The following is a 44,110-nucleotide window of genomic DNA, read 5'->3' on the forward strand; positions in this document are numbered from 1 at the left end:
CCCTTCAGGGAAGACTCGAAGCGACTCAGGGACATTTGAATACAAGGCCTGCGACCATCAAGGCGCAGGCCTTGCTGTTTGCAGCCTAAAATCGCCCGATCGCGCCGCGCAGTCCACTGCCTGGCGCTATGGAATTGAAAAACTTCGAGAAAGAGCTGTTGTGCAGATTGCATCCTCCATCTTCAAGGCCTATGACATTCGCGGCATCGTGCCGTCGACACTGACTGAAGAAGTCGCCCGTGGCATAGGCCGCGCATTCGGCATGGCAGCGCTGGTCGCCGGCGAAAAAACCGTGGCGGTGGGCCGCGATGGACGTCTGTCGGGTCCCGCGTTGTCGGAAGCATTGATGCATGGCCTGACCGATGTGGGCGTGAATGTGATCGACATCGGCCTGGCCACCACGCCCATGCTGTACTTTGCGGCCGCCACCTTGTGCACCAGCGGCATTCAGGTGACGGGCAGCCACAATCCCAAGGATTACAACGGCTTCAAGATGGTGCTGGCAGGCCGCGCCATTTATGGCGAGGAAATCCAGGCCTTGCGCGTGCGCATGGAAACCGAGGACTGGACGATTACCGGTGCCGGACAGATCAGCCGTGCCGATGTACTGGCCGATTACACCGCCCGCATCGTGGGCGACGTGAAGCTGGCGCGGCCCATGAAGATTGTGGTGGACTGCGGCAACGGCGTGGCCGGTGCGTCGGCGCCCGCCATCTTCCGCCAGCTGGGCTGCGAGGTGATCGAGCTGTTCTCTGAAGTCGACGGCAACTTCCCCAATCATCATCCCGACCCCAGCAAGCCAGAGAACCTGCGCGATGTGATCCATGCCTTGCAGACAAGCGATGCCGAGCTGGGTTTGGCCTTTGACGGTGACGGCGACCGCCTGGGCATTGTGACCAAGGATGGCCAGAACATCTTCCCCGACCGTCAGATGATGCTGTTCGCCAAGGATGTGCTTTCGCGTGTGCCCGGCGGCTCCATCGTGTTCGACGTCAAGTGCACCCAGCGTCTGGCCCCCGAGATCGAGGCTGCAGGCGGCAAGGCCGTGATGTACAAGACCGGCCATTCGCTGGTCAAGGCTCGCATGAAGGAGCTGGGCGCGCCGCTGGGCGGCGAGATGAGCGGCCATATCTTCTTCAAGGAGCGCTGGTACGGCTTTGACGATGGCACCTATGCCGGCTGCCGTCTGCTCGAAATCGTCAGCCGCGAAACCGACCCCAGCGCAGTGCTCAACGCATTGCCCACCAGCTTCTCCACGCCCGAACTCAATGTGGCCTGTGCCGAAGGCGAGCCCCATCGTCTGGCGGCCGAGTTGCAGGCGCTCGCTGCCACGGAGTTTGCCGAACCTGCCCGGGTCAGCACCATTGACGGCCTGCGCGTGGACTGGGCCGATGGCTTCGGCCTGATCCGCGCCAGCAACACCACGCCGGTGCTGGTGCTGCGCTTTGAAGGCCACACACAGCAAGCCTTGCAGCGCATCGAAGCGCAGATGCTGGCTTTGCTCAAACGCGTCAAGCCCGACGCCCAGGTGGGCGCTTCTGCGCACTGATAGCAGCAGCGCTCAAGCATGGCCAGACCGGCTCCCATGAGCTTTGCCCGTGCGCTGTTCAGTGCACTGGCCTGGGCGATGCAGCCTCTGCTGCGGCGCAAGCTGCGACGCAGAGCGCTCGCTGAGCCGGGCTACGGCGTGGCCGTACCGGAGCGCTTTGGCCATTATCAGCCTGCAGATCTGGGGCGCGACGGACGCGGCCGTTGGGTGTGGATTCATTCGGTGTCGCTGGGCGAGACCCGAGCTGCCGCCATTCTGATCAAGGCCTTGCGCGAGCGCATGCCGGCCATGCGTCTGCTGCTGACGCACAGCACAGCGACCGGGCGAGAGGAGGGCGCAAAGCTGTTGCTCCCGGGCGATGTGCAGGTCTGGCTGCCCTGGGACTCCCTGGGCGCCACCAGGCGTTTTGTCGCGCAGTTTCAGCCTGCCGTGGGCGTGCTGATGGAAACCGAGATCTGGCCGAATCTGATTGCGGCTTGTGCCAACACAGGCATTCCTCTGGCCCTGGCCAATGCACGTCTGAACGAGAAATCCGAAGCCGGTGCCTTGAGAGTCAGGCCTCTGTCTCGCCCAGCATACGGCGCACTGGCTGCCGTCTGGGCTCAGACCGAGGCCGATGCCAAGCGTCTGCGCAATGTAGGAGCCAGCGTGGATGCGGTACTGGGCAATCTCAAATTCGATGTGCAGCCCGACGCGCATTTGCTGAGTCTGGCTGCGAGCTGGAAGCAGCGCTTGAGCAAGCCCGTCGTGCTCTTTGCCAGTAGCCGCGAGGGTGAAGAAGCCCGGCTGTTGGAGCAGCTTAAAAGCCAGCCGGAAGCAATGCAGGCTGTGCAATGGCTGATCGTGCCGCGCCATCCGCAGCGCTTTGAGGTAGTGGCGCAGCAGATTGCGGATGCGGGCTTTGCGGTATCAAGGCGCAGCCAGTGGGGAGCGCAGCCCCCTGCGCTGGCCAACGCTATCTGGCTGGGCGATTCCTTGGGCGAGATGCCGCTGTACTACGCCATGTCGCATATAGCGTTGATGGGCGGCAGTTTTGAGCCTCTGGGCGGGCAGAACCTGATTGAGTCGCTGGCCTGTGGCACGCCTGTGATTCTGGGGCCACATACCTTTAATTTCAGCCAGGCGTCTGAGCTGGCCGTGCAGGCCGGTGCAGCCATTCGCAGTGCCGATATGGCCCAGGCCGTGCAGGATGCGCTGGCCTGGGTTCAGAACGGTGCCGATTTGGAAGCCGCCCGAGCCAAAGCACATGACTTCATGGCGCAGCATCGCGGCGCAGCCGGTGCTACGGCGGATGCGATTGTGCGGCTGATGGGCTCCTGAAATAAGAGCTGCTTACGCTTATTTAGTAAGTATTTCAGATAAGAAACAGCAAAATTATGTTTTGTATAAAGCGCTGACAGCTATTGTTTCAGTAGCGATTGATCCACCATTGTTCTAGCTAGCGGTTTCGCTACTTAACGTGCTTTACGCTGGTGCGCTAGAGGTTGGGCAGGTACTGCGGGTGTTTGGGGCGTGGTTTTTTGAACGACCGGCGCTGGCAAAGTCAGGCTGTCAATGCTGCGAAGATCATCATCTGACAGCACGCCCGCAGCCTGCTTGAGCTTGAGCTGACCAAGCAGCATCTGGTAGCGCGCATTGGCCAGATCGCGCTCGGTCTGGTAGACCTGACTCTGGGCATTGAGCACATCGATATTGATGCGCACGCCCACCTCATAACCCATTTTGTTGGCCTCCAGCGCACTCTGGCTGGAGGCGAGGGCCGCTTCCAGCGCCTTGACCTGAGCCTGGCCTGACTGCACGCCGAGGAAGGCAGTGCGTGTAGCCTGCTCCACGTTGCGGCGAGCGTCGTCGAGCTGGGCGCGGGCTTTTTCCTCCAGCGCGACGGTTTCCCGGATGCGGTTCTGCACGGCAAAGCCCGCAAACAGCGGCATGTTCATGACCACGCCGATCTGGGCAGCGTTGGTGCGATAGCTCAGGGGAATGGATGGAGTCATGGAGCCGTTGGGATAACGGTTGACCACATAACCCGCCTGCAGGTCCACGGTAGGCTTGTGGCCGGCTTCGGCCTTCTGCGTGTCGAGCCTGGCGATGTCCAGGGCCAGCTGGGCCTGGCGCAACTGGGGCTGGGCGGCCAAAGCCTTGTCCACCCAGTCTTGCATATTGTCGGGCGTCACCTTGGGCATGGTCAGCGGCGCGGCCAACGGCGTAGGCTGAATGCCGACGCGGCCCACGAGCTGATCCAGGGCTACGCGCTTGACCTGCAGGTCATTTTGCGCAGCGATTTCCTGGGCCGTGACCAGATCGAAGCGTGACTGGGCTTCGCGTGAATCGGTGATGGTGGCTGTGCCAACTTCGAAATTGCGCTTGGCCATCTCGAGCTGGGTGCTGATGGCCTGCTTTTGCGACTGGGCCACCTGCACGCTGTCCTGGGCCGCCAGCACATCGAAATAAGCCTGGGACACACGCACGATCAGGTTCTGTGCAGCCGCATCCAGCTGAGCCTGGGCCACATCCACGCCGCGCTGCCCCTGCTCGTAGGCAATCTTGTTGGCAGGACGGTACAGCGGCTGCTGGGCGCTGAGCTGCACGTTCTGCTGCGTGCTATTGAAGCTGCTGGTCATGCCGGGCACGGGCACCGAGGTGTGAATGTCCACATGGGTGCGGTTGGCACCCGCCGACAGACCCACATTGGGTAGCAGCCCGGACAGGGCCTGATCGGCGCGGCTGGCCGCAGCTCTCGCATCGGCTTGCTGGGCCTGCCATGAAGCGTCATAGCCGCGGGCCTGAGCCACCAGCTCCGACAAGGTCTGGGCCTGTGTCTGAGCGCCGGCCCATGCCAGCAAAACTCCCAAGGAAATGGCACGCAGCGCGTGTGCGGAGGGGGCTTGCAGAGGCCTGGGCAGCTTGGTCATAGATGTCAGGGTTGGGCGGTCTCGATCACAACGGAAAACTCAACAAAGCTCTGGATTGGCCGAGCAATAGGCCCGGCAATCTTTCAATAACGGGGCACGCCCGGATCGGCGCTGAGCGACCAGGCGTCAATGCCGCCGGTGATGTTGCTGACGTCCTCAAAGCCGTTGTTGAGCAGAAACGCAGCCACGCTCATGCTGCGGGCGCCATGGTGGCACAGGCAGGCGACGGGGTGGTCGGGGTCCAGCTCCTGCAGGCGACCGGGAATATCGTGCATGGGAATGCAGCGCAGCTCGAAGCCCTCGCCGGGATGAATGCTGGCCAGGGTGACTTCCCAGGGTTCGCGCACATCCAGTACCACGGGCCTGACGCCATTCGCGGCATGAGAAGCCAGCCATTGCTGGAATTGGGCGGGCAAGACCTGGGTCAACATAAAAACTCCTGGCGGCTGGCCGACGAATCTGCGGGCCAACCCTGACACTGAAAGACAGGCCCTGATCGCTGCACTGCCGAGTCGCAGCGCAGAAAGCAGGGCGAACGCAACAAGCGTTTAGAACGAGAAGCGCGAAGGCTCTTCAAAACCCACAAGGCGGGTGGCAGCAGTATCCCAGGGTTGCTGGACTTCGAAATTGTTGCCGTTCTTGGTCACCAGTGTGAAGCGCATCACGGGCATGTGACCGACGATGGCGGCAATGCGGCCGCCTTCGTTGAGCTGGGCGTAAAGGGCATCGGGAACCTGAGCCACCGAGCCGCTGAGCACGATCACGTCAAACGCGCCCTGAGCCAGGGAAGCGGTGGCACCGTTGGCCAGCTTGACTTCGACATTCTTGACGCCGGCGCTGAGCAGATTCTCACGGGCCATCTCGGCCAGTTCGGGGTCGATCTCCAGTGTCACGACTTCCTTGGCCTGGGCGGCCAGCAGGGCTGCCATATAGCCGGAGCCGGTGCCGATCTCGAGCACGCGGTCGGTGGGCTTGATCTTCACGTCTTGAAGCATGCGCGCTTCGATCTTGGGTGCCAGCATGTGCCAGCCTTTGGCGGCAGCTTCTTCGGCCGTGCCCTTCAGGGGGACTTCAATGTCCATATAGGCCATGTTCGCGTATTCGGGCGACACATAGTCTTCACGGTGGACCTTGCCCATCAGCTCCAGCACGGACTCGTCCAGCACATTCCAGGGACGGATTTGCTGTTCGATCATGTTGAAACGAGCCTGCGCGTGCACATCGCGCGGGTCCACTTGGGCATTCATTGGCAGGGCCATGGTATCTCCGGGGAAAGACTTATCAGGACAAACCATCGATTCTACGAGCCTCGGAGGCTTCGTGCGGCGGCTCATCGCTTTTTGAGGGCACGCCAGACCATTTACGGCGCATCCAGTTGGAAAAATCATCGAGATAGCAGTACACCACGGGCACCACGACCAGGGTCAGCAGCGAGGAAGTGATGACGCCACCGATCACTGCCTGACCCATGGGGGCGCGTTGCTCGGAGCCCTCGGTGACCGCAAAGGCCAGCGGCACCATGCCGAAGATCATGGCCAGCGTGGTCATCAGAATCGGGCGCAGGCGCACCCGGGCCGCCAGCAGCAGCGCTTCGTTGCGCGGCAGGCCCGGCTCGGTCTGGCCGCTGACCTCGTTGGTGCGGCTCTCGCGGGCGCGGATGGCAAAGTCCACCAGAAGAATGGCGTTCTTTGTCACCAGACCCATGAGCATGACCACGCCGATGATGGAAAACATGGACAGGGCCGAGCCGAACATCATCAGGGCCAGCACCACGCCGATCAGCGTCAGGGGCAGCGAGGTCATGAGTGCCAGGGGCTGGAGAAAGCTCTTGAACTGGCTGGCCAGAATCATGTAGATGAAGATGATGGCCAGCATCAACGCGGAAATCGCGTAGCCGAAGGATTCGGCCATGTTCTTGGCCGCGCCGCTGAACTGGTAGCTGTAGCCGGGCGGCATGGGAATGGTGGCCAGCGCCTGCTTGATATCGGCCGTGACCTCGCCCGTGCTGCGCAGATAGACATTGGCGTTGATGGCGACTTCGCGGTTGAGGTTGCGGCGGTTGATCTGGCTGGGGCCGGTGCTGTCCACCACGCTGGCGACCTGGTTGAGGCGCACGATACGCATGCCGCCATCTCCGGTCGCCAGTGCAAACGGCAGGCGCTCCAGGTCCTGGGGCGTGGTGCGGGCCTCGGGCTCGAGCCGCACGTTCACGTCATAGGTCTGGTCGTCGCTGGCCCGCCAGTTGCCCACGGTCTGGCCGGCCACCCAGGTGCGCAGTGCGCCAGCCATATTGCCTATCGACAGGCCCAGATCGGCCGCGGCATCGCGATGGACCTCGATATTGACCATGGGCTTGTTGGGCTTGAGGCTGGAGTCTAGGTCGACCAGACCAGGGATGTCGGCTATGCGCTCCTGCACGATCTGGCTCAGGCGGGCCAGTTCGTCCAGATCCGGGCCCATGAGCGAGAACTCGACCTGCTTTTGCCCGCCCACGGCCTCGCGCAGGCCTACATGGGTGAGCTTGATGCCTGCAACCGCCTGCAGCCTGGGGCGCAGATAGGCCGAAATCTCGTCCACATTGCGGCTGCGCTGGTGGCGGTCAACCAGGCGCACATAGATATTGGCGTAGTTCTTGCCGTTGGCATTGCCGGTGTTGATGGTGGTCAGGGTGTAGCGCACCTCGGGCAAGGCGCGCAATATGTTCGTCACCTGCCTGGCCTTGGCTTCGGTGGCTTCGATCGAGGAGCCTTCGGGGGTGTTGAAGCTGATCGAAGTTTCCGAGAAGTCCGCCTTGGGCACAAATTCGGTGCCAAGCAAGGGTACAAGAGCGATGCTTGCTATGAAAATAATGAATGCCAGCGCTAGGGTGAGCAGCTTGTGAGCCAGCGACCAGCGCAGTATGCCCTGATAGACGTCCGAGAGCCGATCGCTCATGCGCTCCACCCAGGCCGTCACGCGCCCCAGCGTGCGGTCGTACAGGCTTTTGCTGCCATGTTCGCCATGGGCGTGGATTGCCGGGTCATGCCAGACGCTGGAGAGCATGGGGTCCAGCGTGAAGCTGACGAACATGGAGATCAGCACGGCCGCCACGATGGTGATGCCGAACTCATGGAAGAACTTGCCGATGATGCCGCCCATAAAGCCTATGGGCAGAAATACGGCGACGATGGAAAGCGTGGTGGCGAGCACGGCCAGCCCGATCTCCTGCGTGCCTTCCATGGCTGCCTGATAGGCGTTCTTGCCCATCTGCACATGGCGCACGATGTTCTCGCGCACCACGATGGCATCGTCGATCAGCAGACCCACGCACAGCGAGAGCGCCATCAGCGTGACCATATTGATGGAAAAGCCAAACCAGTACATGAAGAGAAAGGTGCCAATCAGTGCGATGGGTAGCGTCAGCCCCGTGATCACCGTGGAGCGCCAGGAATTCAGGAACAGAAACACGATGAGTACCGTGAGCAAGGCTCCCTCGATCAGGGTTTGGCGCACGTTGTCCACGCCCACGCGGATGGCGCGCGAGTTGTCGGCAATCGCCTGCAGGCGCACGCCGGGTGGCAGCTCGGGGGCGATTGCTTTGATCGCCGCGTTCAGGCCGTCGACTACCTCGATGGTGTTCTCGTCCTGGGCCTTTTGCACGGACATCAGCAGAGTGCGGCTGCCGTTGTACAGCGCCAGGGTCTGCAGCTCCTGCGCATCGTCCTGCACGCGGGCCAACTGGCCGACGCGGATTGGGGCGCCGTTGCGGTAGGCCACGATGATGCGGGCAAATTCCTCGGGGCGCTGAATGCGGGCATCGATCTGCACCACGCGTTCCTGGGCCTTGGAGCGGATCGAGCCCACAGGCAGATCCTGGTTCTCGGCACGTACCGCCTGGGCAACCTGCTCGGGAGTGATGGAGTAGGCCTCGAGCGCCTGCGGGTCCAGATAGACATTGATCTCGCGCTTGGTGGCTCCCACCATGTTCACGGCGCCCACGCCGCGCACGTTCTCCAGCCGCTTTTTCAGCACCTGGTCGGCCCAGCTCGTCAGCGCAATCGCGTCGGGCGGCGTCACGCTCTGGCCATTGGCTGCGGTCTCGCCGTGCAGGGCATGGGGGTCTGGCAGCACGGCCAGCGACCAGACAGCCGTGCTGGCCGGGTCGAAGCGGATGACGCGCGGCTCCTTGACCTCGTCACGCAGAGTGGGGCGCACCGAGGCGACCTTCTCGCGTACATCGTCGGCAGCGCGGCGACCGTCTATATGCAGCTGGAACTCGATGATGACGACGCTGGTGCCTTCGTAGCTGCGCGAGGTGAGGGCATTGATGCCGGCGACCGAGTTGACGGCTTCCTCTATCTTCTTGGTGACCTCGCTCTCGACGATCTCGGGCGAGGCGCCCGGATACTCGACCGTGACCACCACCACGGGAAACTCGATGTTCGGGAACTGGTCAACCTTGAGCCGCTGGTAGGAAAAAATGCCCAGCACCACAAAGGCCAGCATGAGCATGGTGGCCAGCACCGGGTTTTTCAGGCTGATGCGCGTGAACCACATTTACCGGCTCCCGCTGCTGCCTGGCTCGGCCGACTCTTCGACCAGCGTGCCTTCGCGCAGACCGCCGGTGCTGCCAGCCAGTATCCGGTCGCCCGCATTCAGGCCCTTGAGGATTTGCACCCAGGTTGCGCCTTCATGGGCGGACTGGCGTCCCAGTTCCACGGTCTTGTGGATCACGCGAAGCTCTGTGCGGCTGGAGATTTCCTGTGCACGCTCCGGTGCGATTGCGGCCACGGTCGGCTTGCCGGCTTGCAGCACTTGCACATAGGGCAGGGGCTTATCGGTGCGCACGGCGGCCAGAGGCACGGCTAGTTGGCTGGCGTTGCCGGTCAGTATGCTTCCCTGCAAGAACAGGCCGGGGCGCAACTGTGGAATGCGTTGACTGCTATTGTTCTTGGCGGCTTCGTCCTTTTGCACTGCCAGATAGGCCGCCACAGTGCGCGAGCCGGTCTGGGCGCTGGGATTGATGCGCACCACCTTGGCGCTGATGGCCGTCATGTCCTGGGGGGCACCGGGCACTTGCAGCTCGGCCATCTGGCCGACCTGAACCTGTACCGAATCTGCGGGAGCGAGCTGGGCCATGATTTCCAACTTGCCTGGATCGACGACTTCGACGATGCGCGCTTCCACACCAACGCGCTCGCCGTTCTGGACAAAGCGCTGGGCGATCTGCCCACTCATGGGGCTGGTGATGACGGCGTCGGTGACGGACTTTCGGGCCGCATCGGCGGCGGCCTGGGCGGCGGCCAGATTGGCGCGGGCCGAATCCAGGTTGGCCTGCGAGGTCAGCAGTGCGGTGGTGGAGATAAAGCCTTTTTGCACCAGGGCCGCATTGTTGTCCTGGTTGCGCTGGGCAATCACCAATTGGGCTCTGGAGGCATCGGCCTGCTGCTTCGCCTGGCGCCAGCGTGCCTCGGCCTCCGTGGCATCAACGCGAGCCAACTGCTGGCCCTTGCTGACGCTATCGCCTTCACGCACCGTCAGGCCGCGCAGTTCGCCCGCGACATAGGCCTTGACCATGGCCGAGTTCACTGCCTGAACCACACCGTTGAGGGGAACGCTCAAAGCAAGCTGAAGGGTCTGAGCCGTCAGAACCTCCTGGGCAGCCAGTTGTATGGGCAGCTCCAGCGGCGCCGAGCCGTTGACGACGGCTTGCTTCTTATGCTGCAGATTGACGACTGCGCGCCAGCCTGTGATGGCCAGCAAGCCGATCAGGGCCAGACTCAAGGCCCAGCGGCCGGAACGCTTCATGGTGTGTATCCCTCTGAGGCAAGTTTCTTCTGTTCTGTGCGTCACATACTAGATTCACTGGACACGGCTTGTATTGCAGAGCAGCAAGCAGTGTAGTGGGCGCCGTGCAGCTTAGCGGCACCGCAATCGCTGTCATTGGTGAAAATGGGTAGTTGATTTGAGCTACGCTTGACGCGTCTGAAACACGCGTCTAAAACACAAGGAGCCCGTAATGGCTGTGGAAACCATTTATCTGGGCGGCGGTTGCTTTTGGTGCACGGAAGCCGTCTTCGACCGCGTGCGCGGCATTGTCGATGTGGAAAGCGGCTATGCCAATGGCCATCTGGACCACCCCAGCTACGACGATATCTGTACCGGCCAGACCGGTCATGCAGAGGTGGTGAAGCTTGACTTCGATCCCGCGGTCATCAGCTTGCGCGATGTGCTGCTGATCTTCTTCGGCACCCATGATCCGACCACACTGAACCGTCAGGGCAATGATGTGGGCACGCAGTACCGCAGTGCAATCTTCACCACTGATGCGCAGCAGGCGACTGTGGCGCGGGCATTGGTCGAGGAAATGCAGAGCGAAAAAGCGTTTGATGCACCCATGGTTACTCAGATCGAGCCCTTGACCAACTACTGGCCCGCCGAAGACTATCACCAGGACTATTTCCTGCAGCACCCGGGCCAGGGCTATTGCGCTTTTGTGGTGGGACCCAAGGTGCAGAAATTCCAGAAAGCGTTCTCGCGCTGGCTCAAGGATTAAGCCCGGCTTGCTGCGCAGGGCCCTTAGTGCAGATACACTTTGCAACCCCCGGCAGCTTTGCTGCAGCCGTGCCGACCGAGACCGCATTTGCCCCTGAACGTGTCACATCATTCCCGCCTGCGCAGAAACAGCCGTCCAGCATCCGCTGGCGGTCGCGCCAGCCTGCGTGAAACCTGGATGATGCGCTGGCTGATGGGCCTGCTGGCCCTGGCCATGGTGATGGGGCCGACTCTGGGCCAGATGCACCGTGCGGTTCACGCGGTCAACACCGACCCGGCCAAGTCCTATTTGGCGCACAGCCATGTGCAGCCAACCTCGTCGGCTGTGGCTGGCGACTGCCAGAGTGACAACAGCGGCTGCGCCCCGGATCAGGGCTGGGTCCATGCGCTGTTTGCGGGTCACGGCCCGGCCGAATGTCAGTTGCTGGATCAGGCCAATCATGGCTATGCCGGGCCTGTGGCCGTGCTCGCTTTCAGTGCGCCGCCACCTGACAGCTTCATCCCTCGGCCTTTTGCTCCCGCACCCAGAGCCGTCTTTATTGCAGCGCCGCTGGCTGCTCGCGCGCCTCCTCTGTCTCTCAGCTCCCTGGTCTAGGCCGGATCCATGCTGCGGCATGCTTTGCCGCCTACACCAGAAACATCAGAATTGATAGCTATAAGCGCTTTATACATAAGCGATTTATGCTGTTTTTATTGAATTTCCGTGCGTACTTTCTTTGATGGTCTGCGTGCGCACGGTTGTTTGTGGAACTGAGATGTCTCAACGTTTTTCGAATTCTTCCGCCCATTCCTTGCGCCGCTCCCCCAAGTCGGCTCTGGCCCGCGCCATCGAGGCGCTGCAACCAGCGGGGCGAGGACTGGCCCTGGGCACAGGCCTGGGCCTGCTGGCCTGCTCACCCCTGGCCTTTGCGCAGTCCGATGCGGCCAAGCAGGAGTCCAGCCTGGCCGAGGTGACGGTGTCGGCGACCGGCATGGCCGCCGGCGATATGGCCACGCCCGTCCAGGTGCTCGGTGAAGAGGAACTGCGCCTGCGTCGTGCCGCGACCCTGGGCGAGACCCTGGCGGCCGAGCCGGGCATCAATGCCAGCCATTTCGGTGCGGGAGCCAGCCGCCCCGTGATTCGAGGCATGGATGGTGCGCGGGTCTCCGTGCTCAGCGATGGCTCGGAGTTGCTCGATGCCTCGACGGTCAGCCCCGACCATGCGGTGACCACTGAGCCGCTGCTGGCCAATCAGATCGAAGTGCTGCGCGGCCCTTCAGCTTTGCTCTACAGCCCCGGCGCCATGGGGGGCGTGGTGAATGTGCTGGACGGCAAGATTCCGACCCGGGTGCCCGAGAGGGGCCTGGAAGGTTCGGCCGAGGTGCAGGCTGGAACGGCGGCAGGCATGTCGGCCGGGGCCTTCTCCCTGACCACGGCCACGCCGCTCAAGAACGATAACGGCCAGCTGGTGCTGCATGCCGAAGGCGTGGCCCGCAACGCGGGAGACTATCGCGTGGGCAGCGGCTGGGGCCAGAGCAAGGTTCCGGGCAGCTTCAGCCGCGGCAACACGGGCAGCGTGGGCCTGTCGTGGGTAGGTAATCAGGGCTATCTGGGTCTGGCCTACACGCGGCAGCAGGCCAAGTACGGCTTGCCAGGCCATCAGCACAGCTTCGAAGGCTGCCACGCACATGGCGATCATCTGCATTGCGGCTCCCATGATGGGCATGACCACGACCATGATCATGAGGAAGGCGGCAGCGTGCCCGTGGTCGATCTGACCAGCGAGCGCTGGGATCTGCGCGGCGAATGGCGCAAGCCCACGGCCGGCATCGCCGCACTGCGTCTGCGCGGCGGCCTGACCAATTACCGCCATGACGAGATCGAGGATGGCAGCGTGGCCACTCAGTTCAGAAACAAGGCCCATGACCTGCGCTTGGAGATGGAGCATGAACCCATCGCCGGCTGGCGTGGCACGCTGGGTCTGCAAACTCTCAAGCGCCGCTTCAGCGCCACGGGCGAAGAGGCCTATGTGCAGCCCACGGATACCCAGCGCCACAGCCTCTATCTGCTGGAGGAATACCGCTGGCAGGATTGGAGCTTTCAGGGAGCCTTGCGCCACGACCGCCAACGCGTGGAGGCCGAGCTGAGCAACGAGCGTCGCAGCCACAGCGCCACTTCGGCGTCGCTGGGCACGGTTTGGAAGTTCCAGCCCGGCTATAGCGCATCGGCCTCGTTCACCAGCGGCAGCCGCATGCCCACGGCCGAAGAGCTGTTTGCCAACGGCCTGCACATGGCCACGGCAACCTACGAGATCGGCAATTCCAATCTGTCGCGCGAGCGCTCGCAGGCGTTGGACCTGGGTCTGGCCAAGACGGCAGGTGATACGACCTGGAAGCTCAATGCCTATCACTACCGCATCAAGGGCTATATCTACGGCGCCACGCTGGATGCCCACGAAGGGCTGCAGCTGCTGCAATACACCCAGGGCAATGCGCGCTTTACGGGCTGGGAGGCTCAGCTGAGCCAGCGCCTGAGTCGTGAGTTGAGCCTGAGTGTGTTTGGCGACGGCGTGCGTGCGCGTCTGGAGGACGGCTCTGCGCTGCCACGCATTCCGGCATTGCGTGCCGGCTTGCGTGTGAACGCGCGTCTGGCCGGCTGGGACACCATGGCCGAATGGACCCAGGTGCTGCGCCAGAACCGCACGGCCCAGTATGAAACCCAGACGCCTGGCTACGGCATGCTGAACCTGGGCGCGAGCTACCTCTGGAAGAGCGGCGGCAACCAGTGGCAGTTCTATGTCAAGGGCCAGAACCTCACCAACCGTCTGGCCTACGCAGCAACCTCGTTCATCAAGAGTGCAGCCCCGTTGACGGGGCGTAATCTGGTGGTCGGTCTGAGAATGGACTTCTGATTCGGCTCAAGCTAAGTTAAGCCGCATCCTGCCCAGGTTTTGGCCTGGGCAGGATGCCATGGCTATAGATAGTGCTGCAGATGGCGCAGGGAACGAGTGCTGTCCACGCCGATCCTGACAATCACTTCCGATTCGGGCACGCCGGCGCGCAGCCATTGCACGATGGCCGTGTTGCGCAAGACCTGCGGCCCCACGCGCTGCAGCGGAAATTTCTGACTGTCCTCGGGCTGGGCCTGATGGGCGCGCTGAATGATCTGCGAGGCCACATGGAACAGCATGCGTACTGACAGTTCGCCGCCACGGCGCGAATAGAAAACGATATGGTTGCCGTCAATCACTGACGGCCCGCGCTGTGCGGCGCTGAATCTTCTCCAGCTTTGCAGGGCCTGGGCCACGGAGTCGGGCAACTCAAGCAGCCGTTGCTGAGCATTTCTACCGCCTTCTATCTGCAGGTAGCGGGGCAGGGGTGACTCTCCGTTCGCAATGCTTTCCGAGCTGCCAATCCAGATCTGACCAGCACTTGAAAGCAGGTTCTTCCATAACAGGCAGCGCACTTCCTCGGGGGCCAGAGCCAGCTCGTAGAGCAGCAACACAATGGCGCGGTCACGTGCGTCCTGATAGCCGTCGGCGCTGGGAAAGTGCCTTGGCAGTGACTGCCAGAGCAGGGGAGGCAGACAATGGCCCTTGCCATCCTCGGAAGGAGGGCGTTCAGCCGGCTCGAGACCGGTTGCTGGGTTGGCGCTGATCCAGCCGTGCTCCATCGCATGATCGTAGATGCGCTCCAGCAGCCGCCAGTAGCGGCGGCGGGTGACCGGACTGATCTTGCGCTCGGGGTGGTGGTGCGCACGTTGGCCATCGCGTATCTGCAAAAAGCTCTGCACATCCAGCTCGGTTGCCTGATGCCAGGGCTTTGAAGAACGTTGCCTACGCGCAGGGCGCTCCTTGCCAGAGATCGGTGCCTGCCCGGACAAATGCATCAACCAGGCCTGCCAGACCTTTTCATAGTTGCCGTCAGGAGAGGTATCCAGCGCATCCCAACTCTTGCTGCCCTCATGCTCGAGCCAGTCGCGAAACAGCTGGCTTCCTGTTGGCAGAGTGGATGGGTCTGGTGACTGCAGATCCGGAATGTCTATATTTTGCATATGATGATATTAATGTAACTTACATGATGTATTTATCACCACCATCATAATTTCATTCACTTAATCACAAGCCAAAGGTCATCAGCGAAGAGGGCGCTTTCTGTCGCTGCGCCCTCCCATTTCAATGAGGGATCCATCAAAACTCAGGGAGCCAGTCGTTCACGAATCCAGTGCTGACCTTCCTGGCGGTAGCTCAGGCGGTCATGCAGCCGGCTCTTGCGTCCTTGCCAGAATTCCCACCGCTCGGGCACCAGACGGAAACCGCCCCAGTGGGGAGGCCGGGGAGGATTGAGCAAAAACTGCGCGCTGTACTTGGCGGCATTGGCCACCAGCACGCCGCGGCCACTGATGACCTGGCTTTGCGGACTAGCCCAGGCCCCAATCTTGGAGTCAAGCGGGCGGCTGGCAAAGTAGGCATCGCTTTCTTCGGCACTGACTTTTTCCACACGGCCTTCGATGCGCACCACGCGCTCCAGCTCTACCCAGTGAAATTGCAGTGCAGCGAATGGATTGCCCGCCAGTTGCTGGCCTTTTCGGCTGTCGTAGTTGGTGTACCAGACAATGCCACGCTCGTCATAACCTTTGATCAGCACGATGCGCGTGCTGGGTCGCAGGTCGCCGCTCACGGTCGCCACAGTCATGGCATTGGGCTCAGGCACTTGGGCTCTCACGGCTTCCTGCAGCCATTGGTCGAACTGCTGCAGGGGATTCTGGTTGGAAGCGGATTCGCTCAGCTCTGCGCGTTCATAGCTTTTGCGCAGATCGGCAATGGATGAAGATAGGCTGCTCATGTCCACATTGTGCCGCGCAGCCAAAGCCGACGTTATGCTCGACAGCAATATGAATCAAGAAGTTTTGTCCGCTCCCGTGATTGATTCGGAGCAGCCTTGTGTGCTGGTTCTCGCTGCGGGCAGGGGAGAGCGTTTTCTCGCATCGGGCGGCTCCAGCCACAAGCTCCAGGCCATGCTGGGCCTGCAAACCGTTCTGCAAACCACGCTGGCTGCAGTGCAGGCCTCGGGCCTTCCCTGGTATCTGGAATACGGGCCGCATCCCGGCATGGGCGACAGCATTGCGGCGGCCGTCAAGGCCACAGCCGGCGCCAATGGCTGGCTGGTCCTGCCTGCAGATTTGCCCTTGATTCAAGCCAGCACGCTGCAACAACTGGCTTTGCAGCTGGCACAGCTGGAGAGTCGCGAGCTGCGTGTGATCCAACCTTTTTATCAGGGCCAGAAGGGCCATCCTGTGGCTTTCAGTCGTGCAGCAGCGCAGGAACTTGCTGAGCTCAGTGGCGATCTGGGCGCAGCCTCCATCGTGCGCAACGCGGCGGAGAATCAGCGTCTGTGGCGCTGGGACTGCGATGACATAGGCTGCGTGCTTGATGTGGACACTGTGCAGGCCTTGGAAGAGGCGCGCAGGATCTGGCAGGCGCGCAATTCTTGATTCTCTAGAAGCCTCTGAGGGAGGGCCTGACGCGGTAGCCTTTGAATTTGCCGAGTTCGTCTATCAGACAAGCCCCGGTTCCGGCTGCCTGGCCTTGTCCTTCAAATGCACGCTCGCTATTCATTTTCCAGGCGATGGCAGGCTTAGGCGCCGCGCTCAATCACGGCACAAGCCAGGCGTGCGCCTGAATTGCCGGTGGGCTGGGTCGTGTAGTCATCCGGATCGTTGTGCACGATCAGCGATCGACCCAGAATGCCGCTGCTGCCTCTGTCCAATTTGAACTCCTTGCTCACAAAATCGATAGTTGCCACGCCCTGGGTGTCGGCGTCAAGGCTGGGCAGGTCACCGATGTGATGGGCCTTGCTGTCGCCGAATTTGCCATGCGCCTGCTGTCCAGGGTTGAAGTGGCCACCGGCGCTCAAGCCGTCGCCGCTGGAGCAGTCACCTTTTTCATGGACATGAAAGCCGTGCTCGCTATTCGGCGCAAGCCCTTCCACACGGCCTTGCACCCGAACGCTGCCGTCGGGCTGCGGAAAGAACTGTACCGTACCCGTTACCTGGCTGCCCTTGGTGGCTTCCAGACGTGCAATCGATTGAACGCCTTTGCTGAGAGTCGCTGCGGGAGTCGTCTCCGAAGAAGAGGGCGCGGCCGTGTTGCTGGTCGTGGAGCAGGCTGTCACGGCCAAGCTTGCTGCAAGCGTCAAACCTGCCCAGGCAGGGCGCGAAAAGAGGGCGGCAACACGGTTGGGGAACATGGCAGTCTTTCCGAAATCAAAAGGCCATTGTGCCCCGGATCGCCAGAATTTCAAGCTTCTTTGCTCTGCAGACCAATACAGTAGAGCGATGTTAGCTACGTTTCAAATAGCAGCAGCAGATGGGCAACTGGCTTGCTGGAAGTCCGCATAGGCCAGCAGGCGCTTGAGCGCCTTGTCGTCGATGCCAAGCCGTTGCAGCTCGTCAAAAGTGGCCTGCGCATAGTCCAGGGTCGTGCCGTATATACCCTGGGCCTGAGAGAAAATGCGCCGGTATTCATCCGGCGCCAGCTCGCCGGTATGGTGCGGGCTTTGGCGTGACAGCGTGAATGCGAGGGCTTTCACGGCTCCATGCGGGGTGCGGCAAGGCAGCCAGCGCGGGTCATAGACGGCATTGGGCATCTCACGCAGCCAAAGCTTGCGCATGACGGTATCGCCTTGGTTGCGCGGAATACGGAAGGCCATGCCCTGGCAACTGCCGCCCGAGAGCATGCCAAACACCAGGCCTGGAACCTGGGGCGTGCCACGGTTGATGGTGCTCCACATTTTGAGGGCACGATGCCAGCCATGTACATGGGCCGAACGGCGTTCGCTGAAGTCGAATTCGGGACGCCAGATCAGGGAACCATAACCAAAGATCCACAAATCCTCGTCACCTCCCCACTGCACCAGAGCCCGCTCCAGCATCTGGTCAGCATCACGCATGGAATGATTCAACAAAGGAAGGGCGGACATGGAAACTCCTCGAACCGGATTCAGAGCTGAATTGACTTTGATATATAACGCGCAGACGCGCCGTCGGTGCACCTGTGCACACACGAAGGCGTAAAAGCAACGCTTTCCCGGTGTGAAACGGCTGAAATTTGAATCTTTTTTGCGATTGCTGTGAGAGCAGCAGTTAGGGCGTTTCACGGCAAACCTCTAGAATGCGTGGTTTTGTCGCTTTGTCAGCCTGAAGCATGTAGCCGGGCTGCAAAGTGTCATGAATACAGGTTTCGTACTTTCATAATCACCCGCAAATACGGAGATTTCATTCATGTCCTTCAACAGCTCTGACGACGATAGCCAACAACGCTTTGCCCTGGGTTTTCTGTTTGCCCTGATCGCTCTGGTTGTCTCCACCGTCGTCGGCACCGTCGTCTACAAGCGCGGCATTTCCCATGCTCCCAAGGCCGAAGCAGCAGTGTCCGCACCCAGCGCGACCAACGTGCCTGTGGTGGTGGTTGAAGAAACTGCCCGCGTGATCGTGGAAAACGGTGTGGTCAAGTTCTACTTTGTCTCGGGCAAGGCGGAAGTGGCCGCTGGCGCCAACGAAGCGCTGAGCGATGTGGTCAAGGGCGTGGCCGAAGGCAAGCGCGCCGTGATCTCCGGTTTCCATGATGCAACCGGCAGTGCTGAAATCAACGCGGAGCTGGCCAAGCAACGTGCGCAAGCCGTCCAGGCCGCCCTGGTGGCACTGGGCGTGGCAGAAGACAAGGTCGAGCTGAAGAAGCCCGAGCAATCTCAGGCCGACGGCTCCAATGCCGAAGCTCGCCGTGTGGAAGTGATTCTGGCCAACTGATAAACCCAGTTCTCTTGCACAAAGCCCGATATGGCATTGGCTGTATCGGGCTTTTTGCTGTTTGCAACAGAGCAAGGATCAGTTGTTTTCAATGAATCCAGCTGCCGGAGGCTTGCCCAGGGCAATGACTCTTTCAATGCCGCCTGCATCGACCTGGCGCATGACAAATGATCCCCGCGCAAAGCGCATGGAACGGATCTGCCAGCACCCGTTGATGCGCTCGTACTCATCACTGTACTGACCTGAGAGATTGACGATGGTGCGTTCCTTGACATTGACCTGGCAGAACTCCAGATCCCACAAGCCTTTTGCACTATCAGCTCCCGTAAAGCTGATCTGAGGGTTGTGGCCGTGGTGCATGTCCTGGATGGACGGGTTGGCAACCGCCAGCCTGGTGAAGGTTTCAACCCATTCTTCGCGATCCGTAAAAGCCGGAAAACCATCGGCCTCGATGACTGCGCCATGCTCCACAAAGCACTCACGCATGGCATTCGGTTGCTTCTGATCGCAGGCTCGCAAGTACCGGGCCTTCAAAGCCTGTATCGCCTGAATATCCTCAAGATGCTGCAAACGCTGCTGAAGTTGCTCCAGAACCGAGTCACTCATTGCCAGTCTCCTGATTGGTGTTGGAGTGCCGAGTCTGGAATGCCAGCCAATGACTGAAAACCCATGTTTGGACGATAGGTAGGCCGTTCAGGCAAAAAAAAGCGGCACCCATGTGCCGCTCGGTCCAGGAATCTGGAGAAAAAGAATCACCGCAGACCGGTGCCGGTGCCCAGATCGTCCTTGCGTTGAATCAATTCGATCTTGTAGCCGTCGGGATCCGTCACAAAAGCAATCACGGTACTGCCGCCTTTGACGGGGCCTGCTTCACGGGTCACATTACCGCCGGCCGCCTTGATCTTCTCGCAGGCTGCATAGGCATCGGGCACACCCAGAGCAATGTGGCCATAAGCTGTGCCCATGTCATAGCTCTCAGTTCCCCAGTTGTAAGTCAGCTCAATTTCCGCTTGACCCGGGTTGCCACCTTCGAAGCCAAGAAACGCCAACGAGTACTTGTACTCGGGGTTCTCAGACGTGCGCAGCAGTTGCATGCCGATGACGTTGGTGTAGAAATCAATAGAGCGCTGGAGATTGCCAACGCGCAGCATCGTGTGGAGGAATCGCATGGTCACCATTTTGCCAGCAGGTTCGGAGCCGCATATGAACAGGCGTTAGTAATACTAATTTTGTTCCTGCTAGACGAAGCGGTTTCATAGGCGTAGGAGTTGTTGCACAAATGCCGTCCTCAGCTAGCGTAGCTGGTGAGACGAGCTGGGGTCGGCGCAAATACCGCACTATGGTTAGTACCAGAGCGTTATGACTTGGCATCCGCCGTGGAAGGCCGGAGACAGGGCCAAACGCGACCGATGCCTTGCTGGTGGCCGGATACCTCCTGTCGCACTCAGGATGGTGTGAATCGAGGTGTGAGGTCGGTCATATGGAACTGACTCTTAACGCTCTATTTGATGTGAATGATTCTCGTTTGATATGTATGATTACGGCAGCAATTCAATCGGTTTCTTGCCATGCCATCCGTCTCCAGCCCTTTGCACGCAGACATAACCGCACTGTATCTAGACCACAACAACTGGCTGCAGAGCTGGCTTCGAAGACGGCTGGGATCCGCAGCAGAGGCTGCTGATCTAGCCCACGCCCCCTCCGTGCGCTTGCTCACAGGCAGAACAGAGCGCTGTTTCACCCATTTCGCCGAGGCCCGCGCCTACCTGAAAACCACTGCGCAAAATCTTTGCATCAATCTGTGGCGCAGGCAGGAGATCGAGCTGGCTTGGCTGGAGATCCTGGCGACGTCTCCTGAAGCCACCTATCCCTCGGCAGAACGCCAGGCGATCGTGCTGCAGGAGCTAGAGGAAATCGGTGCCATGCTCCAGTCCCTGTCACCCAAGGCCGCCAGCGCTTTCACGCTGCCCGTGGTCTGCGACATGACCGATGATGAAGTGGGTGCCGAGTTGGGTGTTTCGGGACGAATGGTCCGCAAATATGTGGCCCAGGCCATGATGGGGCACCTGAGGCTTTCTGCGCGCCAGACGGCACTGGAGCTGAAGCAAGTGTCCATGTCGTGAGTCAAGGGCAACGGTCGATGAATGCAGAGCCTTCTCATTCTGACCTCGATAAGGCTGCAAAGTGGTATGCCTGCCTTCGTGACGGCACGGCCAGCGCCAAAGAGCACGATGCCTGGCAACGTTGGCTCGCGTCCGCAGATTCACACACGGCGGCATAGCAATATGTTGAGGACAACAGCCGCGCTTTTGAGCCGGTCCGGACTTTGCCGAATCCCCGCGTCACAGCTGACCAGCTATCAACAGCGGATCAACGGTTGAGGACACGCAGGCGCATTCTTACCGGCTTGAGCATTCTGAGTAGCGGCGGTGTGGTGGGCGCGCTTAGTTGGCATCAGGCATGGCTGCCACCTCAGATCATGGCTTGGGGGGCTGACCATCGCACAGCAACGGGTCAATTGAGACAACTGACGCTTGCCGATGGGTCACTGTTGTGGCTCAACACTGCAAGCGCAGTAGACATCCGGTCAATGCACAAGAGCGCCGTGTCGTCCTGATAGCGGGTGAAGCGTTTGTCGAGACGGCCAAGGACAGCAGGCCGTTGCTGGTGCAAACTACCCATGGACGGATGCGCGCCTTAGGCACACGCTTTGATGTACTGATGAATGACAGGCAGACGCAGTTGGCGGTCTATCAAGGTGCTGTGGAGGTCAGGACATCCGCCACGGATGCACGCCGCATCGTTCCCACCGGTCAGCAAACCACGTTCGATGCGCATTCCATCGACCCACTCGAGGCCGGTGACACTGCACGAGAGGCCTGGACGCAAGGAGGCTTGGTCGTGGAGAACCTGCCGTTGCGTGAGGTCGTGCAGGAGCTGCGCCGCTATCGCAGGGGGCATCTGGGCGTTGTCGACTCTGTGGCCGATCTTGCCGTTTATGGCAATTTTCCACTTCATGACACAGATCGTGTGTTGCACATGCTGGCTGCCAAGCTGCCCATACGCATCGAACAGCCGTTTGCGTGATGGACCACGATCGATGCACAACGCTGAACTCGTAAAAAATCGCTCGATAGCGCGAAATCCGGTTCCGGGTTTTGTCTTCTCGTTGGTTACTCCTCATAAGAAGACATCTTTCGCCGTTGCGCTGCTACCCAAGGACGATTTGCACGTTGGCACTGTGTGCCTGCCCAGGCAATCAGATGGATGGTGATTTGTGTTCTTCGTGAAGTCGAACATCTCTTTCGGAGCCCTCCATGCCTCTGCGCAAAACCACCCGTACCTCCAGCCAACGTCACCAGAAGTCAGCCCGCCGTCTAGGCATTCCTTTGCTCATTATTGGGGGGCCATCGGCGCAGCCTCTCACTCGCCTTCAGCTCTCGCGCAACAGACAAGCGCCACTCAGGCGATCCGCAGCTACGACATCCCCGCCGGGCCGCTGAGTCAGGCACTCACACGTTATTCGCGCGAAGCGGGTATCTATCTCGCAGGCAACAGCCGCATTGCGCAAGGCAAGCAAAGCCAGGGACTGAAAGGCAGTTACACCGTAGAGGCAGGCTTGGCGGCCTTGCTGGCCAGTAGCGGGCTTGAAGCCTATGTTCAGCCCGATGGCAGCTATGGACTGCGCACCGCAAAAGCTGGCATACAGGAAAGCAAGGACGATCCCGCAACGTTGGCGACTGTGACTGTCACCGAGAATGCGGTGCGCAGTGCAGACACCGAGGGGGCGGGCAGCTATGCGGCAACGGGTCCGCTCACGACTGCCACGCGTTTGCCCATGACGCTGCGCGAAACGCCTCAGACCATCAGCGTGATGACACGCCAGTGCATGGACGACGAGGGAATAGATAGCATCGAAACGGTACTTGATCGCACGCCGGGAATTTCCGTGCAGAACATTGATGCAAGCCGGTTCTCCATTCTTTCGCGCGGCTATGACAATATGACGGCATTGTCACGGCGACCGACATCGTGTCCCAGAACATCCCTCAGTCCCAGGCCGATCTTGCCATTTACGACCGGGTTGAAATGCTGCGTGGTTGAGCCGTCTTTCAGGGGTGAAAGGGCTGGACGGGGCTTGAGCAAGGCCTCGCCTGTGACAGCCCAGGCACCCCGTGGTCAGGGCAGGGCGTGTGCGGCTAGGTGTTCGCGCCCCGCGCGGCCAGCAGGCGTTCGATGCGGTCCAGGCGCTGCTCGACGCTGGAGCTGGGTGCCCCCACCCCATGCAGGTAGGCCGTGGTGTATTCGTCGGCCACACGGTCCACCTCCACCACACGGTCTCCGCTGAGCACCGGCCACATCAGGTGTTCCAGTCCGCCATACAGCATGGCTCTGGCGTGCGGAAAATTGACCGGAGCCTTCAGCTCGCCGTCCATGACGGCCTGTTCCAGTGTCTTGCGCAGGAAGTCGGTGTAGCGCAACTGCAGGTCGTACAGGGCCGATGTCCTGTAGTCGGGCGCGGTCCGGATCTCGTGCAGTACCAGCCGGGCCAGCCCAGGTGTTTCCGTGTAGACGCGGATGTGCCGCCACACGATGAAGCGCACGCGCCCATGCAGGTCGGCGATGCGCGAGAACCCGTGCTCGACGTCGGCAATCAAGGGTTCGTACAGACTTCGCAGCACGCTGTTCAAGAGATCGCGTTTGGTGGGGAAGTAGCGGAACACATTGCCTTCCACGACCCCCACCCGTGCGGCTACTTCGCTGACAGATGCCCGCTCGTAGCCTTTTTCCAGGAACACGGCTTCCGCGGCTGCGACGATCTCCATGGTCCGCAAGGCCCGTTTTTTCTCCCTGGGCGTCAGTTCCGCTTCGGCCTTCATGTTCATACCTTGCCGTTCCCTCATGGCCCTTTGCGGGGCGTTCGCCAGCATGCTTCACAGAAACGCAGCCAATGCGCTCCTGCATGCCAGGCCGGACAGACTACCATGCATTGACTTTGTTTTGGGGTGTTGCGTGGGGCGCTTGGTGCAACGCAGGCCTTTACCGGCCGGTGATGCGGGCCTCGCGCTTTTCCAAAAAGGCCGACATGCTTTCGCGGGCGTCCTCGCTGTCGAACAGCAAGGCAATCGCCGTGGCCTCATGGGCCAGCGCGGTGGGCAGTGGCATTTCAGCGCCCTGGACCACGGTGCGCTTCAATAGCCGCAAGGCGCTGGGAGAGCGGGAGGCGATGCGGGCAGCCAATGCCATGGCCTCGTGCATCAGGTCTTTGCGCGGCACGGCGCGATTGACCAGTCCGATGGACAACGCCTCGTCGGCTGAGACAAAGTCGCCGGTGAACAGCAGCTGTTTGGCGTGGCACATCGGGATCTGCCGGATCAGGCGCTGTGTGCCGCCACCGCCGGGAAAAATGCCCAGCTTGATTTCCGGCAGGCCGATCTGTGCCTCCTCGGCCATCAGGCGCATGTCCAGGGTCAGCATGAACTCGCAGCCACCGCCCAGTGCCCAGCCGTTCACGGCCGCGATCGTGGGTTTGGGGCACTCCTCGAAACGCCGGAACACACGCAGGATGAGGTTGGAGAACGTTTCGTAGTAGTCCAGCACACGCAGCTCCTTCATATAGGCGATGTTGCCGCCGGCCATGAAGGTGCGCTCGTCGGCACCCGTCACCACGATCACGCGCACCTGCGCATCGGACTCCAGCGTCTGCAGGCCTTGCTCCATGGCCAGCAGCATGGGGCCGTCCAGCGTGTTCATGGTGGCAGAGCTGTTGAGTGTCAGCACGCCGACATGTCCTTCCACGCGGGTCAGTACAAGTGGCTGGGTAGGGGCTTGTGCTTGGGGCATTGTGGTGGTTTCCTGAGAAAGCGTGGTGTCCGGGGTATGGGGCGCGATGTTCATGCCTTGCTGCGCTTTTTCTGCACGCGCACGTCGATCATGCCCGGAGTTGTGCGGGGATCTGCACCGGTGGCGAAGATGCGGTGCTTCTGGATCTTTTGCGTGCTGGTGATGGGAATGGCGTCCGGGAACCACAACCAGCCGGGGACCTTGAAGTAGGTCATCTGCTCGTTGCAGTATTCCAGCAGTTCTTGCACCAGGGCATCGTCTGGGCCGAGCGGTTTTGGCCTCTCCCCTTTGAGAACCACGCACGCCAGGACCTCTTCCTCGCGCACTTCGTCGGGCACGGCCAGCACGGCGGCCTGGGCCACGGCGGGGTGGCTTTGCAGCACGGCCTCGACTTCTGCCGCGGCAATGTTCTCACCGGAGCGGCGCACGATGTTCTTGCGCCGCTCCATGAAATAGAACAGCCCGTCGGGGTCACGGACCACCACGTCGCCTGTGCGCAGCCAACCGCCATGCCAGGCCGCCTGCGTGGCATCCGGATCGTTCAGGTAGCCGCTGAAGCAGTCGCGGCGCGGCGTGGCGGCGCTGTGGCGCACTCGCAGCTCACCTGGAACACCATCGGGCACGGGTTGGTCGTTGTCGTCCACGACCTGGATTTCCATGCCGGGTTGCACGCGCCCGAAGGCACGGGTGCCCACCTTGCGCGGTGTGTCGGCATCGATGACCAGGCGCACTGACTCGGTCATGCCCCAGACTTCGATGAGCGGGTAGCCAAAACGGGCTTCGAATTCCGCATGGCGCTGCGGGTCGATGCCCGCACCCAGGCCGAACTTGATCTGGTGTTGCAGTTCCAGCGCATGCGCCGTCTGGTTGAGCAGGATGGGCACCATGACGCCCAGGAAGTGCACCACGGTGGCGCGGCTTTCGCTGACCTCTGTGAACCAGCGCGAGGCCTGGAAGCGGTCGGGCTGGATTTGGCAGTTGCCCTTGAGCATGCAGCAAAACAGCGACAGCACCGAGGCGTTGATGTGGAACAGGGGAAGGGGGTTGTACAGCCGCTCGCAGCCTTCCTCCAAGGCCACCAGGCCCCCCCGTGCCGCGTACCAGGCGCCGGATGCCAGCTCATAGCGGTGCGACAGCATGCAGCCCTTGGGCTTGCCGGTGGTACCCGAGGTGTACAAGATGGAGGCGATGGTGTCGGGTTGCGCACGGAATACCGTGGCGGCCTGTGCGGCGGGAGGAAAGGCCGTGTCAGCATCCTCCAGGCGGAAGACGGCGGGCTGGTGCCGCGTCTCGCCCATGGCCTGTTGCAGCAGCGGGTCCAGCGCATCGAGGACCACCACCAAGTCCATGCGCGTGTGGTCGATGACATACGCCATTTCGCGTGGCCGGTAGTCCGGGTTGATGGGCACGCAGGTGATGCCCAGATGGTTCATGGCCAGCTTGTGCAGAATGTGCTCGGGGCGGTTTTCCAGCAGCAGGCCGATGCGGCGGCCCTGGCCATAACCGGCGGCCTGGTAGCGTGTGGCCAGTTGACGCACCGCAGCCTCTACCTCGCGGTAGGTCCATGCCAGGCCCTGCGGATGGTAGGAACGTGACGGGTTGGCAGGCACGGCTACAAAAGGCTGGTCGGGCCAGGTGCGCGCGGCTTCGAACAGGGCCGTGCCAATGGTCGGAAACGCCTCAATGGAAATCATGTCTTCTCCGTTGCTTCTATTTCCACCCGGGCGGCACGCCATGTGCGCGCCCGGGGCCGGGACGGCTCAGGGCTTGGGTTGGCTTTGTTTGAAGAAAGCACACTTGCTGTCGGCAGGCTTGGTGAAGGCTTCATCGCCGGGGATGGTAGCCACCACCTTGAAGTAGTCCCAGGACTGCTTGGACTCTGCGGGCTTTTTGACCTGGAGCAGGTACATGTCATGGATGCCGCGACCGTCTTCCCGGATGCTGCCCTTGGTGTACATGTCTTCCACCGGCAGTGCCTTCATTTTCTGCATCACCGCGTCGGCGGCATCGCTTTTGGCTGCCGCTACGGCCTTGAGGTAGTGGCTCGCCGCCGAATAGTTGGCGGCCTGCAGGGACGATGGCATGCGTTTGAACTTGCCGTAGAACCGCTTGGACCACTCGCGCGATGCCGGCGTCAGGTCCCAGTACCAGCTGTCCGTGATGTACATGCCCTGGGTGAGGGGCAGGCCCAGGGCGTGGATGTCGTTGATGAACATCAGCATGCCGGCGAGCTTCATGGTCTTGTTGACGCCAAATTCGTTGGCTGACTTGATGGCGTTGACCGTGTCACCCCCGCCATTGGCCAGGCCCAGGATTTGCGCCTTGCTGTTTTGCGCCCGCAGTACGAAGGCACTGAAGTCGCTGGCTCCTTGAGGGTGGCGGGTGCTGCCGACCACAGAGCCACCTGCGGCCTTGACGACTGCGGCCGTGTCCTGTTCCAGCGAGTGGCCAAAGGCGTAGTCGGCGGTCATGAAGAACCAGGACTTGCCACCATCCTTGACGATGGCTGAACCTGTGCCATTGGCCAGCGACACCGTGTCGAAGGCATAGTGCACGGTGTACGGGGAGCAGTCTTCATTGGTCAGTCGCGCCGTGGCTGCACCGATGGAGATGAAGGGCTTCTTCTTTTCCGTGGCCACCTGGGCCATGGCCAGGCTGGCGGCCGAGTTGCTGCCACCGATCAGCAGGTCCAGGCCTTCGGTATCGAACCATGCACGGGCCTTGCTGGCGGCCATGTCGGCCTTGTTCTGGTGGTTGGAGGTCAGCAGCACGACCTTTTTCCCATCGATGGCGCCTCCCATGTCCGCTATGGCCATGTTGATGGCCTCGGCACCCGCCGGGCCGTCCAGGTCGGCATAGGACCCGGACATGTCCGTGATGAACCCGATCTTGATCACGTTGTCGGACATCTGTGCATGCAGGGGGGCCAGCATACCGATGGCGGCGGCCGAAATGGCCATTTTTCTGAAATGTCCTTGGCTCATGCTTGTCTCCTGTCGTTATGTCATTGGCGGGAAATCACATGCGGAACACGCCGTAGCTGGGGTCGGCGATCGGGGCATTCAAAGCTGCAGAAAGGCTCACCCCCAGCGCGTTGCGGGTGTCGATGGGGTCGAGGATGCCGTCGTCCCAGATGCGTGAGGTGGAAAACAGGGCGCTGGACTGGCGCTGGTAGTTGCCCAGGATGGGGTCGCGGATGGCAGCGATTTCCTCGACGGTCAGTGACTGGCCGCTGCGGGCCAGCTGGCGCAGCTTGATGTCCGCCAGCACGTTGGCGGCTTGCTCCGCCCCCATGACCGAGATCTGGCTCTGCGGCCACATGAAAAGGAAGCGGGGGTCGAAGGCGCGGCCGGACATGCCATAGGTGCCAGCGCCGTAGGAGCCGTTGCAGACCACGGTGAATTTGGGTACGGTGGAGCCGGTCACCGCCATGATCATTTTGGCCCCGTCCTTGGTGATGCCGCGGCGTTCGTACTCGCGCCCCACCATGAAGCCGGTGATGTTCTGCAGGAAGATGAGCGGTGTGCGGTTCTGGTTACATAGTTCGATGAAGTGGGCGCCCTTGAGCGCGCTTTCATTGAACAGCACGCCGTTGTTGGCCAGGATGCCGACCTTGTAGCCCCACAGGTGGGCAAAGCCGCACACCAGTGTGGTGCCATAGGCAGGCTGGTACTCGTGGAAGCGGCTGCCATCCACCATGCGCGCGATGATTTCGTGCATGTCGAACTGCACCTTGATGTCGCGCGGAATGATGCCGTAGAGCTCCTTGGAGTCGTAGTAGGGGGCTTCGGGCTCCTGCCACTCGACGCCGGCCTTGGTCGGGCGTTTCCACTGTGCGACCACGTCGCGGGCAATGGCGATGGCTTCGGCTTCGGTACTGGCTGGGTAGTCGGAGGTGCCGGAGACGCGGGTGTGCATGTCGGCGCCTCCCAGCTCATCGGCCGAGACCTCTTCACCTGTCGCCGCCTTCACCAGTGGAGGCCCGCCCAGGAATACCCCGCCGTTGCCCCGCACGATGACGCTGTAGTCCGACAGCGCAGGCACATAGGCTCCACCAGCTGTGCAGTGCCCCAGCACGATGGCCACTTGCGGCACGTTCATCTTGGACAGCGTGCACTGGTTGCGGAAGATGCGGCCCGCCAGGTAGCGGTCGGCAAACAGGTCGGCCTGCAGCGGCAGGAAACCGCCTGCGCTGTCGCACAGGTGGATCATCGGCAGCCGGTTCTCCACTGCGATGTCGGTGGCGCGCACGATTTTTTTCACCGACAAGGGGTACCAGGCACCACCCTTGACACTGGGGTCCGAAGCGTGGATCACCACTTCGCGCCCTGCCACGATGCCGATGCCGGTGACGATGCCCGCACCCGGTACATCGCCTTCGTAATCCTGGTTGGCGGCCAGGGTCGACAGCTCCAGGAAGGGGGTGCCAGGGTCGAGCAGCAGCTGGATGCGGTCGCGCACCGGCATCTTGTTTTGCCGCGTCAGGCGCTGCACATCACGCTCGGGGCGTTCGTGGCGGACCTTGTGCTGCAGTTTGTGCAGTTGTCGGACCAGGTTTTCGTTGTGCTGGAGGTTGGCTTGGAAGTCGGCGGACTGGGTGTTCAGCTTGGATTGGATGCGTTTCATGTCTGGGTCTCCGAGGGCTCAAGCGTGACCAGCAGTGCATCACGCTCGAAAGTCTGTCCTTTTTGCACATGAACCTCGTGGACCACGCCGTCGATTTCCGCGCTGATGGCGGATTCCATCTTCATGCTCTCCATCACCAGCAGGGTGTCGCCGCGCTGCACGGCCTGGCCCGGCTCGACCAGCACCTGGATCACCGAGCCTGGCATGGGCGCCCGGGAGACCGCTCCGGACTGGCCCTGTGTCTGCGATGCCAGGCGGTCCAGCAGGTGCGCGTAGCTCAGGGTATGGGCTTCGCCTTCGAGGTGGACGTGCACGTCATCGCCGCGCACAGCGATGTGTACCGGCAAGGACTGCCCCTGGAAGTGCAGGGTCGGGTGCAAGGCTCCATCGACCAGGTCGACTTGCAGGGCCTGCTCGCCCAGGTGCAGCACATAACTGCGCTGCGCAGGCCTGGACAGCCAGACGTCGTGCAAGCGGTTTTGAAAACGCAAGGCGTGGGTCATCAGTTTCTCCAGCCGCCCATGGCAGCATGCATGGGGGGAACCGCATCTGCGGCATCTTTGATGGGGCGCGTGGCCAGGGCCGCAGCAGCCAGCAGCTTGTGCAGCGTTTGCTCGGGCAGCACAGGCTCGGCGGCGATGTCGGGGTTGGCGTCCAGAAAGCCTGTGTGGACTTCGCCCGCCACAAATGCAGGGTGGTGCAACAGGCGGCGCAGGAAGGCCAGATTGGTCTTGCAGCCCAGCAGCACGTAGTCCTTCAGGGCTTGATCGGCGCGGGCCAGTGCATCGCTTCGGTCAGCGCCGGTGATGATGAGCTTGGCCAGCATCGGGTCAAAGGCGGCCGTCACGTCCTGCCCTTCTCGGATGCCTGTGTCCACACGCACGCCTTCACCGCTGGGCTCACGCAGTGCCAGCACGGGGCCGGTGGTGGGCAGATAGCCTGCTGCGGCATCCTCGGCGTACACCCGGAACTCGATGGCATGGCCTGTGGGTTGCAGATCGGCCTGAGCAAAAGGCAGGACGCTGCCCGAGGCAACGCGCAATTGCTCGGCCACCAGGTCCACCCCCAAGAGCTGCTCGGTCACCGGGTGCTCGACCTGCAGGCGGGTGTTCATCTCCAGGAAGTAGAACTCCCCGCCGGCACCGTAGATGAACTCCACCGTGCCGGCGTTGCTGTAGCCCGCGCTGCGTGCAATGCCGGCGGCGGTTTCGCAGATTTCGCGGCGGCGGCTTTCGCTCAGCGCAGGGGAGGGCGTTTCTTCCACGATTTTCTGGAAGCGGCGCTGTACCGAGCATTCGCGTTCGTAGAGGTGCACCAGGTTGCCGTGGGTGTCGCCCAGCACCTGCACTTCGATGTGGCGGGGGTTTTCGATGTAACGCTCGACGTAGAGGCGGCCATCGCCGAAGTAACGCAGTCCTTCGCTGCGTGCCCGCTCGATCTCGCTGACCAGATGCTCGGGGTCGCGCACCACGCGCATGCCCTTGCCGCCGCCACCGGCCGCGGGCTTGATCAGCAGCGGGAACGCCAGCTTGGACGCGCGCTGGACGAAGCTGGCCGGATCGTCGTCTTCGATGGCCGAGGGGGCCACGGGAAAGCCGTGCTTTTCGACAAAGGCGCGTGCGCGCACCTTGTCACCCATCAGATCGATGGCCTCGGGGCTGGGGCCGACAAAGACCATGCCTTCGGCCACACAGGCCCGGGCGAAGTCGGCGTTTTCGGACAGAAAGCCATATCCGGGGTGGATGGCGACCTTGCCGCAGCGGCGTGCTGCCGCCAGGACCTGCGCCGCATCCAGGTAGGCCGCAACGGGCGTGGATCCGGTGATTTCGATGGCCTGGTCGGCCAGTTGCACCGCGGGGGATTGGGCATCCGCACGGTGATAGACCACGGCCGTTTTCAGTCCCAATGCCTTGGCGCTCCGCAGGATACGCAGCGCGATCTCCCCGCGGTTGGCGACCAGCACGGTGTCAAAGGTCCAGGTTTGCAAGACATACCTCCATGGGTTTCGATGGCTATGTCGCAAGAATAAGTGAGTTCAACTCATTATTTGTCTTGGTGATTTTCCTCTAAAAAAATTGAAATATGAAAAGTCTAATGAGCGTTACTCACTTAAAATCTGCCAGCCAGACCATGACATCGCACACACCAGATTCTCCAGCCCAACTTTTCACCGGACTGTCGGACGATGAAACCGTGATCCTTGGCACTGCCGACCAGTTCGCCAGGGCCGAGCTCTATCCGCTGGCCGTACGCATGGATACCGAGGAGTGGTGGCCCGCGGAGGCCTTTCCCCTGCTGGGCCGCAACGGCTACTTCGGCATTACCGCTGCTCCCGAGCTGGGTGGCTCCGGGGCCGACCTGTTCACCAGCGGCTTGATCCTGCAGGCGTTCTCGCGCTGGAACCATGCGTTGGCGCTGAGCTGGGTGGCCCATGAGAACCTGTGTCTGCACAACATCCTGCGCAACGGCAATGCCGCGCAGTTGGCGAAGTACGTGCCGGGCCTGTGCAGCGGCAAAACCGTTGGTGCGCTGGGCTTGACCGAGCCTGGCGCGGGCTCGGATGCCCTGGGTTCCATGCGGACCACCGCTGTGCGGGAGGGCGACCACTACCGCATCAATGGCAGCAAGATTTTCATCACCAATGGTCCGGTGGCTGACGTGCTGCTGGTGTACGCCAAGACCGATCCGCACAAAGGCGTGCACGGGATCTCGGCCTTCATCGTGGAAGCCAGCTTCCCGGGATTCAAGGTGGCCCAGAAGCTGGAGAAGATGGGATTTCGTGGCAGCCAGACTGCGGAGCTGGTGTTCGAGGACTGCATGGTCCCGGTGGACAACCTGGTAGGCGTGGAAAACGCGGGGGTCAAGGTGGTGATGGGCGGGCTGGATCTGGAGCGTGCCATGGTGGCGCCGATCTGCCTGGGCATCGCCGAGCGGGCGTTGGAGCTGTCCATCGAATATGCGCGTACCCGTGAGCAGTTCCGCCAGCCGATCGCCAGTTTCCAGCTCATCCAGGACAAGCTTGCCAAGATGTATGTGGGTGTGGAATCCATGCGGCTGTTCGTGTACCAGGCTCTGCGCGCGGCCAGTTCCGTGGCCGAGAACGGCGATGCAGGCCGGGGCGACATCCACAAGATCACGGCAGCCTCCATCATGTTTGCGTCGCAGACCATGAACCAGGTGCTGGACGAGGCCGTGCAGCTGCACGGTGGCTATGGTTACATCTGGGAGTCGGAGATCAACCGGCTGTACCGGGCCATCAAGCTGCTGGAAATCGGCGCAGGAACGACCGAGGTGCGCAAACTCATCATCAGCGGCGAGCTGCTGAAGGGCTGAACATGCAAGAAGATGTCTGGTCCACCCCCAGTGTTTTCGCCCCTGGTGTGTTTAGCGGGCAGACCGTGCTGGTGTCCGGCGGAGGCACGGGCATCGGCCGTGCCATCGCTGCCACCTTGGCGCGGTCCGGCGCCCATGTGGTGGTCTGCGGCCGCACCCAGGAGAAGCTCGACCGCGCGGCACAGGAGGCGCGGGAGCGCGGCCTGCAGATCACGCCCTACACGCTCAACATCCGCGAGCCCGAAGAGATCGAAGGCTTTTTCGCCGTGCTGGCCAAGGAGTTCGGCCCGCTGGCCGCAGTCGTCAACAACGCGGGCGGGCAGTTCCCGCAGGCAGCTATCGACTACAGCGTCAAGGGCTGGAAGGCGGTCATCGACACCAATCTGAACGGCACCTGGATGATGATGCAGGCCGCCGCGCGCCATTGGCGCGACTTGCAGGCGCCGGGCAACATCGTCAACGTGGTCGCCGTGGTGGAGCGTGGCATGCCCGGCATTGCGCACACGGTTGCGGCCCGGGCAGGGGTGATAGGCGCCACACGCACGGTCGCCGTCGAATGGGCACCACTGAATATTCGCGTCAACTGTTTGGCGCCTGGCCTGATCGCCAGCGAAGGCCTGGATGTGTACCCGCCCGAGGCGCAGAAGGAGTTCCCTCTGGCCAACCCCATGAAACGCCCCGGCACGCTACGCGAAATCGCCCAGGCGGCCGTGTTCTTGGCCAGCCCGGCCTCCAGCTTCATGAGTGGGGAGGTCATGACCGTGGATGGCGGTGGCCGCATGTGGGGAGAGCTGTGGACCGCCGGTCGCCCCGATTACTTCAGCACGCAGGCCTGAGTGCGTGCACCTTTTCCCCAGATCTATATAGAGAGGACGCCATGTCGAAAGTCATCATCACCTGCGCGGTGACGGGTTCCATCCACACGCCGTCGATGTCGCCTTTCCTCCCCGTGACCGCGGCCGAGATCGCCGATGCGGCCGTGGGTGCCGCAGAGGCGGGGGCCGCCATCATCCACCTGCACGCGCGCAACCCTGAGGACGGGCGCCCCGACCAAAGTGCCGAGGCCTTCAAGCCCATCCTCCAGAGCATCAAGCAGCGCAGCGACGCTGTGCTGAACCTGACTACGGGGGGCTCGCCCTTCATGTCGGTGGAAGAGCGCATCCGGCCTGCGGCCACCTGGCGGCCGGAGGTGGCCAGCTTGAACATGGGTTCCATGAACTTCGGCCTGTTTCCCATGCTGGGCCGCTTCAAGGAGTTCAAGAATGCCTGGGAGCCAAAAATGCTGGAGGACTCGCGGGACCTGGTGTTCCGTAATTCGTTCAAGGACATCACCTATGCCCTGACGCAGCTGAACGAAACCGGGACGCGCTACGAGTTCGAGTGCTACGACACGAGCCACCTGTACAACCTCCACCATTTCTGGAAGGAAGGCCTGCTCAAGGCACCGCTGTTCATCCAAGGCGTGTTCGGCCTGCTGGGGGGCATTGGTGGGCACCCGGACGACTTCGCCCATATGAAACGCACGGCCGACCGGCTGTTTGGCAGCCACTACCAATGGTCGGCGCTGGGGGCCGGGCGCAACCAGCTGCCGATTGCGGCACTGAGCGCCGCCAACGGCGGCCATGTGCGCGTCGGACTCGAAGACTCGCTGTGGCTGGGCAAAGGCAAGCTGGCGGAGTCCAACGCAGCGCAGGTGCGCCAGGCGCGGGCCGTGATCGAAGGTCTGGGCTTGCAAGTGGCCACGCCCGATGAGGCGCGCGAGATCCTTTCGCTCAAAGGTCCTGCACAGGTCGGATTTTGACGCGCGCATCGACCTTTCCCTGCGACTCACCGGAGACAACTTCCCATGACATCCACTTCTTTGCTGCACGACAACCTGATCCGCCGGGTCAATGTGGGCGATATGCTGCTGCGTGCCGCGGAGCGCCATCCTGCCAAAGACATGATCGTCGACGGCCCCCGGTGCTTCACCTATGCGGCGTTCAATGCATGGGTCAACCGTGTTGCCCATGGACTGATCGCTCAGGGTTTTCAGCCGGGAGATCGGCTGGCATTGTTGTCCGGCAATCGCGCAGAGTTCCTGGTGACGTACTTCGCCTGCGCCAAGGCAGGTATCGCGTTGGTTCCTATCAATCTGCTGTGGGGCGAGTCGGAGATCCGCTATGTGCAGGGCCATGCCAAAACCAAAGCGGTGGTCGTCGAACAGGCCCTGCTGGGTAAGCTGAAGGGCGCCTTGGACGAGGGCTGCAATGAAATGCCGCTGTTCGTCATTGACCCCGAAGTGGGGCAGGCTCCCAGCTTTGATACGCTGGGCGAGGGCCATTCCGAGGGTGAGCCCGAGGTATGCGTGCCCAACGAAGCCGCCATCACCATCCTCTACACCAGTGGCACCACGTCGGCGCCCAAGGGCGTGGTGGGCAGCCACCTGGCCATTACCATGGACTCGCTGGGCACGGCGCTGGACACGCGCATGACCGACAAGGACCGGGTCACAGCGCTGCTGCCGCTGTTCCACACGGCCCAGCTCAATGCCTTGTGCACGCCTGCCATTGCTGCGGGGGCATCCATTGTCATTTTCCGGGGCTTTGACGCCGCGGCACTGCTGGATGCCATCGAACGCGAGCGCATTTCCGTGGCGTTTGCCTTGCCGATGATGATCCGCCTGCTATGCGACGAACAAGCCCGCAGGCCACGCAGGCTCGACAGCCTGCGCCTGACGGTCTACGCCATGGCCACTATGCCCCGGCAGGACCTGCTTCGCGCGATGGAACTGCTGGGCTGCGAGTTCTCGCTGATGTTCGGGCAGACCGAAATGAGCCCGGTCGCTACTTTCTTCCGTCCCGAGCACCAGCTTTCGCACGAGGGCGCCGTGGGCACGCCTGCGACCAATGTGCGCGTGGCCATCATGGACGATGCCGGCCACCTGCTGACAGCAGGGCAGTCTGGCGAGATCGTGTACCGCAGCGCCCAGGTGCTGTCGGAGTACCTGGACAACCCCCAGGCGACGGCCGATGTCTTTCGGCACGGCTGGTTCCATTCCGGCGATGCCGGGCATTTCGATGGCGACGGCGTGCTGTGGTTTGACGACCGCTTCAAGGATGTCATCAAGAGCGGGGGCGAAAACGTGTCTTCCGTGGAGGTCGAAAAAGCCATCCTGGAGACTGAGCCCATGCTCGCCGAGGTTGCCGTGATCGGTTTGCCCCATCCGCATTGGACCGAGGCCATCACCGCCGTGGTGAAACCCGGCGATGGCCAGAACCTGGATACGGAGGGATTGCTGCGGAGGCTGCGCGAGGGGCTCAGCCCGTTCAAGTGTCCGAAGGCGGTCATCGTCGTGCCAGAGCTGCCGAAGACGGCCACCGGCAAGATCCAGAAGGCCCAGTTGCGCCGCACGCACGCCGACTTCTACCGCTCATGAGGCAGCGGCGGGCCGCCGCCGCGTCACATCCCCCCACTTCTCGCCGACAACCCAGAAAGGACAGCACCATGACAGGCATATGGTTCGACGAATTCAAGGTCGGACAGACTTTCGAGCATGAAATCCGCCGCACGTTCACTGAAGCCGACAACATGTGGTTTTGCAACGCCACCTACAACCCCGCATCGATCCACATCGATGCCGAGTATTGCAAGAACACGGAATTCGGCCGGCCGCTGGTCAACAGCATCTTCACGCTGGGTTTTGTGATTGGCGTGACGGTGCAGGACACCACGCTGGGGACCACGGTTGCGAACCTGGGCATGACCGATACGCGCTTTCCCAAGCCTGTGTTTTTTGGTGACACCATTCGTTCACGCACCACGGTGCAGGAGCTGCGTCCCAGCAAGAGCCGTCCTGCCCAGGGTATCGTGACCTTTTTGCACCAGGGCTTCAACCAGCGCGATGAGGAGGTTTGCACCTGCACCCGGCAAGCCCTGATGCTGCGGAGGCCCGCATGACAGCCTTGCGATCCATGCTGTTTGTGCCGGCGGACAGTGACCGCAAGCTGGCCAAGGCCGTGGACAGCCGGGCGGACGCCCTGATCCTCGATCTGGAAGATTCCGTGGCGGATGGTCGCAAGCCGCTGGCCCGCAGCCTAGCGGCCGAGTTCATTGCCGAGCGCAAGGGCCAGGGCGGACCTGCGCTGTACGTGCGCATCAATCCGTTGGATACCGAGTGGGCCATCCAGGATCTGGCGGCCGTGTGCTTGCCCGGCGTCGCTGGCATTGTGCTGCCCAAGATCCATTCGGTGGCTGACATCACGCGGCTGGCCTACGGGCTGGACGCCCTGGAGGCCAGGACCGGCATGGCGGCCGGTCAGGCGAAGATCGTGGCGGTTGCCACGGAGACGCCGCAGGCTATTCTGAACATGCATGGCTATGCCAGCGGAGCACCAGGACTGGGGCGGTTGGCGGGGCTAATTTGGGGCGCGGAAGACCTGTCGACCGCGATCGGTGCAACGTCCAATCGCGAGGCAAGTGGAGAATATTCACCGCTGTATGTTCTGGCTAGCGCACTGTGCCTGTCAGCATCGGCGGCCGCAAACGTGCCGGCGATCGATACCCTGTATGCAGACTTCAAGGATGAGAGAGGCTTGGAGGACGCGTGCCGTGCTTCTCGCAGTAGGGGCTTCCGAGGGCGCATCGCGATCCATCCAAGCCAGGTTGACATCATTAATACAAGCTATTCACCTAGCCCTCAAGAACTGGTACGTGCGCAGAGAATTGTGGATGCGTTTGCAAATCACCCTCAAGCCGGAGCCCTTAGCATCGATGGCCTCATGGTCGACAAGCCACATTTGATCCAGTCACTTAGGACTTTAGGTTCTAACTTTGGCTCACAGTAATTGACCAACGCCGCCAGTTGTGACTTATGGACTTAAGCCAGCACTTGGAATCCCCGCAGCATACGATCAAGTTAACCGCGATTTTCAGAAGACGTTTAAAAACAGGCCTCAGTGAATCTGGGTACTTGACCGGAACTGTACTCTGGAAACGCATAAAGGTTCAGTCTCGCCCGTAGTTTGTGGTGGCGTTGTTGCATTACAGGGACTTCCCGTCAATGCAAGCGCTTTTTGACTGACCTGTCTGCCAAAACGATCCAGGTGCTTGAAACGAGGAACAGACTGCCCATCTACAGACGGGGTTAGGCACGAGGTGTGCGTCCCCAGAAACAAACCGCGCAGCAGGGCTCCATTCAAATCTCGTGACGTTTGCGACTCACAATGCAACAACCGAGCTTGCCTGCTGCTGGTCTGACCTGTTCATTGCATCTTTGATTTCACGTCTGGCATGTTGAAGTGCCTGTCTCAGGCAACGGCAGAGACGGGTGGCCTGGGGCGTTCGCTGATATGGGCTGCTTCGTAGGTACGCTCCTGTGTCATGAGCGCCCACAGGATGCGTGCATTTTTGTTGGCTAACGCCACGGCGGCCTTTTGCCAGCCACTGCGCTGCCTCAAGGCCATCACCCATTGGGAGATAGGGTCGAGGTTGTGTTTGCCGGTCAGCACTGCGGCCTTGGCCCCTTGGACCAGCAAAGTGCGCAGGTAACTATCGCCTCGCTTGGTGATAGCACCCAGATTGGATTTGCCTCCGCTGGAATTCTGTCTGGGCGTCAACCCAAGCCAGGCGGCAAACTGTGCACCGTTCTTGAACTGCCTGAAGTCGCCCACAGTGGCGACCATCGCTGATGCGGTGAGTGGCCCCAAGCCCTTGATGGCGGCAGCTCGCTGCACCTGTGCATCTTCTTTACAGTGAGCGGCAATACGCTGCTCGCACCAGTGAAGATGTTCATCGAGCTCTTGCCAATGCATGAGTGCACGCTGCAGCGCAATGCGGGCTGCGCCTGCGATGTCATTGGTCGCATCTTCCAAGATATCGTGCAAATAGGTGCGCAAGTCTCTGGGGCTTTGCGGCAGGACAATGCCAAACTCGGCGAGCAATCCTCGAATACGGTTAATGCATGCTGTGCGTTCCTCTTTGAACCCTTCACGCAGCCGATGCACACATAGTATGCCCTGCTGCTCTGGAGTCTTAACGGGGACAAAGCGCATCTGAGGGCGACTGGCTGCCTCACAAATGGCAGCCGCATCATTGGCATCGTTTTTACCGCTCTTGCCCTGCATGCGATAGGGTGCGACCAGTGCCGCTGCCATCATGCGTGCATCCAAGCCCATGCGCAGCAACTGCCGACACCAGTGGTGCGCACCACCACAAGCCTCCATGGCCACCAGACACCCTGCAGGTAATTGCGCACACCATGCCAAGAACTTGCTGCGCTGGATGGCTCGGTTAGTAATCATCCTCCCTTGAGCATCGACTGCATGGACTTGAAGCACATTCTTTGCGAGATCGACCCCGACACGAACGATGGTTTGCATGGCACGACTCCTGATAAATGACGAAGAAATTGGCTTACCGAGCCATCGTTGCACTGCGCATCCAGCAGGCCAAGATGGCGGGAAGTCCTTCGTATTCAAATCAGCCTCAGGCCAGATTTCCCCAACCCCAGACGTGGCTATGCCACAGCTACCGTCTGCGGGCAACCCAGCTCAGTAAACCGATTGAGAATAGCGACTCGAATGTGCAGTTCGTTGACCTGCCGCTCGAACGTGCGCGACATCACTCGTTCACCCAGCCGCTTGATGCAGTTCATCTTGGTCTCGACCAAGCTGCGCCGGTGGTAACCACTCTAGCTTTTCCATAGCTTGCGACCGAAGCGCCTGCATGCGGCGATAGCCGCATTGCGGTGCACAAAGACATCGCCTTTGCGCATCCTTGCATTCTTTCTCGGGGGAATGATGGGAGTGGCATTGCGCTGCATGACCGCCTCATGCACGGGCTGAGTGTCATAGGCCCCGTCGCCTGTTACGGTCAGCAGCGGCTCATCACCCGGGACTTGTGTCAATAGTTGCGGCATCACCGCAGCGTCAGTGACATTGTTAGAGGTGACGCAGATAGCCCGTACCTGCAGCGTTTGCGCATCAATGCCGATGTGCAGCTTGCGCCATTGGCGCCGACGCTCCGGCGCATGCTTTTTGCATTTCCACTCGCCTGCTCCCAAGAATTTAATGCCTGTGGAGTCAACCAGCAGGTGCAGGCCGGCTGCGCTCGAGCGTTACGCCACCTGCACATCCAGACTGCGCTGGCGGCGACACAACGTGCTGAAGTCGGGGACCGGCCACATCAGTCCAGACAACGCCAGTAGTGAGTGAACAAAGCCTGTGGTCTGCCGCAAGGCCAACCCAAATAGGTTCTTGATGGTCAGGCAGAACTGAATCGCTGCATCCGAGAACTGCGGGCTGCACCCGCGTTTGCCGCTGGCAGCGGCAAACCAGGACATGCTTTTATCCAGCCAGATGGTCAATGAGCCCCGCGCTTTGAGCGCTGTGTTGTATTGCTTCCAGTTGGTGATGCGGTAGCGGGATTTGGACTGCGGGGACTGACTCATCATCCGAGGCTACCTGACCCTAGTCGGCGATTTGTGCAACAACGCCCTCTCGCCCATGATCGATTGCTTCCATGGAATGGTGGTGAGCTGGTCTATCGGAACACGCCCCGACGCTGAACTGGTCAACACGATGCTGGATGCCGCGATCGCCAAGCTCAATGACAGCGAAGTGCAACCTATGGTTCACTCCGGCCGTGGCGCCCACTATCGCTGGCCAGGATGGTTGTCACGCATAGCGGATGCCAAGTTCGTGCGCTCAATGTCACGCAAGGGCTACTCACCGGACAATGCGGCCTGTGAAGGCTTCTTTGGGCGGCTCAAAAACGAACTGTTCTATGCCCGCGACTGGCAAACCACGAGCATTGAGCAGTTCAGGCAAGCTCTGAACGCGTACATCCGTTGGTACAACGAGCAACGGATCAAGATCTCGTTAGGGGCACGGAGCCCTGTTGAGTACCGCAGGGCCCTCGGGATCGCTGCATAACCAGTCCAAGATTTATGCCGCATCCCCCCCGGGGGCTAGTGGGTCACTTCTGGGTGGAAATCAACAGCACTAGTGTGCAGAGTCTGATGCTAGCTGTTGGACACCATAGTGGACTCTCTCTCAACGATCTGAAAGCCGATATCAACAATACGCTGTGCAACCGGTTTGCCCTGACAGCGGGCAAGAATCAGTTCAGCGGCATGTACACCGATGGCTGCGCCATCGACTTGAACGGTGCTTAATGAAGGGCTGAGATGTGCTGAAAACTCGGCACCGCCAAAGCCCAGAACTGCCAACTCTTCCGGTACGCGGATGCCCCGGACCTGTGCTTCAATCAACACCCCTTGCGCCATGCCGTCTGAGCTACAAAAAACAGCCCGTACCAGCGGATCTTGTCGTAGCACCTCACCAAGCGCCTGTCGGCCAAGTTGGACGCTCGCGGGAGCTTTGACGATGGCAGTGGGAACTTCGCGCCCCATTACTGAGAGAAAGCCCTCGCGTCGAAGTGTTGCGCGCTGATCATCACCGGTAGCTAAGCCAACTCGGTGCCATCCCTTGGACAAGAAATAGCCTGCCACTGCACTACCGACCTTGACATGCGAAAACCCAACTACGGTATCGACAGGTCGCTCGGTCATGTCCCAAGTCTCCACGACTGGAATGCCAAGTTGCGTAAGCTTTTGAGCAGCATCGCCTGGCTGTAGTAGGCCAGCCATGACAATGCCATCTACGCGGCGACTCAGCATCGTATTCAGGAGTGCAGCTTCACGCGCTCGGTCATATCCTGTTTGGCCAACAATCAACTGGTAACCAGCCTGTTCGAGCACCTCTGTCAAGGTTTGAATCGTGGGCAGGAATTGGGGTACGGAAATTACTGGGACCAACGCCGCCACAGTATGACTCCGCTGTGACTTGAGTCCCCCCGCAAGCCGATTGGGGATGTAACCGGTGACCTGCACCGCAAGCATCACCTTTTCTCGTGTTTCCTTGGCTACCAACTCGGGTTGACTTATTGCTCGGGAAGCCGTCATCAACGACACGCCCGCACTGCGCGCTACGTCGTGTAAGGTCTTGTTTTTAAGGCGGGGGACAGAAGACATCGGGAGGAGGGGGAAGAGGGCAAGGCTGCACTTAATTATCCGGGCTTTCCCGAGGATCGCTTGACCTTTGGAAAATGTGAACGATATCATTACGGAAATCAAGCAGTGACACGTACATTTCATACATGTGCGTGTTTTTATTTAACTTAAATGATAACGTTATCAGTAAAATGAGCAGCAGCCAATCTTCAAGTGATGGAGACAAAATTGTTTGGATCCGTCTGTCTTCTTGCTATTTGCCATTAGCCAATCCAATAAGCGACGCCAAGGTGCTCACAGGCCGTCAGAAGCCCATGACAGAGATAGCAATGCTGTTTGCAGAAGTCGCAACAGCGCAGGGTCATACGGGTCTAGGTCTCAGCTATTCCAAGCGTGCTGGCGGGCCGGGCCAGTTTTCCCACGCTCGCGAGATAGCACCCACGCTTTTAGGAGAGGACCCAAGCGACATCGGCCGACTGTGGACGAAATTGTGCTGGGCCGGGGCTTCTGTGGGGCGCAGTGGGCTTGCCACGCAAGCCATTGGAGCCTTTGACGTTGCGCTGTATGACCTTAAGGCTCGTCGCGCCAACCTGCCTCTGGCTAAGTTGTTGGGGTCGTACCGTGATTCCGTGGCCTGCTACAACACTTCCGGCGGCTTCCTGCACACACCGCTAGACCAGCTCTTGGTGAATGCAGAAGCATCGGTAGCTCGCGGCATCGGTGGTATCAAGCTCAAGGTAGGGCAGCCCGATAGCAAGCTTGATATCCAGCGCGTCGAAGCTGTTCGTCGTCACTTGGGTGAGGACGTGGCTTTGATGGTGGACGCTAATCAGCAATGGAATCGCCCCACCGCACAGCGCATGTGCCGCACGTTTGAGCAGTTCAATCTTGTTTGGATTGAAGAGCCGCTCGATGCCTATGACCATGAAGGCCATGCCGCCTTGGCGGCGCAGTTTGACACTCCCATTGCTACCGGCGAAATGCTGACCAGCGCGATGGAGCATGGAGACTTGATCCGCCATCGTGCTGCGGATTACTTAATGCCAGATGGACCTCGTGTGGGCGGCATTACGCCGTTTTTGAAGATCGCGGCCCAGGCAGAACATGCAGGACTGATGTTGGCTCCGCACTTCGCCATGGAGTTGCATGTGCACCTGGCGGCATGCTATCCGACTGAGCCTTGGGTGGAGCACTTTGATTGGCTGGAGCCTCTATTCAACGAGCGCCTAGAAATCAAAGACGGTCGCATGTTGGTTCCTCATCGTCCAGGCCTGGGACTGAGTTTGAGCGAACAAGCACATGCGTGGACTCGAGAGCAGTTTGAGGTTGGCCAGCGGCCTTAAGTCTTTTCTATCAATACCTATACCTATACCTATACCTAAAGGAGACATCCATGAAACGCCTTATCACTACGTTGACGTTGAGCCTTGTCGCGTGCGGCGCTGCTATTGCACAAACTTGGCCTGCTCGACCCGTAACGATGCTGGTGCCGTTTCCTCCAGGAGGATCCACTGACATGATCGCCCGGACGCTTGGTCCAAAACTGCAGGAAAAATTGGGCGGTACCTTTATCGTTGAAAACAAGCCTGGTGCCGGTGGCATGCTAGGGGCAGGCTTGGCAAAACGAGCGGCGCCAGATGGCTACACGCTATTTGTCTCGTCGCTTGGACCCTTCGTGATCGGACCACATCTGGTGAAGAGTGCGGGCTATGACGCGCTCAAGGACTTTGACTACATCACGGTTGCGGTGCAAGCGCCCAATGTGCTCGCTGTACCGGCAGCATCGCCCTACAAAAATCTGGCGGATCTGATGTCGGATCTCAAGGCTCGTCCTGACAAAGTGACTTTTGCTTCAGCTGGCAATGGCACTTCGGATCATTTGACCGCAGAATTATTCTGGCAAGAAACAGGAACTAAAGGCGTGCATGTGCCCTACAAGGGAGGGGCACCAGCGATGTCCGACCTTCTTGGAGGACAGGTGGACTCTACGTTCATGAATATCAATACAGGGCTGCCCAATATCAAAGCTGGCAAGCTTCGTGCACTTGCGATTACCAGCAGCAAACGATCGCCTTTACTGCCTGACGTTCCCACAATGGAAGAGCTAGGCTACAAAGGTGTGACAGTCTATTCTTGGCAGGCAATTGCTGCCCCTAAAGGCATGCCAAGCGACATCAAGGGCAAGCTACGTGAAGCCATCGTTAGCGGCTTGAACGATCCTCAGATCAAGCAGCGGTTGCTGGATCTAGGCTTCGAGATCGTTGGCAACACTCCAGAACAATTTACAGCTTTCCAGGCATCAGAATTTGCACGCTGGAAAAAGGTGATCCAGCTGGGTCACATCATGGCGGACTAACGGAGACTGAATGCCAACCCCCCCACTTTCCATCGGCATGCATCCGGCCGACAACGTGGCCATCGTGGCCAACGACGGCGGCCTGCCTGCGGGCACGGTGCTGCCGTCCGGCCTCACGCTGCTCGACAAGGTGCCGCAGGCGCACAAGGTGGCGCTGGTGGACATTCCCGAAGGCGGT

The 44,110-nt window shown here is 60.9% G+C and carries 37 protein-coding genes and 3 pseudogenes; 19 read left to right on the forward strand and 21 right to left on the reverse strand.

The genetic code is table 11. The features are described from left to right. Positions 1-160: 160 nt before the first annotated feature. Positions 161-1,549: a phosphomannomutase/phosphoglucomutase gene (locus AAIL67_RS21960; RefSeq protein ID WP_343484898.1), complete on the forward strand. Its 1,389-nt coding sequence runs from the start codon at positions 161-163 to the stop codon at positions 1,547-1,549. 18 nt (positions 1,550-1,567) lie between these two features. Beyond that, entirely contained in the window at positions 1,568-2,869 is a 1,302-nt protein-coding gene (locus tag AAIL67_RS21965) for a 3-deoxy-D-manno-octulosonic acid transferase (protein WP_343484899.1), read from the forward strand. Between the two features lie 134 nt (positions 2,870-3,003). On the opposite strand, the gene AAIL67_RS21970 is transcribed toward AAIL67_RS21965, so the two are convergent. From AAIL67_RS21970 to AAIL67_RS21990, 5 genes are all read right to left on the reverse strand, one after another. Further along, positions 3,004-4,461, reverse strand: a complete 1,458-nt coding sequence (locus tag AAIL67_RS21970; RefSeq protein ID WP_343484900.1) for a TolC family outer membrane protein — start codon at positions 4,459-4,461, stop codon at positions 3,004-3,006. Positions 4,462-4,544: 83 nt separating this feature from the next. Further along, on the reverse strand, positions 4,545-4,892 hold the full coding sequence (locus AAIL67_RS21975; RefSeq protein ID WP_063661177.1) for a rhodanese-like domain-containing protein: 348 nt from the start codon (positions 4,890-4,892) through the stop codon (positions 4,545-4,547). 117 nt (positions 4,893-5,009) lie between these two features. Then, a complete protein-coding gene (locus AAIL67_RS21980; RefSeq protein WP_004340917.1) occupies positions 5,010-5,720 on the reverse strand; it encodes a protein-L-isoaspartate O-methyltransferase in 711 nt (236 codons plus the stop codon). A 22-nt stretch (positions 5,721-5,742) separates the two neighbouring features. Beyond that, positions 5,743-8,997 (reverse strand): efflux RND transporter permease subunit, encoded by a 3,255-nt coding sequence (locus AAIL67_RS21985; RefSeq protein WP_063661179.1) that lies wholly within the window; start codon positions 8,995-8,997, stop codon positions 5,743-5,745. Further along, on the reverse strand, positions 8,998-10,248 hold the full coding sequence (locus AAIL67_RS21990; protein WP_343484902.1) for an efflux RND transporter periplasmic adaptor subunit: 1,251 nt from the start codon (positions 10,246-10,248) through the stop codon (positions 8,998-9,000). It abuts the gene before it with no gap. A gap of 211 nt (positions 10,249-10,459) precedes the next feature. On the opposite strand from AAIL67_RS21990, the gene msrA reads away from it, so the two are divergent. The 3 genes from msrA (at position 10,460) to AAIL67_RS22005 (ending at position 13,886) form a co-directional block, all read left to right on the forward strand. Next, on the forward strand, positions 10,460-10,996 hold the full coding sequence (msrA, locus tag AAIL67_RS21995; RefSeq protein WP_063661182.1) for a peptide-methionine (S)-S-oxide reductase MsrA: 537 nt from the start codon (positions 10,460-10,462) through the stop codon (positions 10,994-10,996). A 99-nt stretch (positions 10,997-11,095) separates the two neighbouring features. Beyond that, positions 11,096-11,590 carry a hypothetical protein gene (locus AAIL67_RS22000; RefSeq protein ID WP_343484903.1) on the forward strand — a complete coding sequence of 165 codons (495 nt, stop codon included), beginning with the start codon at positions 11,096-11,098 and terminating at the stop codon, positions 11,588-11,590. Between the two features lie 160 nt (positions 11,591-11,750). Beyond that, the gene (locus AAIL67_RS22005) at positions 11,751-13,886 is read left to right on the forward strand and encodes a TonB-dependent receptor (RefSeq protein WP_343484904.1); all 2,136 of its coding nucleotides are present in this window, start codon (positions 11,751-11,753) and stop codon (positions 13,884-13,886) included. Positions 13,887-13,948: 62 nt separating this feature from the next. On the opposite strand, the gene AAIL67_RS22010 is transcribed toward AAIL67_RS22005, so the two are convergent. Beyond that, positions 13,949-15,028: a tyrosine-type recombinase/integrase gene (locus AAIL67_RS22010; protein ID WP_343484905.1), complete on the reverse strand. Its 1,080-nt coding sequence runs from the start codon at positions 15,026-15,028 to the stop codon at positions 13,949-13,951. A gap of 143 nt (positions 15,029-15,171) precedes the next feature. Continuing rightward, positions 15,172-15,819 carry a pyridoxamine 5'-phosphate oxidase gene (gene pdxH, locus AAIL67_RS22015; RefSeq protein ID WP_034391592.1) on the reverse strand — a complete coding sequence of 216 codons (648 nt, stop codon included), beginning with the start codon at positions 15,817-15,819 and terminating at the stop codon, positions 15,172-15,174. A 34-nt stretch (positions 15,820-15,853) separates the two neighbouring features. Between pdxH and AAIL67_RS22020 the strand changes: the two genes are divergently transcribed. Continuing rightward, entirely contained in the window at positions 15,854-16,468 is a 615-nt protein-coding gene (locus AAIL67_RS22020; protein ID WP_034384285.1) for an NTP transferase domain-containing protein, read from the forward strand. A gap of 143 nt (positions 16,469-16,611) precedes the next feature. Here the strand turns inward: AAIL67_RS22020 and AAIL67_RS22025 are convergent, their stop codons facing one another. Together AAIL67_RS22025 and AAIL67_RS22030 are read right to left on the reverse strand one after the other, a co-directional pair. Further along, complete coding sequence (locus AAIL67_RS22025; RefSeq protein WP_343484906.1) at positions 16,612-17,223, reverse strand: superoxide dismutase family protein; 612 nt, start codon at positions 17,221-17,223, stop codon at positions 16,612-16,614. Positions 17,224-17,325: 102 nt separating this feature from the next. Further along, complete coding sequence (locus tag AAIL67_RS22030; RefSeq protein WP_034384211.1) at positions 17,326-17,955, reverse strand: gamma-glutamylcyclotransferase; 630 nt, start codon at positions 17,953-17,955, stop codon at positions 17,326-17,328. Between the two features lie 301 nt (positions 17,956-18,256). Here AAIL67_RS22030 and AAIL67_RS22035 point away from each other — a divergent pair, with 301 nt between their 5' ends. Next, positions 18,257-18,781, forward strand: coding sequence for an OmpA family protein (locus AAIL67_RS22035; RefSeq protein ID WP_034355965.1), 525 nt, complete (start codon positions 18,257-18,259; stop codon positions 18,779-18,781). A gap of 78 nt (positions 18,782-18,859) precedes the next feature. Here AAIL67_RS22035 and AAIL67_RS22040 read toward each other — a convergent pair whose 3' ends face one another. Further along, positions 18,860-19,387, reverse strand: coding sequence for a nuclear transport factor 2 family protein (locus AAIL67_RS22040; RefSeq protein WP_343484908.1), 528 nt, complete (start codon positions 19,385-19,387; stop codon positions 18,860-18,862). 146 nt (positions 19,388-19,533) lie between these two features. Continuing rightward, the gene (gene gloA, locus AAIL67_RS22045) at positions 19,534-19,950 is read right to left on the reverse strand and encodes a lactoylglutathione lyase (RefSeq protein ID WP_182287039.1); all 417 of its coding nucleotides are present in this window, start codon (positions 19,948-19,950) and stop codon (positions 19,534-19,536) included. Between the two features lie 399 nt (positions 19,951-20,349). Here gloA and AAIL67_RS22050 point away from each other — a divergent pair, with 399 nt between their 5' ends. Next, the gene (locus AAIL67_RS22050; RefSeq protein ID WP_343484910.1) at positions 20,350-20,904 is read left to right on the forward strand and encodes a sigma factor; all 555 of its coding nucleotides are present in this window, start codon (positions 20,350-20,352) and stop codon (positions 20,902-20,904) included. Positions 20,905-21,502: 598 nt separating this feature from the next. Beyond that, a complete protein-coding gene (locus tag AAIL67_RS22055; protein WP_343484912.1) occupies positions 21,503-21,868 on the forward strand; it encodes a hypothetical protein in 366 nt (121 codons plus the stop codon). A gap of 1,112 nt (positions 21,869-22,980) precedes the next feature. Here AAIL67_RS22055 and AAIL67_RS22060 read toward each other — a convergent pair. From AAIL67_RS22060 to AAIL67_RS22090, 7 genes are all read right to left on the reverse strand, one after another. After that, positions 22,981-23,685 (reverse strand): TetR/AcrR family transcriptional regulator, encoded by a 705-nt coding sequence (locus tag AAIL67_RS22060; protein WP_343484913.1) that lies wholly within the window; start codon positions 23,683-23,685, stop codon positions 22,981-22,983. Between the two features lie 136 nt (positions 23,686-23,821). After that, positions 23,822-24,625 (reverse strand): enoyl-CoA hydratase-related protein, encoded by an 804-nt coding sequence (locus AAIL67_RS22065; RefSeq protein WP_343484914.1) that lies wholly within the window; start codon positions 24,623-24,625, stop codon positions 23,822-23,824. Positions 24,626-24,675: 50 nt separating this feature from the next. Next, positions 24,676-26,319 carry an AMP-binding protein gene (locus AAIL67_RS22070; protein ID WP_343484915.1) on the reverse strand — a complete coding sequence of 548 codons (1,644 nt, stop codon included), beginning with the start codon at positions 26,317-26,319 and terminating at the stop codon, positions 24,676-24,678. A gap of 66 nt (positions 26,320-26,385) precedes the next feature. After that, a complete protein-coding gene (locus AAIL67_RS22075) occupies positions 26,386-27,609 on the reverse strand; it encodes an ABC transporter substrate-binding protein (protein WP_343484916.1) in 1,224 nt (407 codons plus the stop codon). Positions 27,610-27,643: 34 nt separating this feature from the next. Next, positions 27,644-29,251, reverse strand: a complete 1,608-nt coding sequence (locus tag AAIL67_RS22080; protein WP_343484917.1) for a carboxyl transferase domain-containing protein — start codon at positions 29,249-29,251, stop codon at positions 27,644-27,646. Next, positions 29,248-29,754, reverse strand: coding sequence for a biotin/lipoyl-containing protein (locus AAIL67_RS22085; protein ID WP_343484918.1), 507 nt, complete (start codon positions 29,752-29,754; stop codon positions 29,248-29,250). The genes AAIL67_RS22080 and AAIL67_RS22085 overlap by 4 nt, the downstream gene beginning before the upstream one ends. After that, entirely contained in the window at positions 29,754-31,238 is a 1,485-nt protein-coding gene (locus AAIL67_RS22090; RefSeq protein ID WP_343484919.1) for a biotin carboxylase N-terminal domain-containing protein, read from the reverse strand. The genes AAIL67_RS22085 and AAIL67_RS22090 overlap by 1 nt, the downstream gene beginning before the upstream one ends. A 107-nt stretch (positions 31,239-31,345) precedes the next feature. Between AAIL67_RS22090 and AAIL67_RS22095 the strand changes: the two genes are divergently transcribed. From AAIL67_RS22095 to AAIL67_RS22120, 6 genes are read left to right on the forward strand one after another with little or no spacing between them, the layout of a single operon-like run. Beyond that, positions 31,346-32,584 carry an acyl-CoA dehydrogenase family protein gene (locus AAIL67_RS22095; protein WP_343484920.1) on the forward strand — a complete coding sequence of 413 codons (1,239 nt, stop codon included), beginning with the start codon at positions 31,346-31,348 and terminating at the stop codon, positions 32,582-32,584. Positions 32,585-32,586: 2 nt separating this feature from the next. Then, positions 32,587-33,420: an SDR family oxidoreductase gene (locus AAIL67_RS22100; protein WP_343484922.1), complete on the forward strand. Its 834-nt coding sequence runs from the start codon at positions 32,587-32,589 to the stop codon at positions 33,418-33,420. 41 nt (positions 33,421-33,461) lie between these two features. Then, positions 33,462-34,385 (forward strand): 3-keto-5-aminohexanoate cleavage protein, encoded by a 924-nt coding sequence (locus AAIL67_RS22105; protein WP_343484923.1) that lies wholly within the window; start codon positions 33,462-33,464, stop codon positions 34,383-34,385. A 45-nt stretch (positions 34,386-34,430) separates the two neighbouring features. Further along, complete coding sequence (locus AAIL67_RS22110; protein WP_343484924.1) at positions 34,431-36,002, forward strand: AMP-binding protein; 1,572 nt, start codon at positions 34,431-34,433, stop codon at positions 36,000-36,002. Further along, complete coding sequence (locus tag AAIL67_RS22115) at positions 35,999-36,523, forward strand: MaoC family dehydratase (protein ID WP_343484925.1); 525 nt, start codon at positions 35,999-36,001, stop codon at positions 36,521-36,523. Before AAIL67_RS22110 ends, AAIL67_RS22115 begins: the two co-directional genes overlap by 4 nt. After that, complete coding sequence (locus AAIL67_RS22120) at positions 36,520-37,410, forward strand: CoA ester lyase (protein ID WP_343484926.1); 891 nt, start codon at positions 36,520-36,522, stop codon at positions 37,408-37,410. Before AAIL67_RS22115 ends, AAIL67_RS22120 begins: the two co-directional genes overlap by 4 nt. Positions 37,411-37,872: 462 nt before the next feature. On the opposite strand, the gene AAIL67_RS22125 is transcribed toward AAIL67_RS22120, so the two are convergent. After that, entirely contained in the window at positions 37,873-38,943 is a 1,071-nt protein-coding gene (locus tag AAIL67_RS22125; protein WP_343484930.1) for an IS110 family transposase, read from the reverse strand. A 137-nt stretch (positions 38,944-39,080) separates the two neighbouring features. Continuing rightward, positions 39,081-40,013 (reverse strand): annotated as a pseudogene (locus tag AAIL67_RS22130) (IS5 family transposase). A 46-nt stretch (positions 40,014-40,059) separates the two neighbouring features. Between AAIL67_RS22130 and AAIL67_RS22135 the strand changes: the two are divergent. Beyond that, a pseudogene (locus tag AAIL67_RS22135) lies at positions 40,060-40,497 on the forward strand (IS3 family transposase); the annotation flags it as partial. 89 nt (positions 40,498-40,586) lie between these two features. Here the strand turns inward: AAIL67_RS22135 and AAIL67_RS22140 are convergent. Next, positions 40,587-41,597, reverse strand: a complete 1,011-nt coding sequence (locus AAIL67_RS22140) for a LacI family DNA-binding transcriptional regulator (protein ID WP_343484931.1) — start codon at positions 41,595-41,597, stop codon at positions 40,587-40,589. 170 nt (positions 41,598-41,767) lie between these two features. On the opposite strand from AAIL67_RS22140, the gene AAIL67_RS22145 reads away from it, so the two are divergent. The 3 genes and pseudogenes from AAIL67_RS22145 to garD form a co-directional block, all read left to right on the forward strand. Next, positions 41,768-42,919 carry a mandelate racemase/muconate lactonizing enzyme family protein gene (locus AAIL67_RS22145; RefSeq protein ID WP_343484932.1) on the forward strand — a complete coding sequence of 384 codons (1,152 nt, stop codon included), beginning with the start codon at positions 41,768-41,770 and terminating at the stop codon, positions 42,917-42,919. A 50-nt stretch (positions 42,920-42,969) separates the two neighbouring features. After that, positions 42,970-43,932, forward strand: a complete 963-nt coding sequence (locus tag AAIL67_RS22150) for a tripartite tricarboxylate transporter substrate binding protein (protein ID WP_343484927.1) — start codon at positions 42,970-42,972, stop codon at positions 43,930-43,932. Positions 43,933-43,942: 10 nt separating this feature from the next. After that, positions 43,943-44,110, forward strand: a pseudogene (gene garD / locus AAIL67_RS22155) (galactarate dehydratase); the annotation flags it as partial.

It is taken from the genome of Comamonas sp. A7-5 (assembly GCF_039581385.1).
In the GTDB taxonomy this organism is placed as follows: domain Bacteria; phylum Pseudomonadota; class Gammaproteobacteria; order Burkholderiales; family Burkholderiaceae_C; genus Comamonas; species Comamonas thiooxydans.

What these genes read in the sequence shown, in the direction of transcription:
- AAIL67_RS22030 (WP_034384211.1), bottom strand. Translation starts at nt 17,955, where the DNA reads ATGTCCGCCCTTCCTTTGTTGAATCATTCCATGCGTGATGCTGACCAG.
- AAIL67_RS22110 (WP_343484924.1), top strand. Translation starts at nt 34,431, where the DNA reads ATGACATCCACTTCTTTGCTGCACGACAACCTGATCCGCCGGGTCAAT.
- AAIL67_RS22095 (WP_343484920.1), top strand. Translation starts at nt 31,346, where the DNA reads ATGAGCGTTACTCACTTAAAATCTGCCAGCCAGACCATGACATCGCAC.
- AAIL67_RS22060 (WP_343484913.1), bottom strand. Translation starts at nt 23,685, where the DNA reads ATGAGGGAACGGCAAGGTATGAACATGAAGGCCGAAGCGGAACTGACG.
- AAIL67_RS22125 (WP_343484930.1), bottom strand. Translation starts at nt 38,943, where the DNA reads ATGCAAACCATCGTTCGTGTCGGGGTCGATCTCGCAAAGAATGTGCTT.
- AAIL67_RS21990 (WP_343484902.1), bottom strand. Translation starts at nt 10,248, where the DNA reads ATGAAGCGTTCCGGCCGCTGGGCCTTGAGTCTGGCCCTGATCGGCTTG.
- AAIL67_RS22010 (WP_343484905.1), bottom strand. Translation starts at nt 15,028, where the DNA reads ATGCAAAATATAGACATTCCGGATCTGCAGTCACCAGACCCATCCACT.
- AAIL67_RS21975 (WP_063661177.1), bottom strand. Translation starts at nt 4,892, where the DNA reads ATGTTGACCCAGGTCTTGCCCGCCCAATTCCAGCAATGGCTGGCTTCT.
- AAIL67_RS21980 (WP_004340917.1), bottom strand. Translation starts at nt 5,720, where the DNA reads ATGGCCCTGCCAATGAATGCCCAAGTGGACCCGCGCGATGTGCACGCG.
- AAIL67_RS22035 (WP_034355965.1), top strand. Translation starts at nt 18,257, where the DNA reads ATGTCCTTCAACAGCTCTGACGACGATAGCCAACAACGCTTTGCCCTG.
- AAIL67_RS22055 (WP_343484912.1), top strand. Translation starts at nt 21,503, where the DNA reads ATGAATGACAGGCAGACGCAGTTGGCGGTCTATCAAGGTGCTGTGGAG.
- AAIL67_RS22105 (WP_343484923.1), top strand. Translation starts at nt 33,462, where the DNA reads ATGTCGAAAGTCATCATCACCTGCGCGGTGACGGGTTCCATCCACACG.
- AAIL67_RS22075 (WP_343484916.1), bottom strand. Translation starts at nt 27,609, where the DNA reads ATGAGCCAAGGACATTTCAGAAAAATGGCCATTTCGGCCGCCGCCATC.
- AAIL67_RS22080 (WP_343484917.1), bottom strand. Translation starts at nt 29,251, where the DNA reads ATGAAACGCATCCAATCCAAGCTGAACACCCAGTCCGCCGACTTCCAA.
- AAIL67_RS22120 (WP_343484926.1), top strand. Translation starts at nt 36,520, where the DNA reads ATGACAGCCTTGCGATCCATGCTGTTTGTGCCGGCGGACAGTGACCGC.
- AAIL67_RS22020 (WP_034384285.1), top strand. Translation starts at nt 15,854, where the DNA reads ATGCTCGACAGCAATATGAATCAAGAAGTTTTGTCCGCTCCCGTGATT.
- AAIL67_RS22115 (WP_343484925.1), top strand. Translation starts at nt 35,999, where the DNA reads ATGAGGCAGCGGCGGGCCGCCGCCGCGTCACATCCCCCCACTTCTCGC.
- AAIL67_RS21985 (WP_063661179.1), bottom strand. Translation starts at nt 8,997, where the DNA reads ATGTGGTTCACGCGCATCAGCCTGAAAAACCCGGTGCTGGCCACCATG.
- pdxH (WP_034391592.1), bottom strand. Translation starts at nt 15,819, where the DNA reads ATGAGCAGCCTATCTTCATCCATTGCCGATCTGCGCAAAAGCTATGAA.
- AAIL67_RS22065 (WP_343484914.1), bottom strand. Translation starts at nt 24,625, where the DNA reads ATGCCCCAAGCACAAGCCCCTACCCAGCCACTTGTACTGACCCGCGTG.
- AAIL67_RS21970 (WP_343484900.1), bottom strand. Translation starts at nt 4,461, where the DNA reads ATGACCAAGCTGCCCAGGCCTCTGCAAGCCCCCTCCGCACACGCGCTG.
- AAIL67_RS22085 (WP_343484918.1), bottom strand. Translation starts at nt 29,754, where the DNA reads ATGACCCACGCCTTGCGTTTTCAAAACCGCTTGCACGACGTCTGGCTG.
- AAIL67_RS22040 (WP_343484908.1), bottom strand. Translation starts at nt 19,387, where the DNA reads ATGAGTGACTCGGTTCTGGAGCAACTTCAGCAGCGTTTGCAGCATCTT.
- AAIL67_RS22005 (WP_343484904.1), top strand. Translation starts at nt 11,751, where the DNA reads ATGTCTCAACGTTTTTCGAATTCTTCCGCCCATTCCTTGCGCCGCTCC.
- msrA (WP_063661182.1), top strand. Translation starts at nt 10,460, where the DNA reads ATGGCTGTGGAAACCATTTATCTGGGCGGCGGTTGCTTTTGGTGCACG.
- AAIL67_RS22070 (WP_343484915.1), bottom strand. Translation starts at nt 26,319, where the DNA reads ATGATTTCCATTGAGGCGTTTCCGACCATTGGCACGGCCCTGTTCGAA.
- AAIL67_RS22025 (WP_343484906.1), bottom strand. Translation starts at nt 17,223, where the DNA reads ATGTTCCCCAACCGTGTTGCCGCCCTCTTTTCGCGCCCTGCCTGGGCA.
- AAIL67_RS22145 (WP_343484932.1), top strand. Translation starts at nt 41,768, where the DNA reads ATGAGCAGCAGCCAATCTTCAAGTGATGGAGACAAAATTGTTTGGATC.
- AAIL67_RS22050 (WP_343484910.1), top strand. Translation starts at nt 20,350, where the DNA reads ATGCCATCCGTCTCCAGCCCTTTGCACGCAGACATAACCGCACTGTAT.
- AAIL67_RS22100 (WP_343484922.1), top strand. Translation starts at nt 32,587, where the DNA reads ATGCAAGAAGATGTCTGGTCCACCCCCAGTGTTTTCGCCCCTGGTGTG.
- AAIL67_RS22150 (WP_343484927.1), top strand. Translation starts at nt 42,970, where the DNA reads ATGAAACGCCTTATCACTACGTTGACGTTGAGCCTTGTCGCGTGCGGC.
- AAIL67_RS22140 (WP_343484931.1), bottom strand. Translation starts at nt 41,597, where the DNA reads ATGTCTTCTGTCCCCCGCCTTAAAAACAAGACCTTACACGACGTAGCG.
- AAIL67_RS21965 (WP_343484899.1), top strand. Translation starts at nt 1,568, where the DNA reads ATGGCCAGACCGGCTCCCATGAGCTTTGCCCGTGCGCTGTTCAGTGCA.
- gloA (WP_182287039.1), bottom strand. Translation starts at nt 19,950, where the DNA reads ATGCGATTCCTCCACACGATGCTGCGCGTTGGCAATCTCCAGCGCTCT.